The sequence below is a fragment of the Streptomyces sp. Z423-1 genome (assembly GCF_013009255.1).
GTDB classification, from domain to species: Bacteria; Actinomycetota; Actinomycetes; order Streptomycetales; family Streptomycetaceae; genus Streptomyces; species Streptomyces gossypiisoli.
Genome location: NZ_CP053109.1, coordinates 7,605,602 through 7,663,272, shown reverse-complemented (window position 1 = coordinate 7,663,272; position 57,671 = coordinate 7,605,602). Strand labels below are relative to the sequence as shown.

At 71.9% G+C, this 57,671-nt stretch carries 42 protein-coding genes, 1 tRNA gene and 1 pseudogene (1 of these 44 cut by a window edge); 14 read left to right on the top strand and 30 right to left on the bottom strand.

Annotation, left to right across the window (positions count from 1 at the left end; translation table 11 throughout):
* Positions 1 to 2: 2 nt before the first annotated feature.
* The 3 genes from HJD23_RS34490 to metH all read right to left on the bottom strand — a co-directional run bounded on the left by HJD23_RS34490 (position 3) and on the right by metH (position 6,368).
* Positions 3 to 1,604 (bottom strand): ABC transporter substrate-binding protein, encoded by a 1,602-nt coding sequence (locus HJD23_RS34490; protein WP_171113396.1) that lies wholly within the window; start codon positions 1,602 to 1,604, stop codon positions 3 to 5.
* 429 nt (positions 1,605 to 2,033) lie between these two features.
* Positions 2,034 to 2,726, bottom strand: coding sequence for an HAD family phosphatase (locus HJD23_RS34485; RefSeq protein WP_171113395.1), 693 nt, complete (start codon positions 2,724 to 2,726; stop codon positions 2,034 to 2,036).
* A gap of 129 nt (positions 2,727 to 2,855) precedes the next feature.
* On the bottom strand, positions 2,856 to 6,368 hold the full coding sequence (gene metH / locus HJD23_RS34480) for a methionine synthase (RefSeq protein ID WP_171113393.1): 3,513 nt from the start codon (positions 6,366 to 6,368) through the stop codon (positions 2,856 to 2,858).
* A gap of 347 nt (positions 6,369 to 6,715) precedes the next feature.
* On the opposite strand from metH, the gene HJD23_RS34475 reads away from it, so the two are divergent.
* The 6 genes and pseudogenes from HJD23_RS34475 (at position 6,716) to HJD23_RS34455 (ending at position 13,207) form a co-directional block, all read left to right on the top strand.
* The gene (locus tag HJD23_RS34475) at positions 6,716 to 7,480 is read left to right on the top strand and encodes an IclR family transcriptional regulator (RefSeq protein WP_171113391.1); all 765 of its coding nucleotides are present in this window, start codon (positions 6,716 to 6,718) and stop codon (positions 7,478 to 7,480) included.
* Between the two features lie 350 nt (positions 7,481 to 7,830).
* Entirely contained in the window at positions 7,831 to 8,625 is a 795-nt protein-coding gene (locus tag HJD23_RS34470; RefSeq protein WP_171113389.1) for an MIP/aquaporin family protein, read from the top strand.
* Between the two features lie 81 nt (positions 8,626 to 8,706).
* On the top strand, positions 8,707 to 10,248 hold the full coding sequence (glpK, locus tag HJD23_RS34465) for a glycerol kinase GlpK (RefSeq protein WP_171113387.1): 1,542 nt from the start codon (positions 8,707 to 8,709) through the stop codon (positions 10,246 to 10,248).
* A gap of 49 nt (positions 10,249 to 10,297) precedes the next feature.
* Positions 10,298 to 11,914 (top strand): glycerol-3-phosphate dehydrogenase/oxidase, encoded by a 1,617-nt coding sequence (locus HJD23_RS34460; protein ID WP_171113385.1) that lies wholly within the window; start codon positions 10,298 to 10,300, stop codon positions 11,912 to 11,914.
* 55 nt (positions 11,915 to 11,969) lie between these two features.
* Positions 11,970 to 12,065, top strand: a pseudogene (locus HJD23_RS45075) (GntR family transcriptional regulator); the annotation flags it as partial.
* 167 nt (positions 12,066 to 12,232) lie between these two features.
* Positions 12,233 to 13,207, top strand: coding sequence for a PAC2 family protein (locus tag HJD23_RS34455; protein ID WP_171113384.1), 975 nt, complete (start codon positions 12,233 to 12,235; stop codon positions 13,205 to 13,207).
* A gap of 55 nt (positions 13,208 to 13,262) precedes the next feature.
* On the opposite strand, the gene mshC is transcribed toward HJD23_RS34455, so the two are convergent.
* From mshC to HJD23_RS34425, 6 genes are all read right to left on the bottom strand, one after another.
* The gene (gene mshC, locus HJD23_RS34450; protein ID WP_171113382.1) at positions 13,263 to 14,492 is read right to left on the bottom strand and encodes a cysteine--1-D-myo-inosityl 2-amino-2-deoxy-alpha-D-glucopyranoside ligase; all 1,230 of its coding nucleotides are present in this window, start codon (positions 14,490 to 14,492) and stop codon (positions 13,263 to 13,265) included.
* Positions 14,493 to 14,625: 133 nt separating this feature from the next.
* Entirely contained in the window at positions 14,626 to 15,444 is an 819-nt protein-coding gene (locus HJD23_RS34445) for an SCO1664 family protein (RefSeq protein ID WP_171113380.1), read from the bottom strand.
* Complete coding sequence (locus HJD23_RS34440; protein ID WP_171113378.1) at positions 15,408 to 15,998, bottom strand: DUF3090 domain-containing protein; 591 nt, start codon at positions 15,996 to 15,998, stop codon at positions 15,408 to 15,410. Before HJD23_RS34440 ends, HJD23_RS34445 begins: the two co-directional genes overlap by 37 nt.
* A 121-nt stretch (positions 15,999 to 16,119) precedes the next feature.
* The gene (locus HJD23_RS34435) at positions 16,120 to 16,806 is read right to left on the bottom strand and encodes a histidine phosphatase family protein (protein WP_171113376.1); all 687 of its coding nucleotides are present in this window, start codon (positions 16,804 to 16,806) and stop codon (positions 16,120 to 16,122) included.
* Between the two features lie 131 nt (positions 16,807 to 16,937).
* On the bottom strand, positions 16,938 to 17,726 hold the full coding sequence (locus tag HJD23_RS34430; protein ID WP_171113374.1) for a ferritin-like domain-containing protein: 789 nt from the start codon (positions 17,724 to 17,726) through the stop codon (positions 16,938 to 16,940).
* Positions 17,727 to 17,953: 227 nt separating this feature from the next.
* Positions 17,954 to 19,009, bottom strand: coding sequence for an LLM class F420-dependent oxidoreductase (locus HJD23_RS34425; RefSeq protein WP_171113372.1), 1,056 nt, complete (start codon positions 19,007 to 19,009; stop codon positions 17,954 to 17,956).
* Positions 19,010 to 19,134: 125 nt separating this feature from the next.
* On the opposite strand from HJD23_RS34425, the gene HJD23_RS34420 reads away from it, so the two are divergent.
* Positions 19,135 to 20,121: an aldo/keto reductase gene (locus HJD23_RS34420; RefSeq protein ID WP_171113370.1), complete on the top strand. Its 987-nt coding sequence runs from the start codon at positions 19,135 to 19,137 to the stop codon at positions 20,119 to 20,121.
* On the top strand, positions 20,118 to 22,337 hold the full coding sequence (locus HJD23_RS34415) for a helix-hairpin-helix domain-containing protein (protein WP_171113368.1): 2,220 nt from the start codon (positions 20,118 to 20,120) through the stop codon (positions 22,335 to 22,337). The genes HJD23_RS34420 and HJD23_RS34415 overlap by 4 nt, the downstream gene beginning before the upstream one ends.
* A gap of 73 nt (positions 22,338 to 22,410) precedes the next feature.
* On the opposite strand, the gene HJD23_RS34410 is transcribed toward HJD23_RS34415, so the two are convergent.
* Positions 22,411 to 23,130 (bottom strand): hypothetical protein, encoded by a 720-nt coding sequence (locus HJD23_RS34410; RefSeq protein ID WP_171113366.1) that lies wholly within the window; start codon positions 23,128 to 23,130, stop codon positions 22,411 to 22,413.
* Positions 23,131 to 23,177: 47 nt separating this feature from the next.
* Here HJD23_RS34410 and HJD23_RS34405 point away from each other — a divergent pair, with 47 nt between their 5' ends.
* Complete coding sequence (locus tag HJD23_RS34405) at positions 23,178 to 23,366, top strand: DUF5703 family protein (protein WP_171113365.1); 189 nt, start codon at positions 23,178 to 23,180, stop codon at positions 23,364 to 23,366.
* Between the two features lie 90 nt (positions 23,367 to 23,456).
* Here the strand turns inward: HJD23_RS34405 and HJD23_RS34400 are convergent, their stop codons facing one another.
* The 3 genes from HJD23_RS34400 to HJD23_RS34390 all read right to left on the bottom strand — a co-directional run bounded on the left by HJD23_RS34400 (position 23,457) and on the right by HJD23_RS34390 (position 26,103).
* The gene (locus tag HJD23_RS34400; protein ID WP_171113363.1) at positions 23,457 to 24,275 is read right to left on the bottom strand and encodes a chaplin; all 819 of its coding nucleotides are present in this window, start codon (positions 24,273 to 24,275) and stop codon (positions 23,457 to 23,459) included.
* A gap of 111 nt (positions 24,276 to 24,386) precedes the next feature.
* Positions 24,387 to 24,620, bottom strand: coding sequence for a chaplin ChpH (gene chpH, locus HJD23_RS34395; protein WP_141309216.1), 234 nt, complete (start codon positions 24,618 to 24,620; stop codon positions 24,387 to 24,389).
* A 157-nt stretch (positions 24,621 to 24,777) separates the two neighbouring features.
* On the bottom strand, positions 24,778 to 26,103 hold the full coding sequence (locus HJD23_RS34390; protein ID WP_171113361.1) for a M20/M25/M40 family metallo-hydrolase: 1,326 nt from the start codon (positions 26,101 to 26,103) through the stop codon (positions 24,778 to 24,780).
* A 154-nt stretch (positions 26,104 to 26,257) separates the two neighbouring features.
* Here HJD23_RS34390 and HJD23_RS34385 point away from each other — a divergent pair.
* From HJD23_RS34385 to HJD23_RS34375, 3 genes are all read left to right on the top strand, one after another.
* Positions 26,258 to 26,345: transfer RNA gene (locus HJD23_RS34385), tRNA-Leu, on the top strand.
* Positions 26,346 to 26,626: 281 nt separating this feature from the next.
* Positions 26,627 to 30,493 (top strand): Pls/PosA family non-ribosomal peptide synthetase, encoded by a 3,867-nt coding sequence (locus HJD23_RS34380; RefSeq protein WP_171113359.1) that lies wholly within the window; start codon positions 26,627 to 26,629, stop codon positions 30,491 to 30,493.
* A 59-nt stretch (positions 30,494 to 30,552) separates the two neighbouring features.
* Entirely contained in the window at positions 30,553 to 31,923 is a 1,371-nt protein-coding gene (locus tag HJD23_RS34375) for a M1 family metallopeptidase (RefSeq protein WP_171118654.1), read from the top strand.
* Between the two features lie 11 nt (positions 31,924 to 31,934).
* Here HJD23_RS34375 and HJD23_RS34370 read toward each other — a convergent pair whose 3' ends face one another.
* Positions 31,935 to 32,525, bottom strand: a complete 591-nt coding sequence (locus tag HJD23_RS34370; protein WP_171113357.1) for a TetR/AcrR family transcriptional regulator — start codon at positions 32,523 to 32,525, stop codon at positions 31,935 to 31,937.
* Between the two features lie 117 nt (positions 32,526 to 32,642).
* On the opposite strand from HJD23_RS34370, the gene HJD23_RS34365 reads away from it, so the two are divergent.
* Positions 32,643 to 33,662 (top strand): aldo/keto reductase, encoded by a 1,020-nt coding sequence (locus tag HJD23_RS34365; RefSeq protein WP_171113355.1) that lies wholly within the window; start codon positions 32,643 to 32,645, stop codon positions 33,660 to 33,662.
* 107 nt (positions 33,663 to 33,769) lie between these two features.
* Here the strand turns inward: HJD23_RS34365 and HJD23_RS34360 are convergent, their stop codons facing one another.
* The 6 genes from HJD23_RS34360 to HJD23_RS34335 form a co-directional block, all read right to left on the bottom strand.
* Positions 33,770 to 34,666 carry a peptidoglycan-binding protein gene (locus tag HJD23_RS34360; protein WP_171113353.1) on the bottom strand — a complete coding sequence of 299 codons (897 nt, stop codon included), beginning with the start codon at positions 34,664 to 34,666 and terminating at the stop codon, positions 33,770 to 33,772.
* Positions 34,666 to 36,195, bottom strand: coding sequence for a DUF6519 domain-containing protein (locus tag HJD23_RS34355; RefSeq protein WP_171113351.1), 1,530 nt, complete (start codon positions 36,193 to 36,195; stop codon positions 34,666 to 34,668). Before HJD23_RS34355 ends, HJD23_RS34360 begins: the two co-directional genes overlap by 1 nt.
* Before the next feature lie 85 nt (positions 36,196 to 36,280).
* Entirely contained in the window at positions 36,281 to 38,434 is a 2,154-nt protein-coding gene (locus HJD23_RS34350; RefSeq protein WP_171113349.1) for a hypothetical protein, read from the bottom strand.
* Complete coding sequence (locus HJD23_RS34345; protein ID WP_171113347.1) at positions 38,434 to 42,174, bottom strand: putative baseplate assembly protein; 3,741 nt, start codon at positions 42,172 to 42,174, stop codon at positions 38,434 to 38,436. The genes HJD23_RS34350 and HJD23_RS34345 overlap by 1 nt, the downstream gene beginning before the upstream one ends.
* Entirely contained in the window at positions 42,171 to 45,263 is a 3,093-nt protein-coding gene (locus HJD23_RS34340) for a putative baseplate assembly protein (protein ID WP_171134103.1), read from the bottom strand. The genes HJD23_RS34345 and HJD23_RS34340 overlap by 4 nt, the downstream gene beginning before the upstream one ends.
* Positions 45,260 to 45,676: a GPW/gp25 family protein gene (locus HJD23_RS34335; RefSeq protein WP_171134152.1), complete on the bottom strand. Its 417-nt coding sequence runs from the start codon at positions 45,674 to 45,676 to the stop codon at positions 45,260 to 45,262. The genes HJD23_RS34340 and HJD23_RS34335 overlap by 4 nt, the downstream gene beginning before the upstream one ends.
* Before the next feature lie 107 nt (positions 45,677 to 45,783).
* Between HJD23_RS34335 and HJD23_RS34330 the strand changes: the two genes are divergently transcribed.
* A complete protein-coding gene (locus HJD23_RS34330; RefSeq protein WP_171113345.1) occupies positions 45,784 to 45,963 on the top strand; it encodes a hypothetical protein in 180 nt (59 codons plus the stop codon).
* Here HJD23_RS34330 and HJD23_RS34325 read toward each other — a convergent pair.
* From HJD23_RS34325 to HJD23_RS34285, 10 genes are all read right to left on the bottom strand, one after another.
* Entirely contained in the window at positions 45,950 to 46,294 is a 345-nt protein-coding gene (locus HJD23_RS34325; RefSeq protein WP_171113343.1) for a hypothetical protein, read from the bottom strand. The genes HJD23_RS34330 and HJD23_RS34325 overlap by 14 nt on opposite strands.
* Positions 46,295 to 46,317: 23 nt before the next feature.
* Positions 46,318 to 46,854 carry a phage baseplate assembly protein V gene (locus HJD23_RS34320; RefSeq protein ID WP_171113341.1) on the bottom strand — a complete coding sequence of 179 codons (537 nt, stop codon included), beginning with the start codon at positions 46,852 to 46,854 and terminating at the stop codon, positions 46,318 to 46,320.
* Between the two features lie 22 nt (positions 46,855 to 46,876).
* A complete protein-coding gene (locus HJD23_RS34315; RefSeq protein ID WP_171113339.1) occupies positions 46,877 to 48,016 on the bottom strand; it encodes a hypothetical protein in 1,140 nt (379 codons plus the stop codon).
* Positions 48,009 to 48,386, bottom strand: a complete 378-nt coding sequence (locus HJD23_RS34310; RefSeq protein ID WP_171113337.1) for a hypothetical protein — start codon at positions 48,384 to 48,386, stop codon at positions 48,009 to 48,011. Before HJD23_RS34310 ends, HJD23_RS34315 begins: the two co-directional genes overlap by 8 nt.
* An 8-nt stretch (positions 48,387 to 48,394) precedes the next feature.
* Entirely contained in the window at positions 48,395 to 49,078 is a 684-nt protein-coding gene (locus HJD23_RS34305) for a hypothetical protein (protein WP_171113335.1), read from the bottom strand.
* A gap of 20 nt (positions 49,079 to 49,098) precedes the next feature.
* Complete coding sequence (locus HJD23_RS34300) at positions 49,099 to 50,322, bottom strand: hypothetical protein (RefSeq protein WP_171113334.1); 1,224 nt, start codon at positions 50,320 to 50,322, stop codon at positions 49,099 to 49,101.
* Entirely contained in the window at positions 50,309 to 51,370 is a 1,062-nt protein-coding gene (locus HJD23_RS44340) for a hypothetical protein (protein WP_240980880.1), read from the bottom strand. The genes HJD23_RS34300 and HJD23_RS44340 overlap by 14 nt, the downstream gene beginning before the upstream one ends.
* Before the next feature lie 142 nt (positions 51,371 to 51,512).
* A complete protein-coding gene (locus HJD23_RS44790; RefSeq protein ID WP_277347784.1) occupies positions 51,513 to 56,945 on the bottom strand; it encodes a DUF4157 domain-containing protein in 5,433 nt (1,810 codons plus the stop codon).
* Complete coding sequence (locus HJD23_RS34290) at positions 56,942 to 57,214, bottom strand: hypothetical protein (RefSeq protein WP_171113330.1); 273 nt, start codon at positions 57,212 to 57,214, stop codon at positions 56,942 to 56,944. Before HJD23_RS34290 ends, HJD23_RS44790 begins: the two co-directional genes overlap by 4 nt.
* Positions 57,205 to 57,671, bottom strand: partial view of an ATP-binding protein gene (locus HJD23_RS34285; protein ID WP_171118649.1) — the 3' end only. It continues 1,537 nt past the right edge of the window; the window shows 467 of its 2,004 coding nt (coding positions 1,538-2,004); its start codon lies off the right edge, out of view; the stop codon is at positions 57,205 to 57,207. Before HJD23_RS34285 ends, HJD23_RS34290 begins: the two co-directional genes overlap by 10 nt.

Genomic DNA, 57,671 nt, shown 5'->3' with positions numbered 1-57,671 from the left:
TGTCAGCCGCTCACACCACGGCCGAGCTCCCACAGCTGAAGGGTGGCGGAGGAGTTGAGCGCGTAGGCGACACCGGTGATGGCGTCGTGCGCCGCCACGTACTGCTTGCCCTGCCACAGGGGCAGCACGGGTACGTCCTCGGCCACGATGTCCTGAATTGTGTTCAGGGTCTCGGAGGCGGCGAGACGGTCGGCCTCGCGCCGGGATTCCGGGATCAGGGTGTTGCGGATCTCGCTGTTGGCATACGGCGACTTGAGGAAGCTGTCCTTGTCCAGGAACGGGGCGACGAAGCTGTCGGCGTCCGGGAAGTCGGGGAACCAGCCCATGCCGAAGACGTCGTACTCGCCGGCCCGTTCGGCCGGGACGAAGGTGTCCCAGGGGGTGCCCTCGATGCTGACGTCGAACAGGCCGCTGTCGTTGAGCTGCGCCCGCAGCACCTCGAACTCCTTCTTGGTGGCGGCGCCGTAGTGGTCGGTGGTGTAGTGCAGCGTCAGCTTCACGGGGGTGGTGATGCCGGCGTCGTCGAGCAGCGCCTTGGCCTTGGCGCGGCTGGGGTCGCCGTACTTGTTGAAGAACGCGTTGGAATGGCCGGTGATGGAGGCCGGGACGAGCGAGTACAGGGGTTCGGCCTGGGTGCCGTAGACCTCGGAGACGAGCTGGTCGCGGTTGACGAGCTGCGCCATGGCCTGGCGTACGGCCTTGTCCTTCACCGTGGGGGCGGCGGTGTTGAAGGCCAGGTAGCGGATCTCCAGGCCGGGCATGTCGATCAGGTCGACATCGCCGTCGGCGGCGGCCAGCTTGTTGATCTGCTCCGGCGTCATGGTGCGGCTCATGACGTCGATGTCGCCCTTGTCGAGGGCGGCGCCCATGGCGTCGGCGTCCTGGTAGGAGACCAGGTCGACCTGCTCGTTGTGCACCCTCAACGCCCCCTTGTAGTGGGGGTTCCTGGTGAACACGGCCCTGACGACCTCGCCGTCCTTCTCCTCGGCCTTGAGGGTGTACGGGCCGGAGCCGTCGATCTGGAAGCCGTCACGCAGTTTGTTCTTCTCGTAGTCGTCGGGGTTCACGATGCCCGCGACCGGGGTCGACAGCTTGTACGGGAAGGTGGCGTCGGCGGTCTTGAGGTGGAAGATGACCTCGTTGTCGCCCTTGGTTTCGACGGTGTCGATGGTGGACAGCAGGGCGAAGACACCGCTGTCCGACTTGAGGGCGAGGGCTCGGTCGATGGAGAACTTCACGTCGGCCGCGGTGATGGGGTCGCCGTTGGAGAACTTCAGGTCCGGGCGCAGCGTGCAGGCGTAGCGCTCGTTGCCGGTGTCGGTGAAGCCGCAGCTCTCGGCGGCGTCGGGGACGGGCGCGCCCTCGCCGCGCGGCTGGACCATCAGGGTCTGCACGGTCTGGCGCAGCACGTTCCAGAGGCCGACGTCGTAGGCGTACGCCGGGTCGAAGGGGGCGGGGGCGTCCTTGGTGGCGATGAACCGGTCCGTGGTACCGACGACGATCGGGCGCCCGCCGTCGCTGCCGCTGTCCGACCCGCCGCAAGCCGCGAGCGCGGGCGCCAGCAGACCGACCACGGCCGGCAGCACCAAAGTCTTGCGGTTCATGCTCGGAAATCTCCACAGCTGTCAGGTCCGTGTATCCGGCATGCAGGGGTGTCGCAGCGGATCACGGGGGCGGGGGTGAGGTTCTCGCGATGAGATTAGTGCGCGCCCGTGACGGGGTTCGCGGCCACTGGAGTTGAGCGTCCATCACGCTGCGAAACCGGGCGTGGACGCACTGAAAACCCGACAGGGGAAGGATTAGTGCAGCGTCCCATGAATCGGGACACAAAGCCGGGGCAACCACCCGGTTGGGGGGCCGGACTGCACACATACGCCACCGTGTCGACCCCTTCCGCAGTGGTGAACGTCACACTTCCAACTGTGTCTGGAGGTACCGGAATTCGGCCATCCGCACGATTCGAATTCCTCCTCGACGAATTGCCGTTCCCCGCGCTGCCGCACGGTGCGTGAACGCACCGCGCATTTGTGTCATCAGTTCAGCAGAGCGCGCAGAAATGCCAGATCGACCACTTCGAGGGAGTCCACCACGGTACGCCGGGCGGCCGGGGCGATCGGGGCCACCGAGGGCACGGCCACCACATGGCAGCCCGCCGCCTCCGCCGCGGCCACGCCGGTCGCGGTGTCCTCGACGACCGCGCATCTGGCCGGGTCCGCGCCGAGTCCGGCGGCGGCGAACAGGTACGGGTCCGGGTGCGGCTTGGTGCGGGCGACCTCGTCGCCGGCCACGGTCAGGGCGAAGTACTGGGGCCCGAGGGAGTCCAGGACGCGGTCGATGATGCGCCGGTGGGAGGCCGAGACCAGGGCCGTCGGGATGTCGTGCGTGGCGAGCTCGGCCAGCAGCCGGGCGGCTCCCGGCATCAGCGGCAGCGCCCGGTCGATCCGGTCCTCGAAGCCCTGGTTGAGCAGGACGGTGAGCTCGGCGAGGGTGATGTCGGCGCCGGTGGCCTCGATCAGGAACCCCGCGCTGCGGGTCATCGGGCCGCCGACCACGACATGGCGCCAGGAGTCGTCGAGGGTGTGCCCGAGACCGGCGAAGACCTCGCACTCCACGTCCCACCAGAAGCCCTCGGTGTCCACCAGGGTGCCGTCCATGTCGAGGAGCACGGCCTGCAGGGCCGAGCCTTCGGCCGTACGGGTGCCGATTGCGGGGACCGTCGTCGTCATCCGGCGTACCTCCTGGAGGGACGAGCAGGCCGGTTCCCGGGTCGGGAACCGGCCTTCAGTGGACCGACCAGTGTACGACGATTCCGATCAGGACGCGGTGAGGAGTGTCACGCGGAGTCGTATCCCACGTCACCGTGCGTTGAAGTACTTCGCCTCCGGGTGGTGGATGACGATGGCGTCGGTGGACTGCTCGGGGTGGAGCTGGAACTCCTCGGACAGCCGCACGCCGATCCGCTCCGGCTCCAGGAGGTCGGCGATCTTCGCCCGGTCCTCCAGGTCGGGGCAGGCGCCGTAGCCCAGCGAGAAGCGGGCGCCGCGGTACTTCAGCGCGAACATGTCCTCGATGTCGGCCGGGTCCTCGCCCGCGAAGCCGAGTTCGGCGCGCACGCGCGCGTGCCAGTACTCGGCGAGTGCCTCGGCCAGCTGCACGGACAGGCCGTGCAGTTCGAGGTAGTCGCGGTAGGAGTCGGACGCGAACAGCCGGGCGGTCTCCTCGCCGATGCGGGAGCCGACGGTGACGACCTGGAGGCCGACGACGTCCGTCTCGCCGGACTCCTCCGGGCGGAAGAAGTCCGCCAGGCACAGGCGGCGGCCTCGGCGCTGGCGGGGGAAGGTGAAGCGGGTGCGCTCGTTGCCCGCCTCGTCGAGGATGATCAGGTCGTCGTCCTTGGAGACGCACGGGAAGTAGCCGTAGACCACGGCCGCTTCCAGCAGGTTCTCCGTCTGGAGCCGGTCCAGCAGCCCGCGCAGCCGCGGCCGGCCCTCCGTCTCGACGAGTTCCTCGTACGACGGTCCCTCACCGGTGCGGGCCTGCTTCAGGCCCCACTGGCCCTTGAACAGGGCGCCCTCGTCGAGCCAGGAGGCGTACTCCTTGAGCTGGATGCCCTTGATGACGCGGGTGCCCCAGAACGGCGGCTCGGGGATGCGGTTGTCGGTGGCGACGTCGGAGCGGACGTGGCCCTCCTCGGGGCGCTCCTCGACCTCGACGGTGGCCGCCCGCACCCGGCGCTGCTTCAGCTCCGGCAGCTTCGCTCCCGGCACGCCCCGCTTGACGCCGATCAGGGCGTCCATCAGGCGCAGGCCCTCGAAGGCGTCCCGGGCGTAGCGGACCTCGCCCTCGTAGATCTCGTGCAGGTCCTGCTCGACGTAGGCGCGTGTGAGGGCGGCGCCGCCGAGGATGACCGGGTAGCCGGCGGCCAGGCCCCGGGCGTTGAGCTCCTCCAGGTTCTCCTTCATGATCACCGTGGACTTCACCAGGAGTCCGGACATGCCGATGACGTCGGCCTTGTGCTCCTCGGCGGCTTCCAGGATCGCGGAGACCGGCTGCTTGATGCCCAGGTTGACGACGTTGTAGCCGTTGTTGGACAGGATGATGTCGACCAGGTTCTTGCCGATGTCGTGCACGTCGCCGCGCACGGTGGCCAGCACGATCGTGCCCTTGCCGTCGTCGTCGGTCTTCTCCATGTGCGGTTCGAGGTAGGCGACGGCGGCCTTCATCACCTCGGCGGACTGGAGCACGAACGGCAGCTGCATCTGGCCGGAACCGAACAGCTCACCGACGACCTTCATGCCCTCCAGGAGCGTGTCGTTGACGATGTCCAGCGCCGGGCGGCTCTCCAGGGCCTCGTCGAGGTCGGCCTCCAGGCCGTTGCGCTCGCCGTCGATGATGCGCCGCTGCAGACGCTCCTCCAGGGGAAGCGCGGCCAGCTCCTCCGCCTTGCCCGCCTTCAGCGACTTGGCGGTGGCGCCCTCGAAGAGCTGCATCAGCTTCTGGAGGGGGTCGTAGCCCTCGCTGCGGCGGTCGTAGATCAGGTCCAGGGCCGTGCTCACCTGCTCCTCGTCGAAGCGGGCGATCGGCAGGATCTTCGACGCGTGCACGATCGCCGAGTCCAGGCCCGCCTTGACGCACTCGTCGAGGAAGACGGAGTTGAGCAGGATGCGGGCGGCCGGGTTCAGGCCGAAGGAGATGTTCGACAGGCCCAGTGTGGTCTGCACGTCCGGGTGACGGCGCTTCAGCTCGCGGATCGCCTCGATGGTGGCGATGCCGTCCTGGCGGGACTCCTCCTGGCCGGTGCAGATCGTGAAGGTGAGGCAGTCGATGAGGATGTCCTCCTCGCGGATGCCCCAGTTGCCGGTCAGATCGGCGATCAGCCGTTCGGCGATCTCGACCTTCTTCTCGACGGTGCGGGCCTGGCCCTCCTCGTCGATGGTCAGCGCGATCAGCGCCGCGCCGTGCTCCTGGGCCAGCCCGGTCACCTTGGCGAAGCGGGACTCGGGGCCGTCGCCGTCCTCGTAGTTGACGGAGTTGATGACCGCGCGGCCGCCGAGCTTCTCCAGGCCCGCCCGGATGACGTCGACCTCGGTGGAGTCGAGGACGATGGGCAGCGTGGAGGCGGTGGCGAAGCGGCCGGCCAGTTCCTCCATGTCGGCGACGCCGTCCCGGCCGACGTAGTCCACGCACAGGTCGAGCATGTGCGCGCCCTCGCGGATCTGCTCCCGCGCCATCTCCACGCAGTCGTCCCAGCGGCCGGCCAGCATGGCCTCGCGGAACTTCTTCGAGCCGTTGGCGTTGGTGCGCTCGCCGATGGCCAGGTACGAGGTGTCCTGGCGGAACGGCACCGACTGGTAGAGGGAGGCGGCGCCCGGCTCCGGGCGCGGGGCGCGCTCGGCCGGGGCGAGGTCGCGGACCCGCTCGACGACCTGGCGCAGGTGCTCCGGTGTCGTACCGCAGCAGCCGCCGACCAGGGACAGGCCGTAGTCGCGGACGAAGTTCTCCTGGGCGTCGGCCAGTTCCGGCGCGGTCAGCGGGTAGTGGGCGCCGGCCGCGGTCAGCACGGGCAGACCGGCGTTCGGCATGCACGACAGCGGGACGCGGGAGTGGCGGGCGAGGAAGCGCAGGTGCTCGCTCATCTCGGCCGGGCCGGTCGCGCAGTTCAGGCCGATCATGTCGATGCCGAGCGGCTCCAGCGCGGTCAGCGCGGCGCCGATCTCGGAGCCCAGCAGCATCGTGCCGGTGGTCTCGACGGTCACCGAGACGATCAGCGGCACGTCGTACCCGGCCGTCTCCATCGCCCGGCGGGCGGCGACGACCGAGGCCTTGGTCTGGAGCAGGTCCTGCGTGGTCTCCACGAGCAGCGCGTCGGCGCCGCCCGCGAGCAGGCCCTCGGCGTTCTGCTGGTAGGCGTCGCGGATGGCGCCGAAGGTGGTGTGGCCGAGGGTGGGCAGCTTGGTGCCGGGGCCCATGGAGCCCAGCACCCAGCGCTGCTGCCCGGTCCGCCGCGCGTAGTCGTCGGCCGTCTCGCGGGCGATGCGGGCACCGGCCTCGGACAGCTCGCCGACGCGGTGGGCGATGTCGTACTCGCCGAGGGCGGAGAGGTTCGCGCCGAAGGTATTCGTCTCCACGCAGTCCACGCCCGCGTCGAAGTACGCGGAGTGCACGGAACGGACGATGTCCGGGCGGGTGACGTTGAGTACCTCGTTGCAGCCCTCGAGGTTCTGGAAGTCGTCGAGTGTGGGGTCCTGCGCCTGGAGCATGGTGCCCATCGCTCCGTCGGCGACGACCACACGGGTGGCGAGTGCCTCACGGAGGGCGGACGCACGGGTCCGGCTGTCGGTGGCGGGGGACTGCGGCGACGAGGCCATGTAAGGGGCTCCCTGGAGTGCGACGGCTGTCGGCTTTGCGCTTCCTTCGGATGCTCGTCCGGAGTGTCCGGGGGAAGAGCGCACGCGGCCAGGGTAGCCGGGACCGACCGCCTATGGTCAGGGGCGTCCACGAGGCGGACCAGGATGGCCTCCGGGTCGCCCCTCGGGGACGCCTGGGGAACCTCTGGGGGCCTCTGGGGGACGAGGGACACAACAACTGCCGACCACCCATTGGCGGGAGGTCGGCATGGACCGGTAGTGTTCGGCATTGCCGAACAGTGGACATTGCCGGACGGCGGCAGCGACGTCGTAGCTCGACGGTCGAAGGGGACGGAGGCAGGACGGCGATGGCACGGAACATCCAGTCGCTCGAACGGGCGGCCGCGCTGCTGCGCCTGCTCGCGGGCGGCGAGCGAAGGCTGGGCCTGTCGGACATCGCCTCCTCACTGGGCCTTGCCAAGGGCACCGCCCACGGCATCCTGCGCACCCTCCAGCAGGAGGGCTTCGTCGAGCAGGAGGAGGCCTCCGGGCGCTATCAGCTGGGCGCCGAGCTGCTGCGCCTGGGCACCACCTACCTCGATGTGCACGAGCTGCGCGCGCGTGCCCTGGTGTGGACGGACGACCTGGCCCGCTCCAGCGGCGAGAGCGTCTACCTGGGGGTGCTGCACCAGCAGGGCGTGCTGATCGTGCACCACGTCTTCCGGCCCGACGACAGCCGGCAAGTGCTGGAGATCGGCGCCATGCAGCCGCTGCACTCCACGGCTCTGGGCAAGGTCCTGTCGGCCTACGACCCGGTCGCGCACAGCGAAGCCCTGGAGTCCGACCGCAAGGCCTTCACCGACCGCACCGTGTGCGATCTGAGCGACTTCGAACAGATGCTGGACCTCATCCGCGCGCGCGGGTACGCCGCGGACGTCGAGGAGACCTGGGAGGGCGTCGCCTCCATCGCCGCGCCCATCCACGACCGGCGGCGCATGCCGGTCGGCGCGGTCGGCATCACCGGAGCGGTGGAACGGCTGTACCGGGACGGGGAGCTGCGGCCCGAGCTGATCGCCGCGGTACGGGACTGCGCCCGCGCGGTGTCGCGCGATCTGGGCGCCGGGCGCTTCTGAGCAGCACAAACTCAGCGCTTCTGAGCGGCACCCAGGGGAAATCCGGGGGAGACACCGGGGCGTCGTACGGCGTTCCGGCTCTCGGCCTACCCTGAAACGGGCATAACTGGTTGTATCGGGATCTGCATGATCCATCGACCCAGAACTCAACACAATCAACCAGCATCGCGCTTTCCATGAGAGAGCTCTTGACGTCCGCGTAACGCCGAAGCAAGACTCCCGTCCATCGGTCGGCATTGTCGAACAGCTACCGGCAATACGCGCTAGAGTGTGACAACGCCAAGGGCCGACTGACCTCCGTAGGGACGCGGGGTTCAGCTTCCCCTGGACGAAGGACAAAGGAGTCGCGGGTGTCCAGCTCCGACATCTTCATCGGCGAGACCATCGGTACCGCCATACTCATCCTCCTCGGCGGAGGCGTGGTCGCCGCCGTGGTTCTCAAGGCCTCCAAGGCCCGCAACGCCGGCTGGCTCGCCATCACCTTCGGGTGGGGCTTCGCGGTGCTCACGGCCGTCTACATCTCGGCGCCGCTGTCCGGCGCCCACCTCAACCCGGCCGTCACCCTCGGCATCGCGATCAAGGACAACGACTGGAACAACGTTCCGATCTACTGGGGCGGACAGCTGCTCGGCGCCATGATCGGCGCGGCCCTGGTCTGGCTCGCCTACTACGGCCAGTTCCACGCGCACCTCACCGACAAGGAGATCGTCGGCGGCCCGGGCGCACAGTCCACCCAGGCCAAGGCGGTCGAGGCGCAGGAGCAGGGCGCCGGCCCGGTGCTCGGCGTCTTCTCCACCGGACCGGAGATCCGGCACGCGGCGATGAACCTCGGCACGGAGATCATCGGTACGTTCGTGCTGGTCATCGCCGTCCTCACGCAGGGCCTGAACGACAGCGGCAACGGCCTGGGCACGCTGGGCGGTCTGATGGTCGCCCTCGTCGTGGTCGGCATCGGCCTCTCTCTGGGCGGCCCGACCGGCTACGCCATCAACCCGGCCCGTGACCTCGGCCCGCGCATCGTGCACGCCCTTCTGCCCCTGCCCAACAAGGGCGGGTCCGACTGGTCCTACGCCTGGGTCCCGGTGGTCGGCCCGCTGATCGGCGCCGCAGCCGCCGCAGGCCTCTACAACGTCGCTTTTGCCTGAGAAACGGGTACGTCCGCTCTCGCGGCCGCACGCATCACGCCGTAACCAGCCCCAGACCACACGGACTTCCAGGAGCACACAGTGACCGACGCCCACACCGCCGGCCCCTTCATCGCCGCGATCGACCAGGGCACGACCTCCAGCCGCTGCATCGTCTTCGACCGGGACGGCCGGATCGTCTCCGTCGACCAGAAGGAGCACGAGCAGATCTTCCCCAAGCCGGGCTGGGTCGAGCACAACGCCACCGAGATCTGGACCAACGTCCAGGAAGTCGTCGCCGGAGCCATCGACAAGGCCGGCATCACCCGCGACGACATCAAGGCCATCGGCATCACCAACCAGCGCGAAACCACCGTGCTGTGGGACAAGAACACCGGTGAGCCCGTCCACAACGCCATCGTCTGGCAGGACACCCGCACCGACGCCCTGTGCCGGGAACTCGGCCGCAACGTCGGCCAGGACCGTTTCCGCCGCGAAACCGGCCTGCCGCTGGCCTCCTACTTCTCCGGCCCCAAGGCCCGCTGGCTGCTCGACAACGTCGAGGGCCTGAAGGAGCGCGCCGAAGCCGGCGACATCCTCTTCGGCACCATGGACACCTGGGTCATCTGGAACCTGACCGGCGGCGTCAACGGCGGCCACCACGTCACCGACGTCACCAACGCCTCCCGCACCCTGCTGATGAACCTCCACACCATGCAGTGGGACGAGAAGATCGCCGAGTCCATCGGCGTGCCGCTGGCGATGCTGCCCGAGATCCGCTCCTCCGCCGAGGTCTACGGCGAGATCACCGGCGGCAAGCTCGGCGACCTCCTCGGCGGCATCCCCGTCGCCTCCGCACTCGGCGACCAGCAGGCCGCCCTGTTCGGCCAGACCTGCTTCTCCGAGGGCGAGACCAAGTCGACCTACGGCACCGGCACCTTCATGGTGATGAACACCGGTGACAAGCTCATCAACTCCTACAGCGGCCTGCTGACCACCGTCGGCTACCAGATCGGCGGACAGAAGCCGGTCTACGCCCTGGAAGGCTCCATCGCCGTCACCGGCGCGCTGGTGCAGTGGATGCGCGACCAGATGGGCCTGATCTCCACCGCCGCCGAGATCGAAACGCTCGCGCTGACGGTCGAGGACAACGGCGGCGCCTACTTCGTGCCCGCCTTCTCCGGTCTGTTCGCCCCCTACTGGCGCTCCGACGCCCGCGGTGTCATCGCCGGCCTGACCCGGTACGTCACCAAGGCACACCTCGCCCGCGCCGTGCTGGAGGCCACCGCCTGGCAGACGCGGGAGATCGCCGACGCCATGACGAAGGACTCCGGCGTCGAGCTGACCGCGCTGAAGGTCGACGGCGGTATGACCTCCAACAACCTGCTGATGCAGACCCTCGCTGACTTCGTGGACGCCCCCGTGGTGCGCCCGATGGTCGCCGAGACCACCTGCCTCGGCGCCGCCTACGCCGCCGGTCTCGCCGTCGGCTTCTGGTCCAGCACCGACGAGCTGCGCGCCAACTGGCGGCGGGCCGCCGAGTGGACCCCCCGCATGGACGCGGACACCCGTGACCGTGAGTACAAGAGCTGGCTCAAGGCCGTCGAGCGGACCATGGGCTGGCTCGACGAAGACGAGAGCTGATTCGACGAGAGCTGACGCACAGTCGGCTGACGAGGAGTAAAAACCCGACATGACCAGCCAGTCCACCCTGCAGTCCGTGCCTGCCCTGGGCACGCGCCCGGCCTCCGGCTCGAACCCGAGCCGAGCCGAGACCCGGGAGCAGCTCGCCAAGGCGTCGTACGACCTTCTCGTGATCGGCGGCGGCATCCTGGGCATCTCCACCGCCTGGCACGCCGCGCAGTCCGGCCTCAGGGTGGCGCTGGTCGACGCCGGCGACTTCGCCGGCGCCACCTCCTCCGCCTCCTCCAAGCTCCTCCACGGCGGTCTGCGCTACCTGCAGACCGGCGCGGTGAAGCTGGTGGCGGAGAACCACTTCGAACGCCGTGCGGTCTCCCGCCAGGTGGCCCCCCACCTGGCGAACCCGCTCACCTTCTACCTCCCCGTGTACAAGGGGGGCCCGCACGGCGCCGCGAAGCTCGGCGCGGGCGTCTTCGCCTACTCCGCACTGTCCGCCTTCGGTGACGGCGTCGGCCACCTGCTCTCGCCTGCCAAGGCGCAGGCGGACGTGCCCGAGCTGCGCACCGAGAACCTCAAGGCCGTGGCCGTCTACGGCGACGACCAGATGAACGACGCCCGGATGGCGCTGATGACGGTCCGCGCGGCCGTCGAGGCGGGCGCGGTCGTCCTCAACCACGCCGAGGTCACCGGCCTGCGCTTCACCCAGGGCCGGGTGACCGGCGCCGAGCTCAAGGACCGGCTGTCCGGTGACGAGTTCGGCGTCAGCGCCCGCCTCGTGCTGAACGCGACCGGCCCCTGGGTCGACCACCTGCGCAGGATGGAGGACCCCAATGCCGCGCCGTCCATTCGCCTGTCGAAGGGCGCGCATCTGGTCCTGAAGCGCACCTCCCCCTGGAAGGCCGCGCTCGCCACCCCCATCGACAAGTACCGCATCACCTTCGCCCTCCCCTGGGAGGACATGCTGCTGCTCGGCACCACCGACGAGGTGTACGAGGGCGACCCGGCCGATGTGGCCGTCAACGACAAGGACATAGCCCAGATACTCGACGAGGCCGCGTTCTCCATCCGCGACCAGCAGCTCGACCGGGATCTGATCACGTACGCGTTCGCGGGGCTGCGGGTGCTGCCGGGCGGTCCCGGCGACACCGCGAAGGCCAAGCGCGAGACGGTGGTCACCGAGGGCCGGGGCGGGATGCTGTCCGTCGCGGGCGGCAAGTGGACGACCTTCCGCCACATCGGCCGGACGATCATGAAGAAGCTGGAGTCGCTGCCGGGCCGCCCGCTCGGCGAGGACTTCGAGCCGATCGCCTCGCTGCCGAAGAAGCTGCCGCTGCCGGGTGTCGCCAACCCGCGCGCGGTCGCCCACCGGCTGCTGACCGACCGTCCGGCACCGGGCCCGCGCATGGGCGCCGACACCGCCAAGCACCTGGCCACGCACTACGGCTCGCTGGCCTTCGACATCGCCCGCCTCGCCAACGACGACCCCGAGCTCGCCCAGCGCGTCCACCCGGACGCCCCGGAGATCTGGGCCCAGGTCGTCTGGGCCCGCGACCACGAGTGGGCCGAGACCGCGGACGACGTGCTGCGTCGCCGCACGACCCTGACGATCCGCGGCTTGGCCACGGACGACGTCCGCGCCAAGGTCCAGGACCTGCTCGACAAGAAGTAGCCGAACGCCATGGACGGGGGCGGCTCCACGCCGACGGAGCCGCCCCCGTCCGTACGTCGAGCCCGCCGCCACGGCGATGGCGGCCGCGCACCTCGGCGAGCGCGAACTCGACGCGCTCACTGACCGGTTGGCGGCGCTCGGCGCGCAGCCGGTCCGCCCTGTGAACGCGCTGTGACAGCTCGGATGAATCGCGGGTGTCCCGGGGTGACGAACGGGGCAGTGTTCCGTTCACTCCCCCGTGCAAGGGGGCTGCGGGCGCCCCCGCCGCACGCCGTAAGGTTGGGGCGTCAGGCGAGGCACGTCGGAAGGAGGCACTGGGTGATCGAGCTCGAGGGGGTTCCCGAGCTGATCGACCCGGTCATGGTGGCCGCGTTCGAGGGCTGGAACGATGCCGGCGACGCCGCCTCCACCGCGGTCGCGCATCTCGAGAGGGAGTGGAAGGGCGAGGTGTTCGCGGCGCTGGACGCCGAGGACTACTACGACTTCCAGGTGAACCGGCCCACGGTGTGGATGGACGCCGGCGTCCGCAAGATCACCTGGCCGACGACAAGGTTGTCGGTGGTCCGGGTCGGCGGCGAGAAGCCGCGTGACCTGGTGCTGGTCCGCGGCATCGAACCGTCCATGCGCTGGCGCTCGTTCTGCAACGAGCTGCTCGGCTTCGCGCACGAGCTGGGCGTGGAGCTGGTGGTGATCCTCGGCGCCCTGCTCGGCGACACCCCGCACACCCGTCCGGTCCCGATCAGCGGGACCACGTCCGACCCGGACCTGGCCCGCCGGATGGACCTGGAGGAGACCAAGTACGAGGGTCCGACGGGCATCGTCGGCGTCCTGCAGGAGGCGTGCACGCACGCGGGCGTACCGGCGGTGTCGCTCTGGGCGGCCGTACCGCACTACGTGTCGCAGCCGCCCAATCCGAAGGCGACGCTGGCCCTGCTCAACCGTCTGGAGGACCTGATCGACATCCGCATCCCGCTGGGCGAGCTGCCCGAGGACGCGCGTGCCTGGCAGGTGGGCGTGGACCAGCTGGCCGCCGAGGACAGCGAGGTCGCGGAGTACGTGCAGACGCTGGAGGAGGCCCGGGACACCGCGGAGCTGCCGGAGGCGTCGGGCGAGGCGATCGCCCGCGAGTTCGAGCGGTATCTGCGGCGCCGGGACGGCGGCACCCCGCCCATGCCCGGCGGGCACGCGACGGCGGACGGCGGCGAGATCCCGCCGTTCCTGCGGGACAACCCGAGCGGCCGACCCCGCCCGCCGAAGCCGGGCAACGACGAAGAGGACTCGTCCGAGGAGTGAGCGCAGCCGTGTGGGCCGCTTCCCCCGCCGGGAGGGAGCGGCCCACAGTGGTGTCCTACAGGGCCACGCCCAACAGCGCGTCCACAGCACGGGCCACGACGCCGGGGGCGCCCATGTCCGTACCGCCCCGCTCTTGCTGCCGAGCCGCCCAGCGGTCGACCGCGACGAGCGCGGCCGGGGCGTTCAGGTCGTCGGCGAGGGCCTCGCGGATCTCCTCGACCAGCGTGTCGGCGCTCGGCCCGTCGGGCCGGGAGACCGCCGAGCGCCAGCGGTCGAGCCGGGCCACGGCGTCCCGGAGCACCTGGTCGGTCCACTCCCAGTCGGCCCGGTAGTGGTGGGCGAGCAGGGCGAGCCGGATCGCGGCCGGGTCGACGCCCTCGCGGCGCAGCTGGGAGACGAAGACCAGGTTGCCCTTGGACTTGGACATCTTCTCGCCGTCGAGGGCGACCATGCCGGCGTGCACATAAGCCTTGGCCATGGGGAACTCGCCGGTCAGCACCTGGGCGTGCGAGGCGCCCATCTCGTGGTGCGGGAAGGCGAGGTCGGAGCCGCCGCCCTGGACGTCGAAGCCCATCCCGAGGTGGTCGAGGGCGATGGCCACGCACTCGATGTGCCAGCCGGGCCGGCCCCGGCCGAGCGAACCGCCGTCCCAGCTCGGCTCGCCCTCGCGGGCCGCCATCCACAGCATCGGGTCGACGGGGTTCTTCTTGCCCGGGCGGTCCGGGTCGCCGCCGCGCTCGGCGGAGAGCAGCCGCATGGCGGCGGCGTCCAGGTGGGACACCTTGCCGAAGTGGGGGTCGGACTCGACGGAGAAGTAGATGTCGCCTTCGAGTTCGTAGGCCGCGCCCATGTCGCGCAGCCGCTCCACCAGCGGCATGATGCCGGGTATCGCCTCGACGGCGCCGATGTAGTGCTGCGGGGGCAGCATCCGCAGGGCGGTCATGTCCTCGCGGAACAGCGCGGTCTCCCGCTCGGCGAGGGCGACCCAGTCGAGGCCGTCGCGGTCGGCCCGCTGCAGGAGAGGATCGTCGACGTCGGTGACGTTTTGCACGTACTGGACCTGCCGCTTGGTGTCGAGCCACACGCGCTGCACGAGGTCGAACGCGTTGTAGGTCGCCGCGTGACCCATGTGGGTCGCGTCGTACGGGGTGATGCCGCAGACGTAGATACGGGCGACGGGACCGGGGTCGAGGGTGACGAGCCCACCGGTCGCGGTGTCGTGGATCCTCAGGTCGCGGCCCTTGCCAGGCAGGGCGGGGACCTCGGAAGCGGGCCAGGCATGCATGTCTTGAGCCTAACCGGACTGGAGTTCCGTATACGAACCGGACCAGGCGGGATGGCCGGGAAGGCCCACGCGCGCGATCCCCGCGGATGTGCCTGTCATCCCGGATGTGCCCGTCACAGCGGCGGCCGTGCCCTCACACCGGCGGCCACGGAATCGCCGGCCACTCCCCGCCCGGTTCCGGGTGCGTCCCGGTGGCGAGCAGTACGTCGACCCGCGCGCGGGTCGCGTCGATCTCGGCGTCGGTGATCAGCGCGCCCAGCCGCTCGGCGAGCGGCCCGTCCGTCTTCAGCTCCCGTTGGAGCCGCTGGAGGACCTCCACGGCCTCCGCGGTGAGCGGCTCGCCGGCCCAGCCCCACAGGAGCGTGCGCAGCTTGTTCTCGACGTTGAAGGTGACCCCGTGGTCGATGCCGTACAGCTGCCCGTCCCCGGTCGGCAGCAGATGACCGCCCTTGCGGTCGGCGTTGTTGATCACCGCGTCGAGCACGGCGAGCCGCCGCAGCCGCTCGTCATCGGCGTGCACCAGCAGCGCGGTCTTGCCCTCGCCGACCTCGGCGAAGCCGATCGCCTTCCAGCCGGGGGCGGGCTCCTCGGCGTCGACGAGGGCGAGCAGCTCGGCGTCCGGCCGCGCCTCGATCCACAGCTGGCACATGCCCTCGCCGTACGGCCCGTCGCGCAGCACGGTGGGCGGGACCAGCCCCCAGCCGGTCGCCTCGGAGACCTCGTACGCGGCGACCTCGCGCTGGGCCAGGGTCCCGTCGGGGAAGTCCCACAGGGGCCGCTCCCCCGCGACGGGCTTGTACACGCAGGTGGCCTCCTGGCCGTCGTACGCGATTGTGCAGTACAGGGCCGCGTTGGAGGCGTCACGGATGCGTCCGCGCACGGTCAGCTCACCGGTGGCGAGCAGCTGCTCGGAGGTCATGCTCCGCGGCGGTATCCGTTCTGGCGCGGACATACGTGTCCTTCCGGGTCGAGCGGCAGACTGCACAGCGGGCAGGGCGGCCGGCCGGCGTTGACGACGTCGAGGGCGCGCTTGGCGAAGGCGCGGGCCTGCGCGCCGGTGAGCCGGACCCGCAGCATCGGGGGGCCGTTCTCCTCGTCCTGGAGGAGCCGCTCCTCGGCCTCGGCGAGGTCCTCCTCGGTGTCGGCGTCGAGCTCCACCAGCGCCTGCGCCTCGACGATCATGCGCTGCTCCTCGCCGTCCCAGGCGAGGGCCATGGTGCCGACCCGGAACTCCTCCTCGATGGGGGTCTCCAGCGGGGCGCTGTCGGCGATCTCGGCGGGGGCCACGGCCGGCACGGCGGCGTTGCCGCCGCTGCGCCGGACCACCTCGTCGAGCAGCTCGTCCATGCGCTCGGCGAGCGCTGCGACCTGAGTCTTCTCCAGGGCCACGCTGGTCACCCGGGAGCCGGCGGTGGCCTGGAGGAAGAAGGTACGGCGCCCGGGCAGTCCGACCGTACCGGCCACGAAGCGGTCCGGGGGGTCGTAGAGGAACACCTGACGGGACACGTCCTGTCTCCATTGATCGTGGGTCGACATCGACTTCGGGACCGACCGGCCGCCGTGCGGACGCTCGGCTGCGGACAAGTACGGCGTTACTGCGACCGCTTCACCCTACTGCGGCCGACGATCACGGTGCGCCCGCACCGCCCCCGACCGGTGCGTCCCCGCCGGGCGGTTCCTCGCGCGGCACCAGGGACGCGAAGTCGCCGGTGTCCCCGAGGCGCACGAGGAACGGCCTGAGACGGGTGTAACGGATGGCGGTGATGGAGCACGGTTCTACGGAAATCCGCTGGAAGAGGTCGAGATGAAGCCCGAGTGCGTCGGCGACGAGGGCCTTGATGATGTCCCCGTGCGAGCACATGAGGTACACGGCGTCGGCGCCGTGATCGCGCTCCACGCGCGCGTTCCACTCCCGTACCGCCTCCGCGGCCCGGTGCTGCATCGCTCGCATCGACTCACCGCCCGGGAAGACGGCCGCCGTCGGATGGGCCTGCACCACCTCCATGAGGGGTTCGTCCTTGAGCTCGGCGAGCTTGCGCCCGGACCAGTCGCCGTAGTGGCACTCCGCGATCCGCTCGTCGGTGTGGGCGCGCAGTTCGGGGCGGGCGTCGAGCAGCGGCCGGATCGTCTCCTGGCAGCGCTGCAGCGGGCTGGTGACGACCTCGGCGATCGGCAGCTCGGCGAGCCGCCCGGGCAGCGCGGCGGCCTGCGCGGCGCCGCGCTCGTCGAGGGCGACGCCGGGCGTCCAGCCGGCGAGCAGTCCCTCGGTGTTGGCGGTGGAGCGTCCGTGCCGGACGAGGATCAGCGTGGGCATGCGGCCCAGGGTAGGCGCAGGAAGGAGAGTGCCGAGCCTTCGAGCGGCAGCTCACTGCTGCCGTAGTTCCGCCGCGCGGTACGTCCGCGCCCCCTCAGGCGGGCGGGCCCGTACAGCGCGGCGGTACTCGCTCAGGCGAACTCGGGGGCGGCGGCGGCCGGGCCGCCGAGGGCGTTGCGGCGGTCGGGCATCTTCAGGGTCGCCATGCGCCGCCAGCCGCCGAGCCGCTCGTAGCAGTACATGGCGTGGATGCCGAACGCGAGCACCGCGGCCTTCGGCCGGGACCAGCCGAGGATGCGGCCCATGCGGGCCATGACCGCGAGGCTGACGTCCCGGTAGACGCGGATCTCGGCGAGGGCGGTCTCGCGCAGGGTGCGCCGGATGTGGCGGCCGTGTCCGGCGGCGGCGAAGCGCAGCAGTTCCTCGTGCGTGTAGGCGAGGTGGTTGTCCTCGTCGTTGGAGATCATCCGGACCGCCCTGCCGACCACCGGGTGGTCCACGAAGTACTTCTTCAGCATCACCATCTGGTCGGCGGCGCGCTGTTCGGTGACGCGGCTGTGCGCGAGGTACGTGATGATGTCCTGCACGGTGAGCGGCTGGTCCGCCTTGAGCTTCTCGTGTGCGAGGCCGATGCCCTGCTTCTCCAGCAGCATCGTGTAGTCGGTGTCCGGCGGGACCTCGACGGGTTCGAGGCCGCGCTTCTTCAGCAGCGCGTTGAAGATCCGCCCGTGCTTGTCCTCGTCCGCGCCATGGCGGGTGATCTTGGGGGCGAGGTCGCGCTCGCTCGCGGGCACGAGCGCGGCGATCCGGGCGTTCTCCCAGCCGCCCTGCGCCTCACCGCTGGCCGCGATGGAGCAGAACAGCCGGAACGACTGGTCGTTGTCGAGGATCTCCTGGAACAGACTCTTGGCCGAAAGCATCTGAGAGCACCTCTCTGCAGAATTCCGCAAAGAACGAGTCAAATGCTCGCGCAGTCGTAGGGCAACAGTTGTGTCGGACAACTCCATCGAAAGATGGGCCGACGGGGGCGCGTCGGGAGCGTAACCGCGCGCTGGTCGGCGCGTTGTTCCCGGTGACGGCCGTGGCGGGGAAGGCCCCCGAGCCCCCACCACGGCCGTGGAGACCTCTCCGGCGGCGCTACGACGCGTTACGCGAGCCCGGCCCGCTCCAGCGCCTCGGAACCCGCCCGCAGCGAGGCGAGCCGTTCCTCCAGCGTGAAGCCGGCGGGCGCCAGCGACAGCGTCGTGACCCCGGCCGCGGCGTAGGCCTTCATCCGGTCGGCGATGCGGTCCACGGAGCCGAGCAGTGTGGTCTGGTCGATCAGCTCGTGCGGTACGGCGGCCGCGGCGCCCTGCTTGTCGCCGGAGAGGTACTTGTCCTGGATCTCGGCGGCCTGCTGCTCGTAGCCCATGCGCCGGGCGAGCTGGTTGTAGAAGTTCTGCTTGGGGCTGCCCATGCCGCCGACGTACAGGGCGGTGTAGGGGCGGAAGGTGTCGGCGAGGGCGGTGACGTCCTTGTCGTCGCCGACGGCGAGCGGCAGGGTCGGACAGACGTCGAAGCCGTCCATGGTCTTGCCGGCCTTCTCACGCCCCGCGCGCAGGTGCTTGATCGCGGTGTCCTCCAGGTGGTCGGCGGACGGGAAGATCAGCAGGGCGCCGTCGGCGATCTCGCCGGTCTGTTCCAGGTTCTTGGGGCCGATCGCGGCGATGTACAGCGGGATGTGCTCGCGCTGCGGGTGCACGGTGAGCTTGATCGGCTTGCCGGGGCCGCCGGGGAGGGGCAGCGTCCAGTGCTCGCCGTCGTAGGAGAGGCGTTCGCGGGTCATGGCCTTGCGGACGATCTCGACGTACTCGCGCGTGCGGGACAGCGGCTTGTCGAACTTGACGCCGTACCAGCCCTCGGAGACCTGCGGGCCGGAGACGCCGAGGCCGAGGCGGAACCGGCCGCCGGACAGCGAGTCCAGGGTGGCGGCGGTCATCGCGGTCATCGCGGGCTGGCGTGCCGGGATCTGGAAGATGGCCGAGCCGACGTCGATGCGTTCCGTCTGGGCGGCGACCCAGCTGAGCACGGTGGCGGCGTCGGAGCCGTAGGCCTCGGCGGCCCAGCAGACGGCGTATCCGAGGCGGTCGGCCTCCTGGGCCACGGCGAGGTTGTCCGCGTCCATTCCGGCGCCCCAGTAGCCGAGGTTGATCCCGAGCTGCATGGCCTTCCCCTTACTGATCAGTAACGTGCCTTGTGGCGTCGACCTTAGCGTGGGGGCCCGATCAGGGAAATCGGTTGTCCACAGGCAACCCACGGCGCCAGTTCTGGCCAGTAATCTCGGCGGACATGGAGCAGAGGCATCTCGGCCGTACCGGCCTGCGTGTGTCCCGGATCGGACTCGGCACCCTGACCTGGGGACGGGACACCGATGAGCATGATGCCGCGGACCTGCTGAAGACGTTCTGGGAAGCGGGCGGGACGCTCGTGGACACCGCGGACGTCTACGGGGACGGTGAGGCCGAGTACCTGCTCGGGCGGCTCATGGAAGGGCTCGTGCCGCGACGGGACCTGGTGCTGTCGACCAAGGCCGGGAGCGTGCCCGACCCGGACCGGCGGTTCGACGGGTCGCGGGGGCATCTGCTGGCCGCGCTGGACGCCTCGCTCGCCCGGCTCGGCACGGACTACGTCGACCTGTGGCACATCCACGCCTTCGACCCGGACACCCCGCTGGAGGAGACGCTCCACGCGCTGGACCTGGCGGTGAGCAGCGGGCGGGCGCGGTACGCGGGGGTCTCCAACTTCTGCGGCTGGCAGCTGGCGAAGGCGGCGACCTGGCAGCTGGCGGCGCCCGGGGCGCGGACGAGGCTGGCGAGTACGCAGATGGAGTACTCGCTGCTGCAGCGCGGCGTCGAGCGGGAGGTGCTGCCGGCCGCGCTGGACCTGGGCATCGGGATGTTGCCGTCGTCGCCGCTGGGGCGGGGTGTGCTGACCGGCAAGTACCGGGGCAACGCCCTGCCGCCGGACTCGCGGGGGGCCTCGGAGCATCTGGCGCCCTTCGTCGAGCCGTATCTCGACGACACCGCGAGCCGCGTCGTGGACGCCGTGGCGACGGCGGCGGACGGGCTGGCGGTCACGCCTCTCCAGGTGGCCCTCGCGTGGGTGCGGGACCGGCCCGGCGTGGCGGCGCCGATCGTCGGTGCGCGCACCGCGCAGCAGCTCACGGCGGCGTTGTCAGTGGAGGCGCTTAGTCTTCCTGACGAGATCTGCCGGGCGCTCGACGATGTGTCGGCGCCTGTGCACCGCTATCCCGATCACGACTGGAGCACGCTGTGAGCACGGAGCCGGAGACCACCGAGGACGCCGAGCCGAGGAAGCCGGACGCCGCGGAGACCGAGGCTGCGGAGACCGAGGCTTCGGATGCTGGGGGCGGTGGGGTGTCGGGGGCGCCTGCGAGCACTGGGGGTGGTGCGCAGTCGGAGACGGCGAGTGCCGGGGGTGATGAGCAGTCGGAGGCTGAGGCCGAGGCTGCGGACGCCGGGGAGACCGAGGCCGACGCCGGGGGGCGTGAACTCTCCGAGGCCGAGGCCGAGTTGGTGGCTCAGCGGGTGGAGCGGGAGCGGATCGAGCGGCGCAAGGCGGAGCGGCAGGGGCCCGTCGAGGCCGGTGCGAAGCTCAGCGGGAAGGCCGCCGAACTGCTCGCGGCCGTGCGTGCGGTGGAGAGCGGGGACAAGCCGCCCGCGACCGTGTTCGAGGAGCCGCCGCCCCGGCGGCAGGCCCCGGAGCCGGTACGGCGGACGCAGCCCGTGGTGCCGGTCGCGGCGGGCGCGCCGGCGCCCGGGGTCGTCGAGGGCGTGCGGCGGGTGCTGAGCCAGGGCGGTGCTCCCGAGACGCTTGCCACGCAGGTCGCGACGGCGCTGGGTGAGGGCGCGGAGGAACTGCTGCGCGCCGATCCCTGGCAGTTGCTGCGGGTCGGCGGTGTGCGGCCGGAGCAGGCCGACGGGTTCGCGCGGGCGCTGCTGGGGGCGGAGTGCGGGCCCGACGACGAGCGGCGGGGGCGGGCGGTCACCGTGTGGCTCCTGGAGCAGGCGGCGCTCGCCGGGCACACCGCGCTGGAGATGCCGGCGCTGACCGCCGCGCTGGCGCAGCGGGGGGTACCGGATCCGGAGGGGGCCGTGCAGGGGGCGCTCGCCGAGGGCGACGCCCTGGCCTTCCAGGACGGGCTGGAGGAGAGCGAGGGCGAAGGCGAGGGCCAGGAGCGTCCTGTCCGGGTCCTGGTCGGGCTGGAGCGGTACGCGCTCGCGGAGGAGAGCCTGGCCGACGGTCTGGCCCGGTTGATCAACTCGGTGCCGAAGGGGGACGGTTCGGCCGAGGCGTGGGAGCGGGCAGTGACCGGCGCCCAGGGGGCGGCCGCCGAGTTGATCCGGGCGGTCGCCGGACACGGGCTGGTGCTGCACACCGGCGGGGAGGCGTCCCGGGCCGAGGCGGCGGAGCTGGTGCGGGCGGCGCGGGGGCTCGGCCTGCGGGTGTGGGCCGCCGCGCACAGTCCTGTCGGCCGGGGGCAGTTCTCGGCGCTGATGGGCGGGCCGGAGGCCGGGGTGACCACGGTCGCCGGGCTGCTGTCCGGGGCGGAGGGGCCGGGGCGGGACGCGGACGGCGCGCTCGACCTCGATCTGCTCGTCGTACTCGACGCGCCCCAGCTCGACGTGGAGACGGCCGCGCTGCTGGTCGAGTCACTGCCGGACGGGGCGCGGCTGGTGCTGGCCGGGGATCCGGGGGTGCTGTGGTCCATCGGCCCCGGGCGGGTCTTCGCGGATCTGCTGGCGGTGCGCACCTGCCCCCACATCGCCTCCCGAAGGCCCGATCCCGGCCCGCTGGGCGAGCTGGTGTCCGGGGTCGGCGTGGGCGAGCTGCTCCAGGTCGAGGCGCCCGGCAAGGAGGTCGTGATCGTGCCGGTGCGCGACGCGGGCGAGGCGGTGCACCGGACCGTGCAGCTCGTCGCCGACTCGGTGCCGCGGGCCATCGGCGTACCCCCGGAGCAGACGGTGGTCATCACGCCGGGGCACGGGGGCGCGGCGGGGACGCGGGCGCTGAACGCCGCGCTGAAGGAGCGGCTCAATCCCGGCCCCGGACGCTTCGGCGGCTTCGACCCCGGGGACCGCGTCGCCTACTCCCCCACGCCGGGCCGTACGCTCCCCGGCCACGTGGTCAAGGCCGACGCCGAGGGGCTGCACCTGTCGTGCGCCGGGGACGCCGTGGTCGTACCGAAGGAGCGGGTGGAGCACTCCGTACGCCACGGGTGGGCCCTGACCGCGCACCAGGCGGTGGGGACCCGCTGGCCCGCGGTGGTCGCGGTCCTGCCCGGCGACGCCGCGCAGGCCCTGAGCCGGCCCTGGGTGTACACGGCGTTCGGCCGCGCGGAACGGCACCTGTCGGTGGTCCACGGCGTGGAACAGGCCCTGCCGAAGGCGGTCGCGGAGGTCCCGGCGAAGCCACGGACGACTCGGCTGCCGGTGCTTCTCGGCGCGCAGGTGGCGGTGGAGGTGCCCTGAGCCGGACCCCGGCAGAAGGCGGCAGCCACGGGGTGTCCCCGTGGCTGCCGCCTGCCGTTCGCTGCGTGCCTGGTCAGCGGCGGTCCGCGTCCAGTGGTTCCAGGTCCTCGTCCTCGTCCAGGTCGAGGTCGTCCTCCAGATCGTCGGGGTCGTCGGGGTCGTCGGGATCATCTTCGTCGTCGTCCGGCTCGTCCTCGTCGAACACGGCGCTGACGTCGAAGCGGCAGACCACGCTCTGCGGGTCGACGTTCTCGAACGGGGCCTCCAGCCACTCGCCGGGGTCGGCCGGTTCCTCCGCCGCCGTGACCCACAGCGTGGAGTCGCCCTCCTCCAGGCCGAACTCCTTGTGCCGGGAGGCGATCTCGTCCGGTTCGAACTCGCCGAAGAGGATGCCCAACGCGCCGTGGACCGTGCTCGCGCCCTCCGCGTCCGTGCTGTCCTCGTCCGCCGCCTCGATCCGCTGGGCCTGCGCCATCAGTCGCTGTGGCTCCGCCACCGCGTAGTCGCGGCGGATCAGCACACTCAGGGCGTTCGGTTCCTCGGGCCCGGTGTACGGCGGCAGCGTGTCCTCGGCACCGGGGATCTCGAAGGGCGTGACCTCGTCATAACGGTCGTAGAGCAGCTCGTCGTACGCCTCTGCGGCCGCGGCCAGCTGGTTGAACGCCTCGTAGACGGCCGGGTCGTCCTCCCCCGACCTGCGTTCGACCGCCGCGAGATGACGGTCGAGCGCGGTCTTGACCGCCTCGGCGGCGGCGCGTACCTCGGCAGCGTTGGGCTGCGCAGCATCAGACATAGAGCAGACGCTATCCGTACTGGGCCGTTGCCCGCACAATAGATGCGATGCCGGAATACGAATTTGTCGACGTGTACGTACCGCGCGGGACCTCCCGCAAGGACGCCACGCGCCTGCTGACGGACCATGCCGAGTACGGACACTGGGAGTTGCACCGCCTGAGCCTGCTGCGCGACGGCAGCCGCAGGGTGCGGCTGCGCCGGCGGATCATCCGCCAGGTGCGGGCCACGTGGTGAGCTGAGGGGGCGAAGCGGAGCGGAGCGGGCCCCGCCGGGGTGGCGGGGCCCGCTCCGTTGCCGGTGGCGGGTGTGCTGCTGCCGGACGCGCTACGCCGAGGCGCGCGCCCTGCGGTACAGCACGGCGCCCGCCAGCAGCGTGCCCACGCCCAGCGCCGCGGCCGCGCCCATCGGCAGCTCGCTGCCGGTCTGGGCGAGCTGGGAGTCGTCGCCGAGCTGGGTGACGGACGAGACGCCGGGGCGGTCGCCGTTCCCGGAGCCGGAGCCGTCGTCCACGCCGGAGCCGGAGCCGTCGTCCACGCCGGTGCCGGGGCCGTCGTCACCCGGCGTGCTGGGCTGCTCGGGATCGCCCGGGTTACCGGGGTCACCAGGGTTGCCCGGGTTACCGGGGTCGCCCGGCGGGGTCGTACCCCCACCTTCCCCCGGCGGCGTGGTGTGACCGTTGCCGCCGCCGTTGGCGCAGTCGTTGTCCTTGGCCGCGTTGCCGACGCCGATGATGTCGACGCTGTTGCCGCAGACGTTGACCGGCACGTGCACCGGCGCCTGGACGTGGTTGCCGGAGCCGATGCCGGGTGAGTCCTCGGCGTGCCCGTCCGCGTGCGCCCCGGAGGAGCCGTGGCCACTGGAGCCGTCGTCGCCGTAGCCGCCGGACGAGGCCTTGCCCCCGCCCTGGTTGGCGCAGGAGTTGCCGACCGCCGGGTTGAGGATGCCGACGACGTTGACGGTGTTGCCGCAGACGTTGACCGGCACATGCACCGGCGCCTGCACGGTGTTGCCGGACAGCACGCCCGGCGAGTTCGAACTGGAGCCGCTCGCGCCCGAGTCGGCGTGGGCGTGGCCGCTCGCGGCGGCGATCACGCCGGTCGCCGCCGCCACGGTCATCAGTCCCTTGCGGGTGCCCTGTCGCATCGCTGAATTCCTGCCTTCCCCCTCTTGACCTACGTGAAAGACCGGTCGGTCCCGGAGTGCAGAGCGTGCCCTCCGGGACCGACGGCGTGGACGAACCTCAGAAAGGCAGCGTCACTTGTTGATGCAGGTGTTGCCGAAGGCGGGGTTCAGCAGCCCGATCACCGAGATCGTGTTGCCGCAGACGTTCACGGGGACGTGCACGGGAACCTGAACAACGTTGCCGGACAGGACGCCCGGGGACCCCACGGCGGCACCCTGGGCACCGGAGTCGGCGACGGCCATGCCCGCGCCCGCGAGAACCAGCCCACCGGTGGCAGCCGCAGCAGCGACGACCTTCTTGATCATTATTCCTCCTTGTTGGCAATGCGATCACAAGTAGCTGATCGCATCACCTGTAACGAGGAGGAACTAATAGGGCTACGAGCCTATGAGCGCGTTCACCCTCCCCGGTCACGCTCCGCACACGCGGGCGATTACTGATGTGTCGTTTCATCGGCCCAAGTCAGGACGCATCGATGAACCGGTCGAGCACCCGCACGCCGAACTTCAGCCCGTCCACCGGCACTCGCTCGTCGACGCCGTGGAACATCCCGGCGAAGTCCAGCTCCGGCGGCAGCTTCAGCGGCGCGAAGCCGAAGCAGCGGATGCCGAGGTCGTCGAAGGACTTGGCGTCGGTGCCGCCGGAGAGCATGTAGGGCACGGCCCGCGCGATCGGGTCCTCGGCGCTGAGCGCGCTCTGCATGGCGTCGACGAGCTTGCCGTCGAAGTCGGTCTCCAGCGCCTTGTCGGCGTGCACGTCCTCGCGCCGCACGCGGGGGCCGAGCAGCCGGTCGAGGTCGGCGAGGAACTCCTCCTCGTGACCGGGCAAGAACCGCCCGTCGACGTGCGCGGTGGCCTGGCCGGGAATGACGTTGACCTTGTAGCCGGCGCCGAGCATGGTGGGCGCGGCCGAGTTGCGCAGCGTCGCGCCGATCATCTTGGCGATGCCGCCGAGCTTGGCGAGGGTCTCGTCCATGTCCTCGGGGTCGAGTTCCACGCCGAGCGCGTCGGAGAGCTCGTCGAGGAAGGACCGTACGGTCTTGGTGACCCGCACCGGCCACTTGTGCCGGCCGACTCGCCCCACGGCCTCGCACAGCTCGGTGATCGCGTTGTCCTCGTTGGTCATCGAGCCGTGACCGGCGGTGCCGTCCACGGTGAGCCGCATCCAGTGCATGCCCTTCTGGGCGGTCTCGACGAGGTAGAGCCGCAGCTGCTCGTTGACGGTGAAGGAGAACCCGCCGACCTCGCCGATCCCCTCGGTCACGCCCTCGAACAGCTCGGGGTGCTTGTCGACCAGGTACCGCGCGCCCCAGGTGCCGCCGGCCTCCTCGTCGGCGAGGAAGGCGAGCACGATGTCGCGCGGGGGCTTGCGCCCGCTGCGCAGCCGGTCGCGGACGACCGCGAGGGTCATCGCGTCCATGTCCTTCATGTCGACGGCCCCGCGGCCCCACACGCACCCGTCCGCGATCTCGCCGGAGAAGGGGTGGTGGGTCCAGTCGGCCGCGTTGGCCGGTACGACGTCGAGGTGGCCGTGGATGAGCAGCGCGGGCCGGGACGGGTCCTCGCCCTCGATACGGGCCACCGTGGAGGCGCGGCCCTTGTGGGACTCGATGATCCGCGCGTCGAGGCCCACCTCGGCGAGCTTGGCGGCGACGTACTCGGCCGCCTTGCGCTCCCCCGGCCCCGAGTGGTCGCCGTAGTTGCTGGTGTCGATCTGGATCAGCTCGCGGCAGAGGTCGACGACCTCGTCCTCGCCGGTGACGCCTTCGGCCGTGCCCGTGTCGCTCACGCCGCTTCCTTCCGCAGTCGCCGCTGGTGGTCCCCCTCATCCTCCCCCGAGCCCGGTCCCGCCCCAAGACCGCGCGGGTGTGATCAGCCGTCCCCGAAAGCCTGGTAATGTTTACGTCGTCGCCGCGAGGGAAACCCAGCGCGGCAGACACCTTGTCCGGGTGGCGGAATGGCAGACGCGCTAGCTTGAGGTGCTAGTGCCCTTTATCGGGCGTGGGGGTTCAAGTCCCCCCTCGGACACCAGCTCAGACCCCTGTTCACCAGGGGTCTTTTGCTTTGCCGGGAGGCTTGCGGGCCCCCGTGTGGGCCATCTCTCCCCCGCCGGGAAGATCCCGAGGTCACAGCCCTCAACGCCCCCTGGGGTACGGCCCGAACAGCCTCTTCCGGATGGCCGCCGAGCGACGTCGAACTCACCGTCGTACTAAAATTTCCGGCTTGTTACGGAGCTGGAGCCGGACAACCCCAGGCAGACCTGCGGGCCCGCCAGCGCCCCGGAGCTTCCGGGATCGAGACGCGAGGACCCGATGGCAGCCATACACGAGAGCAGTGCTCTCGGCCTGCTCGACGAAGAGATCCGTGAGCGGTTCGGTGACAGGGCACGTTTCTCCGGAGGGCCGGCCGCCTCCCCGCGCACGCTGGTGGACATCTTCGAGGCGTCCGTGCGGGCGCATCCCGACGAACTCGCCCTGGACGACGGGGCGGTCCGGCTGACGTATCGGGCGCTCGCCGTGGAGGTGGAGCGGCTGCGGGCGCGGCTCGCCGCCGCCGGGGTGGGGCTCGGGGACCGGGTGGGGGTCCGTGTTCCGTCGGGGACCAATGATCTGTACGTCGCGATTCTCGCCGTACTCGCGGCCGGGGCCGCCTACGTGCCCGTGGATGCCGAGGACCCGGACGAGCGGGCCGAGTTGGTGTTCGGGGAGGCGGGGGTACGGGCCGTCATCGGGGCCGGGCACGAGCTGACCGTCCACGGCCGGTCCGAGGTTCCGGCCGCGCGGCCCGGGGGCGAGCAGGACGCCTGGATCATCTTCACGTCCGGGTCCACCGGGAAGCCCAAGGGTGTCGCCGTCAGTCATCGCAGTGCCGCCGCCTTCGTGGACGCCGAGGCCGCGCTGTTTCTGACCGAGGAGCCGATCGGGCCCGGCGACCGGGTCATGGCGGGGCTGTCGGTCGCGTTCGACGCGTCCTGCGAGGAGATGTGGCTGGCCTGGCGGTACGGGGCCTGTCTGGTGCCGGTGCCGCGCGCGCAGGTGCGCAGCGGGGCCGATCTGGGGCCCTGGCTGGTCGAGCAGGAGATCACGGTCGTGTCGACCGTCCCGACGCTGGCCTCGCTGTGGGAGCCGGAGACGCTCAATGACGTACGGCTGCTGATCTTCGGTGGTGAGGCCTGTCCGCCCGAGCTGGCGCAGCGGCTGGTGACCGAGGGGCGCGAGGTCTGGAACACGTACGGGCCGACCGAGGCGACCGTCGTGGCCTGTGCCGCGCTGATGACCGGCGAGGAGCCCATCAGGATCGGGCTGCCGCTCTGCGGCTGGGAGCTGGCCGTCGTCGACGAGGCCGGGGAGCCCGTGCCGATGGGCGGCAGCGGGCAGTTGGTGATCGGCGGGGTCGGGCTCGCGCGGTATCTCGATGCCGAGAAGGACGCGGAGAAGTACGCGCCTTTGGAGTCGCTGGGGTGGGAACGGGCGTACCGGAGCGGTGATCTGGTGCGTGCCGAGCCCGAGGGGCTGGTCTTTCTCGGGCGGGCCGATGAGCAGATCAAGCTCGGTGGGCGGCGGATCGAGCTGGGTGAGGTGGACGCCGCGTTGCAGGCGCTGCCCGGCGTCGCGGGTGCCGCTGCCGCCGTACGGACCGCGCGGAGCGGCAATCAGCTGCTCGTCGGGTATGTCGTCACCCAGGAGGGGTGGGACGCGGGGGCGGCGGTGGAGCGGCTGCGGGCCGAGCTGCCCGCGGCGCTGGTGCCGCTGCTCGCGCCGGTCGACGAACTGCCGACCCGTACGTCCGGCAAGGTCGATCGCCATGCCTTGCCCTGGCCGCTGGAGGGGCTGGAGACCGGAGGCAAGGCCGAGCAGCTCTACGGCACCGAGGCCTGGCTCGCCGAGCAGTGGACCGAGGTGCTCGGGATTCCGGTCACGGCGGCCTCCGACGACTTCTTCGCGATCGGCGGGAGCAGTCTCGCCGCCGCTCAGCTGACCACACGGCTGCGGACCCGCTATCCCAGTGCGGCCGTGCTGGACATCTACCAGCAGCCCACGCTGCGGAAGTTGGCGCGGCGGCTGGAGGAGTCGGCGCAGGACGACGGCTCACGGCGGACCGTCGCCCCCGTGCCCCGGCGCGCCCAGGCGGCTCAACTGCTCGCCCTGATACCGCTGTTCACGCTGGCCGGGCTGCGGTGGACGGTCGTGCTGGCCGCCCTCGGGAATCTGCTGAGCGGGTACGCCTGGCTGCCGACCGCGCCCTGGTGGGCCGTCGGGGCCGGGGCCGTGCTGTTGTTCAGTCCGCCGGGGCGGCTCGCCCTCGCCGCCGGTGGGGCGCGGCTGTTGCTGCGGGGCGTGCGGGCGGGGCGGTATCCGCGCGGTGGGAGTGTGCACGTCCGGCTGTGGGCGGCGGAGCGGCTGGCCGAGGCGAGCGGGGCGACCTCGCTGACCGGGGCCTGGCTGCTGCGGTACGCGCGGGCGCTGGGCGCCAAGGTGGGGCAGGACGTCGATCTGCACTCGCTGCCGCCGGTCACCGGCATGCTCAAGCTGGGCCGGGGCGCGGCCGTGGAGTCCGAGGTCGATCTGTCCGGGTACTGGCTGGACGGGGACCGGCTGGAGATCGGGCCGGTGAAGGTCGGTGCGCATGCCGTGGTCGGTACGCGCAGCATGCTCTTCCCGGGGGCGCGGGTCGGCAAGCGGGCCGAGGTGGCGCCGGGGTCGGCCGTGGCCGGGCAGATTCCCACCGGGCAGCGGTGGGCCGGGGCGCCCGCGGTCAAGCTCGGCAAGGCCAAGCGGAACTGGCCGAAGGAGCGGCCGGAGCGGGGGCTGTTCTGGCGGGTGATGTACGGGGCGTCCGGGCTCGCGCTGTCGGCGCTGCCGGTGGTGGGTGCCGGGGCCGCGGTGGGGGTGGCGGGCCTGTTCGTCGGCCCGGGCGACGGGCTCGCGGAGGCCCTTGCCGGTGCCGCGCTCGCGCTGGTGCCGGGGACGCTCGCCTTCGGGGCGGCGTACGCGCTGCTGATCCTGGCCGGGGTGCGGCTGCTGAGTCTGGGGCTGCGGGAGGGGACGTATCCGACGCACAGCAGGGTCGGGTGGCAGGCGTGGACCGTCACACAGCTGATGGACCGGGCCCGGGAAACGCTGTTTCCGCTGTACGCCGGGCTGGCCACGCCGGTGTGGCTGCGGCTGCTCGGGATGCGGATCGGGCGCGGGGCCGAGGTGTCGACCGTGCTCGCGCTGCCCAGCCTGACCACGGTCGGTGAGGGGGCGTTCCTGGCCGACGACACGCTGACCGCGCCGTACGAACTCGGTGGCGGGTGGATGCGGATCGGGCGCGCCGAGATCGGGCGGCGGGCGTTCCTCGGGAATTCCGGGATGACCGCGCCGGGGCGGAGCGTGCCGGACGGTGGCCTCGTCGGGGTGCTGTCGGCCACGCCGAAGAAGGCGAAGAAGGGCAGCTCGTATCTGGGGCTGCCGCCGGTGAAGCTGCCGCGCAGCGCGGCCGACGGCGATCAGAGCCGGACGTATGACCCGCCGGTCCGGTTGCTGTGGGCGCGGGGGCTGGTGGAGCTGTGCCGGATCGTGCCGGTGTTCTGCTCGGCGGGGCTGGCGCTGGTGACGGTGGCCGTGCTGTGTGCGCTCGGCGGGTGGGCCTGGTTGCTGGGCGGGTTGGTGCTGCTCGCGGTGGGGGTGCTCGCGGGTGTCGGGTCCGTCGTGGCCAAGTGGGTGCTGGTGGGGCGGCACCGCAGGGGGGAGCATCCGCTGTGGAGTGCCTTCGTGTGGCGCAACGAGTTGGCGGACACCTTCGTCGAGGTGCTGGCCGTGCCGTGGCTGGCGGGCGCCGTGCCGGGTACGCCGGTGATGACCGCGTGGCTGCGCGGGCTGGGGGCGCGGATCGGCCGGGGCACGTGGGTGGAGAGCTACTGGCTGCCGGAGGCGGACCTGGTGACGCTTCAGGACGCGGCCACCGTGAACCGGGGCTGTGTCCTGCAGACGCACCTCTTCCACGACCGGATCTTGCGGACGGATACTGTGGTTCTCCGTGAGGGCGCGACGCTCGGTCCTGGCGGAATCGTCCTGCCCGGCAGCACCGTCGGGGCCCGCAGCACGCTGGGTCCGGCGTCGCTCGTGATGGCGGCGGAGTCCGTCCCCGACGACACGCGGTGGCTGGGCAACCCGATCGAGGCATGGCGCCGGTAGGCGCGGCTCCCCGGTGGACGAGCAGTGGCACGAGCATGGCGCAGGGAGCAGACGCGGCAGTGGCGGTTCAGCAGGCAGCGGGTCCGGACCCGTACTTTCCGGCCAACGGTGATCACCGGTACCGGGTGCACCGCTACGAACTCGCGCTGGACTACCGGCCGGGGCCGAACCGGCTGGCGGGCACGGCCCGGATCAACGCCATCGCGGGACGGGCGGCGCTCGCCGAGTTCCAGCTCAATCTCGCCGACTTCAGGGTCGGGCGGGTGCGGGTGGACGGGCGGCAGGCGCACTACACGCATCGGGGCGGCCGGCTGCGGGTGCGGCCGGGCAAGGCGGTGCGGGCCGGGGCCGCGTTCACGGTGGAGGTGCAGTGGTCGGGCAATCCCAAGCCGGTGAACAGCCCCTGGGGCGGGCTCGGCTGGGAGGAGCTGATCGACGGCGCACTGGTGGCGAGTCAGCCGGTCGGGGCGCCGTCGTGGTACCCGTGCAACGACCGGCCGGCCGACAAGGCGTCGTACCAGATCTCGATCACCACGCCGTCCGCGTACGCGGTGGTCGCCGGTGGGCGGCTGCTGACGCGGACGACGAAGGCCTCGACGACCACCTGGGTGTACGAGCAGTCGGCGCCGACGTCGAGTTATCTGGTGGGGCTGGCCATCGGGAAGTACCAGACCGTACTGCTGGGCGACCCGGGACCCGACGGCGTGCCGCAGCACGGGCACATTCCGGCGCATCTGCTGCCGGAGTTCTCGCGGGACTTCGCTCGGCAGCCGGCGATGATGGAGCTGTTCCAGGAGCTGTTCGGGCCGTATCCGTTCGAGGAGTACGCCGTCGTGGTGACGGAGGAGGAGCTCGATGTGCCGGTCGAGGCGCAGGGGCTGTCGCTCTTCGGCGCCAACCATGTCGACGGGGCGCGGGGTTGGGAGCGGCTGATCGCGCACGAGCTGGCGCATCAGTGGTTCGGCAACAGTGTGTCCATCGCGGACTGGCGGCACATCTGGCTGAACGAGGGGTTCGCGAAGTACGCCGAGTGGCTGTGGTCGGAGCGGTCCGGCGGGCCGACCGCGCAGCAGCACGCGGCCGCCGCGCACCGGCTGCTGTCCGGGCAGCCGCAGGATCTGAAACTGGCCGATCCCGGGCGCAAGCTGATGTTCGACGACCGGCTGTATCAGCGGGGCGGGCTCGTGGTGCACGCCGTGCGGTGCGCGCTGGGCGAGGAGGCCTTCTTCCGGATGCTGCGGGGGTGGGCGGCGCTGCATCGGGGCGGTGCGGTGACCACGGCGGCCTTCACGGCGCATGCGGCCCGGTACGCGACCGAGCCGCTGGACGCGTTGTTCCGGGCGTGGCTGGAGGAGCCTGCGCTGCCGCCGCTGCCCGAGCAGGATCTCCGGATTCCTGTGCGGCCCGCTTTTCCGCCGAACGGTTCCTGAGCGCGCCTTCGTCAGTGCGGTCGGCGTAGTCCTGCGACGAGCAGCCGGACCAGGCGGCGTGCGTCGTAGCGGGGGTCGCTGTCCGCGCCGATGCAGAGGTTTCCGACGCCGCGCATGAGCTCGTAGGCCGTGAGGTCGGTGCGGATCTCGTCGGCCTCGGTCGCCGCTTCGAGCAGCTGGGTGCACACGGGCACGAGGCGGTCGATGAAGTAGGTGTGCAGCGCATCGCAGCCCGCGTTGTCCGACTGGAGCACCGCGGCGAGGCCGTGTTTGGTGACCAGGAAGTCGACGAAGAGGTCGATCCACTGCGCCAGTGCGGCGTGCGGGGTCGCGCCGCTCGCCAGCAGGGCCGGTCCGGCCTCGGCGCAGGCGTCGACCTGGTGCCGGTAGACGGCGATGATCAGATCCGCGCGCGTCGGGAAGTGGCGGTAGATCGTGCCCAGCCCGACTCCCGCCTTGGCCGCGATGTCGCGGACCGGCGCGTCCACGCCCGACGTGACGAAGACCGCGGCGGCCGCGTCGAGCAGGGCCTCCTTGTTGCGCCGGGCGTCCTTCCGCTGGGGCGGGGTCGTCTGCCCCGCGCTCTCGTCACTGGCGTTCACCGCGCAGCTCCCTCCGCCGTCGACCCTTGCGAAGCGGAACAGTGTTCCGTATCGTCGCCGTCACCATCACCGGAACAGTGTTCCGTTTCGCTCATCATGCCACGGAGGAGCACGGTCATGCAGTACCGCACCTTGGGCCGCACCGGCGTGCAGGTCAGCACCCTCGCGCTCGGCGCCATGAACTTCGGCCGGATCGGACGCACCACCCAGGACGAGGCCACCGCCCTCGTCGACGCCGCACTCGAAGGCGGGATCAATGTCATCGACACCGCCGACATGTACAGCGACGGCGCGTCGGAGGAGATGGTCGGCAAGGCCATCGCCGGCCGCCGCGACGACCTCGTGCTGGCCACGAAGGCGAGCATGCCGATGGGTGAGGAGCGCAACCACCGGGGCGCATCGCGCCGCTGGCTGGTCACCGCGCTCGACAACAGCCTGCGCCGCCTCGGCGTCGACCACGTCGACCTCTACCAGATCCACCGGTGGGACCCGCGCACCAGCGACGAGGAGACCCTGTCGGCGCTGACCGACCTGCAACGCGCGGGAAAGATCCGCTACTTCGGCTCCTCGACCTTCCCCGCCCACCGCATCGTGCAGGCGCAGTGGGCCGCCCGCGAGCATCACCTGAGCCGTTACGTCACCGAGCAGCCCAGCTACTCGATCCTGCAGCGCGGCATCGAGGCCCATGTGCTGCCCGTGACGCAGGAGTACGGGATGGGTGTGCTCGTGTGGAGCCCGCTGGCCTCGGGCTGGCTGTCGGGCGCGATCCGCGCGGACCGGGAGATCACCACCCACCGCTCGGCGTTCATGCCGGAGCGCTTCGACACCGCCCTGCCCGCCAACCGGGCCCGGCTCGACGCGGTCGAGCGGCTGGCCGAGGTCGCCGACGAGGCCGGCCTGACGCTGATCCAGCTCGCGCTCGGTTTCGTCACCGCGCACCCCGCCGTGACCAGCGCGCTCATCGGCCCCCGCACGCCGGAGCACCTGCACGCGCAGCTCGCCGCCGCGGACACCGTGCTCTCCGCCGACGTCCTCGACGCGATCGACGCGATCGTCGCCCCCGGCGTCGACCTGGCCCCGGACGAGAAGCACGACACTCCGCCCGCGCTCCTCGACCCGGCACTGCGGCGCCGCTGATCTCCAACAGCTCATCAGCACGTCGGCTGAGGCCCTGGCTCCGCACCCCCGCAGGGCGCGGAGCCGTTCGGCACCTCAGGAGTTGGGCACCTCAGGAGTTGGGCACCTCAGGAGTTGGGCACCTTCAGCTTGTCCCAGCTGTACTTGCCGGGGATGCCGTCCGCGTCCTTGCCCTTGAAGCCCAGCTTCTGCTGCCAGGCCTGGTACGAGCGGCGGTCGGCCTCGGTCCACTCGGGGCCGGGGCCCTCCTCGTAGCGGCTGCAGCCCTCGGCGACCAGGCGGCGGCCCATCGCGGTGACGATCGGGGACCGTCGGCCGACGTGGAAGAAGCCGCTGCCGGGGAAGGGCTCGTACTTCGGCTTGGGCTGGGGCGGCTTGGGCTGGGGCGGCTTCGGCGCGGGCGGCTGCGGCTTCCCGCCGAGCCGGTCGGCTATGCGCTTGCGCATGCTGTCCATCGTGAAGCCACGCGGGTCCACCTTGCCCGGCTGCCACTCCTTGTGGCCGATGACCGAACGTTCCGACCAGCCGTGGTGGCGGCAGATCGCGGCCGCCACCTTCTCGATGGCCTCCTTCTGCGCCTCCGGCCACGGGTCCTTGCCGTTGCCGAGGTTGACGCACTCGAAGCCGTAGAAGTGCCGGTTGCCGTCGGTGTCGGCCTCGTTGTCGGGCGGCAGCTTCGTCTCGTTGATCACCGCGCGCAGGACGTCGCTGTCGCCGAGGCCCGCGTGGTTGGCGCGGCCGTTGCCGACGAGGTGGACATGGCCCTTCTTGTCGATGACGCCGTGGCAGAGCGGGCCGGGGAGGCCGGCGTAGCCGTCGTAGCAGATGTCGACCGAGTTGGCGGTGCCGGAGGTGACGGTGTGGTGGATCATCACGCCGTTGACGGGACCCCAGGGGCCCTTGCTGTTGCGGTTGTGGGTGCGCCAGTTGCGTACCTCGTGGACCGTCAGGCCCTCCGCGCGGAGGATCTCCACCATCTTGGACGCGCTCAGTGGCTTGGCCATCAGTTGTCTCCTTCCACGGCGGTCTCCGCCTCGGCGGTCGTCTGCGACCGGTTCTCGGCCGCCTGCTCCTCGCGCCGCGCCCGGTCCTCGGCCGCCAGCGTGGCCTCGTCGGCGGCGGGCATGCTGCTGGCCAGCGGGCCGAAGGCGAGGCGCAGGTCGACGGCCCCGTACTCGCCCTTGACCAGGGCCAGCGGGGCGAAGTGGCGGGCGATCCCGGCGGGCGCCTGGAGCAGGGGGCGGCGGGCCGGGTCGGTGGGCCACTCGACGCCGCCGGTGGCGGTGCGGGCGGGGATGATCCAGTGGTCGCCGGTGCGGTAGCTGCCGCCCTGGGCGAAGTGGACCTCGACGCCGTCCTCCAGGGGCAGCCACTCCCCCTCCGTGACCGGGACGGCTCCGCCGCGCAGGGCGGTCGTACGGCCCTTGCGCCTCGGGCCCTCGTGGTGGTCCCAGCGGCGCAGGAAGGGGTGGAGGTGGGGCAGGCGGCCGACGCCCGGCGCCGGTTCGGCGGAGAGGCGGACGCGGCGGCCGGGCAGGTCCAGTTCCTCGACCCGCAGCAGCGGCAGGGATTCGAGGCGGGATGCGTGGGCGGTGTCGGTGACCTCGACGTGGTCGCCGACGTCGAGGTCCAGCTTCTCGTCGTGCCCGAGGGTCGCCAACCGCACCCAGGTGCCGTCGAGTTCGTCGACCGGGAAGACCACCGAGCCGTTCTCGCGGGACCACTTGAAGGTGGCGTCCTTGGCCTCGCCGCCGGCGTGTATCTCGACGCGGTAGAGCTGGTTCTCCAGGCCCCGGTAGCGGGCTTCGGGCTTGACCAGGCAGGGGTCCTCGTCGGCGTGGTCGGGGCGTTCGCTGCGGGCCGCGAGGCGTGCCGAGGGGGCCGACTGGCGCTGCGCCCAGCGGTCGAAGGCGGCGCGGACGACCTCCTTGGACGGGTCCGCCTCCTCGATCTCCAGCGCGGCCAGCGACAGCGGCAGCACCTGCCAGACGACCTTGACGCGGGCGGCGGTGTCGGGCATCGCCGCGCCGAGGGCGACCTCGCGCAGCGCCGGGTCCTCGGCGGCGGTGACCGAGCGCTCCCAGACGTGCAGGTAGACCACGAACGGCGACTGCGCGGGCGAGGGCAGGCGGTCGCCGGGCTTCTCCGGGTCGCGGAAACCGTCGGGCTGGTCCCAGTACGTCCAGTGCCCGGACGCTTCCGGGGCCTGCTCATCGTCCTCGTCGAGGACGGGGACGCCGGGCACCGGGCGGTCCGCGTCGCACAGGATGCCGTCGACGTAGTAGCGGCCGCCGTGGATGTGCAGGGTGTCCAGGTCGTGCTTGCCGCCGACGTACTCGATCCGGAAGCCGGCCGCGTCCCGCGGCCCGCCGTGCCGGCCGATCAGGTCGGCGGCGAGGGTGCGGGCCTGGTGGAGCTGGATCGCCGTCTGCTCGTTGGTGTCGGCGTCGAGCTGGACGCGGCCCTGCTGGGCGACGACCGCGGAGTAGTGCCGTTCCGGGCGGAACGTGAGGCGGGAGAGGTCAGCGTGCATGGAAGGGGTCCCCCTGGTTCAGGATGGTGCGGTTCAAGGCGGCGGTCGGTCTCACATCACTCACGTCACTCACAGATCGCCTCACTCACGTCACGAAGAAGATCCCGGCGTCCGTGCCCGCCGGCGTGTACTCCGCGAGGCGGGCGCGCAGGCCGTCCTCGCGCTGCGGCCGGTACAGGTCGTGGAACGCGCCCATCTCGGCGCCGTCGTCCGCGCCGCGCCGGATCTCCTGAGGGCAGCGGTCGGCCAACAGGCCGTACCAGGGCGTCCCGTAGCGCTGGGAGACGAACAGGGGCCGCGCATCGCCGGACAGGTCGGGCTGGCAGCGGTACCGGCGCGGCGTACGCGACCCGGAGGGGACGTACGAGAAGCGCAGACAGCCGATGCCGCGGCGGGCCACGTGCAGCCGCCCCGTGAAGATCGAGTTCTCCGCGATCCGGACGGCGTGCGTGTGGATCTCGCCGATGACGGTGGTGCGGTGGAGATGGAGCACCGCGTGGGCGTGGCGGCAGTCCGGGGCGGACAGGGCCTCGCGGTCGTCGGCGGTGGCGTCGAGCACGCTGTCGCGCAGGTGGATGTCGAGGGGCTCCTCGGTGACCTCGTCGCCGATGACCTCGATGGTGCCGAGGATGCTGTGCTCGACCTGGAGGCAGGCGGTGGTGCGGTCCAGGACGATGCTGGGCTCCTCGGGCGAGTGCGGGTCGCACTCGGGTTCCAGGGACCAGCCGGGTACGAGGGTGGAGTGCCGTACGACGACCGCGCCCATCGGGCCGGTGACGTTGATGCCGCGGCCGGCGACGAGGAGACCGTCGAGGACGACGCGCGGGCGTTCGTGCGGGGCGCAGTCCTCGGACACCGCGCGGATGTTGAGGGCGTCCGGGCGGTTGCTGTACCAGTCGAGCAGGCGGATGACCGGGCGGGTGCCTTCGGCGGCCCGGAGTTCGAGGCGGTCGCCCGGGTCGAGGTCGAAGTCGAGCTGCTCCTGGTAGGCGCCGCTGTGGGTGATCTCGATGATGCCCTCGGGGCCGGTGCGGTCCGCACGGCGGTCGTGCTGCCAGGCCCGGTAGGCGTCCATGATCTGCCGGTACGGCTGTCCCGGCCCGACCCGGTAGAACGTCGCGTCGGGGCGGGGCCCGCGGTCGTCCCGGGCGTACTCGCCGCCGCCCATGTCGGCGGCGAACGCGTAGTGGTAGTCCACCCAGACGCCCTGCCGGGGCGCGGTGCGTGAGCCGAAGGCGATGCGGCCCAGCTCCGGGTCGACGGCCACCTGGCCCCGCTTGGGCCGGTAGCGCCAGTCGGACAGGTCGGCGACCACGATGTCGGACGGCGGGACGGGCTGGTCCTCGCCGTCGCGCCGGATGACGAGGCTCTTGCCGGGGCCGTAGTAGTCCAGCAGCCGGTCGTGGAGCTGACGGCGGCGGACGAACGCCGGGACGTTGTCGATGGTCGCCGTGTGGGTGGGCGACGGCTCGGGGAACGGCTTGGTGACCAGCGGGGTGTCGTTGCCGAGGATCGAGAAGGTGTAGAGATTGCGGGCGCGGTCGATGCAGTACGCCGGGGACGACGTCAGCGCGTGCGCCTTCAGCCGCCAGACGAACAGCGCCACCCCCGCCGGGGTCCAACCGCCCTGCCGCCGCCCGGAGTCGGCCCGGCGGACGTCGACGGTGCGGGCCGTCGCGCCGAACGGGCCGCCCGCGAGGTCGAGCGCGGCGCCGTCGCGGAGGTCGGCGAGCCGGCCGCGTTCGGCGCGGTGGGCGCCCGTGCCGCCGTACAGCTTGACCGGCTGCGTGTGCGCCACCAGCCGGGACAGCTCGACGGCGCGCGCCGGCCAGTCGGCGACCCGCTCGGACAGCTCCTCCAGCAGGTGGAGCGTGCCCTTGCGGCGGCGGTTGGCGACGGTCGCGGCCACGTCGGCGCGCGGGGCGACCGCCTCGGCGAGGGCGGAGCGGCCGCCGTCGTGCAGGCCGGTGGTCAGGACACGTTCGTAGCCGGGCAGGGTGCGGTAGCCGACCAGGTCGCCGAGGTACGGCAGCACCCAGGGCGCCGCCGTCTCCACGAACAGGTCCTCGTAGCCCTGCGCCACGCCGTCGCGGACGCGGTCGAGCTGCTCCGTGACGACGGCGAGCAGCGCGCGCAGCGGCTCGCCCTCCTCGGCGTCCCGCAGCCGGTGCCGGCGGGGCAGCAGCGCGGCGAGCGCGTCCGGATCGCGGGAGCTGTCGAACGGGACGTCCCGGGACATCACTTGACCTCCGTCAGAATCAGGGTGTCCGCGGCGCGCGGCGACAGCAGGGCGAGCTGGGCCGGGCGGATGCCGCGGAAGACGTACACCGAACGGCCCTTGGGCAGGCGCCGGGTGTCGGTGATGTCCGGGTTGAGGCGCAGCAGTCCGGCGAGCGGGATGCCGTGGCGGGCGCAGATCGAGGTGAGCGTCTCGCCGTCGTCGGCCCGGACGGTGTGGATCTTCTCGTCGTACGTCGCCGGGTGCGCCGGGACCTGGGGCTTCGGCGTACCGGGGCGGGCGGCGAGCTGTTCGGGGGTCGCCGAGGCGGGGACGCCGGTGAAGACGTCGACGTCGATGTAGTCGACGCCGGGCACGCCGTGGGCGGTGGCGAGCACCTCCGAGAGGCGGGCGGGTTGGCCCAACTCCCGCCCTTCGAAGCCCAGTCGGCGCAGCAGGGCCTGGCGCAGGCGGGGCTCGACGACCTCCCAGGCGTGGTCGGGGGCGAGCTTGACCTTCGCGGACAGGAGCAGCAGGACCAGTTCGCGGACGTCCACACGGACCGGGAGGTTCGGGTCGCCGTACTCCGTCAGTGCGCCGCGCAGGGCGCGCAGCGTGTCGGAGTCGTCGGCGATCGGCACGTCGTCCGTGCCGGCGACCGTGACGTGCAGGACGCGCCGCCTGCCGTCGAAGAGTTCGCGGGCCGCCGCCCGGCCGATCCCGGCGCGGGAGCGGGCGAAGTCCTCGTAGTCGCCGGCCGAGACCAGGCGGTCCAGGGCGGACACGGCGAGCGGGACGGTACGGCGGGTCAGGCCCGGCCCGTCCGCGTCCGAACCGCCCGTCGCCGGGCGCGGATTGGTGACCGCGGAGACGCCGAGCGGTCGGGTGAGGGCCTGGGTGATGCGGTCGGCGGCCACGTTGGCGGCGCGGCCGGTGCCGAAGCGGTAGCGGGCGCGGACGTTCTCGTGGCCGGTGGGCAGCCGGGCGCCGTTCACCCCGTCGCCGAAGGTCACCGTCGTCCGGCCGTCGGCGGTGCTGCCGGTGATGTAGACGCGCTCGCGCGGGCCGCGTCCGGCGAGGCTGTCGACCTCGTGCCAGAGCATGCCGTCGACCCGGATCTCCAGGACGGGCTTCGCGCCCAGGGGGTTGGTGGCGGCGAGCCAGGTGAGCGGGGTCTGCCACAGCGCGAACGTCTGGTTGACGCGGTCGGAGTCGCCGCTGCCGATGGCCTCCTCGCGGCTCTCGCCATGGGTGGCCTCGACGACGTTGCCGAGGATCCGCACGGTGTCGCGCCGGTAGCGGTGGGCGAGGTCCGCGGTCAGGGTCAGCCGGGTGTGGACGTGGTCGCCGGGGAGCTGCGGGTCGACGGCCGGGTCGGCGGCGGCGATCACGGCGACCTCGGTGGCGGTGACGCCGGGGAGGTCGCCGCGCTCGCCGGTGACCATGAGGGTGCGTCCGGGGCGCAGCCCCTCGTACAGCTCGGCCAGCTCGATCTCGTTGCCGTGCACGTCCTCGCCGAGCGGTTCGTCGGCCAGGCGCAGCGGCTCCCCCGCCGCGTGCACCGTGGTGTCGCGGATGTGCGAGAGCAGGACGTCGAACTCGTCCAGCCAGGGGTCGGCGAGGGTGAGTTCGGTGCCGCGGCCGGTGATGCCGTAGTTGGTGTACGCCGCCGTACGCGCCGCCACGACCTGCGTGGTGACGAAGTCGAGATCGGCGTCACCCGGTACTGAGGTCCCCTTCGCGGGGCGCTGGATCGCCACCCAGCTGCCGACCGTGATGCCGTTGTGCACGGTGTCCAGCTGGAGCACCCGGCGGTTGACGGGCTCGGGCTTGCCGACGATGACCACCTCGACGTTGGGCTCGGTGCTGCCCACCGTGTAGCGGACGCTGACCTCGTACTCGCCGTGCGTGAACTGCTCCACGGTGTTGGGGCGCAGGGCGATCTGCTCGGAGGTGCCGTTGTGCACGCCGACGTGGACCAGGCCGTCCTCGTCCGGCCGGGACACGAACAGGGTGCGCTCGGGCAGGCCGGAGTGGAGGCGGGCGGTGACGCCGGGGTCCTGGGAGTCGGTGGGGCGCCGGTTGAGCCAGTTGAGGTCGCGGTCCTGGCCGCTGCGGGTGGACAGCTCGACCTGGCCCGTGCCCAGCGCGAAGGTGACCGGCTGCGGCACGGGCAGGTTCTCGGCGCGCTGGTCGGAGCTGCTGCCCTCGACGTACTGGAACTCCGCCCGGACCGGCACCTTGCCCGCCGGGTCGTAGACGATCCGCATGGAGGCCAGCGTGGCGCCGGTGAGCGGCCAGTCGGCGGTGCGGATGACCCGGCCGCGGTCGTCCTGGACCGGCTTCAGCGGGGCCGTGGCGCCGAAGGGGGCCGCGGTGACACGCAGGACGAGCAGCTCGCGCAGGAGCTGCGGGGTGCCGGGGGCGGCGGCCGTGCGCCAGGCCGGGTAGAGGGTGCCGAGGGCGGGGTCGAGGGCGGTGAGCAGGCGGGCGGGGTCGGTGGCCGGGCGGGGGGTGTGGCCGGTGGCCCGTCGGGTGGCGGGGCGCAGGGCGGGGAGGACGGAGGCGAGGGTCCGGAAGGCGGCGTGGCGCGGGTCGGGCTGCGGGTCCATCAGTGGTTCGGTGGCTTTCGTGCGCGCCTCGGTGGGGTCGTCCGGCTGGGCGGGAGCCAGCTCCAGCGCCCGCTCGGCGAGTTCCGCGAGCACCGCCTGAAGCTGCTCGAACCACGCCGCCACGTCCTCGTACGGCGTCGCCAGCACCTGGGCCTCGCCCAGCCGCTCGATCGGCTCGGCCAGGCGGGCCGCGAGCCGTTCGGGGGTCCTGACGGTGTCCAGGTCGGTCCGCAGCGGGGCCAGGACCTGGTCCTCGAAGTCCTCGATCAGACGACTGACCGGGCGCGGGCCCGGCACCTCGGGGGTGGGCGGCTCGTCGCCGGGCTCGCCCGGGGCGGCGGGCGCGGCGGTCCAGCGCCGTACCTCGTCGACGAGTTCCTTCAGCGTCGGCGGGGCCGACGTCGGCAGGGAGATCGCCGTGACGTCGTCCTCGCGGTCGACGCGCGCCTTCGCCACCGGCAGCAGCTTGCGCTCGCCGCCCGCCTTCTCGCCGAAGACGAACAGCAGCTGGTCGCCGGTCTGGAGGGAGTTGGCGGTGCCCTGGACGAACAGCTCCGAGCGGCGCTCCAGGTCCTCGGGGGTGATGAGGGTCGGGCGCCGGCGCCGTACCTTCAGCTCGTTGAAGTCCCAGCGGGCCGTCAGGTCGCGGCTGGTCTCGAAGGTCAGGGACTCCTCGGTGGCGGAGGCCGGCACGCTGTGGCTGCGGGCGCCGCGCGGGATGACGACCGGCAGCGTCTCGGCGCGCGGGTCGCGTTCCAAGGTGTACGCCAGGTGGGTGGCGGCGGCGACGCCGGGGCGCGGCCGGTGGCCGACCAGGCGGCCGAGCAGGGCCAGGGAGCGGTGCTCGTTGGCGGTGCGGATGTAGGCCTCGTCGGCGATCCGCTCGGAGTGGAAGGTGAGCAGGTCGCCGAGGACGGCGGTGGCGTCCAGCAGGCCGATCGTCGGGTCGTCCGGGGTACGGACGGTGAGGCCCTTCAGCGCCGGGTACGCGGGCGAGGCCAGCCGGTCGAGGAGGGCGGCCAGGAAAGAGCCGTACTCGCCGACGCGGTAGTCCAGCGCGGTGCGGCCCGGCGGGTTGTGCGGCGCGGCCGGGGCGAGCCGCTCGTCGTGGCCGCCGCACGCGCCGCCGCAGGAGCAGTGCTCGCTCACAGGGCACCTCCCAACGTGATGGCCAGCCGCCCGTTCTCCGGCCGGTCGGGGTCGTTGTCGCAGGTGGCGATCTCCAGCGGGCCGAGCCGCAGCACGCCGTCCTCCCTCTCTCCTCGGTCCTGCTCGAACAGCCGCCGCAGCCGCGTGACGTGCACGCTCTCCACGCCCGGGACGGCCGCGGCGACGGCGACCAGCCGGCTCAGCCGGACCGGTTCGCCGAAGGTCAGCGCGTCGGAGTGGAAGAAGCCGCCCCGGCCCGCGCCGAGCACCCGGTACAGCTCGGCGAGGATCTGCCCGTGCTGGTGGCCGGGCGCGGCGCACACGGTCAGTTCGATGTCGAGCGGCACCAGCCGGGCGGGGCCGACGACGAGTTCGTGGCCGATGCGCCGGTACGGCTCCAGGGCCTGCGCCACCGACGCCAGCAGCTCGGCCGGCGGGGTGGCGTCGCCGTACGCGTCGATCGCGAGGTGCGCCTCCTGGAGGCTGCCGGTCCAGCGCAGTTCGGCGGCCGCACGCTGCACTCCGGGCAGGGCTGCGGCGAGGGCGGCGTAGTCGTCGGCGGTGACCGCGCGCAGGCGGGTGCGGCGCAGGTCGAGCGGGGCCAGCTGGCGTACCTGCTCGACGGGTTCGGGTTCGGTGCCGCCGGTGGCGGGCAGCGGGTTGCGGACCACGGCGGCGGGCGGGGCCTCGCAGTCGTCGGTGACGACGAGGTGGTTGATGGCCTCCGCGCCGACGTTGCCCGCGCTGCCGCCGCCGAGGCGGTAGTGGATGCGCAGGCGGTCGCCGGGGGTGGGGCGGGCGCCGTGCCTGCCGTCGCCGAAGCGCAGGGCCAGGCGGCCGTCGTCCTCCAGTTCGCCCACGAAGTGGCGGTCGCGGGGCGTGCTTCCGAGCAGGTCGCGGCGCGGCTCCCACGTGTCGTCGCGGGCTTCGACGCGTACGGCGGGCAGGGCGTGGCGCGGGTCCTGGGTGAGGGCCGCGGTCGCCGGGCCGCGCAGCACCGGCTCGTCGGGGTGCAGTCCGGCCGCGTACGCGGGGCCCCAGCTGTGCGCGATCTCCCACGCGATGTGCCCGTCGAGGACGGTGCCCGCGCGGGCGCGGGCGGCGAGCACGTCGACGCGGCGGAGTTTGGCGTCGAGCAACTGGTCGCTGCGGTGGAGGAGTTCGCGCAGGGCGCGGACCGGGTGGAGGCGGAGTTCGAGGCGCTCCAGGATCCTCAGGCCGAAGACGACGGCGAGTTCGGAGATCTCCTGGTCGCCGAGTCCGTCGCGGTCGCGGGCGCTGCGCCACAGCTCGACGAGCCGCTGCCGTACCCGCCCCGGGATCGCCACGATCCGCTCGGCCTGCCCGGCGGCCACGGTCCGGGAGTCGGGGAACGGCACCGCCTGGGCGACGGGCGCCCGGCCGAGGAGCGGCCGGAAGCGGGGCCGGATCCCGGGGTAGACGGTCTGCGCGAGCAGCGTCCGCAGCGCCGCGGCCTGGGCGTACGCCGTCCCGGGCACCACCCGCTCGTGCCGCTGGCCGGCGCTTTCCAGGCCGAGACCGGCGCGGGTGGTGGCGGCGAGTCCGACGACCTCGAAGAGTTCGCGCACGTCGTCGGCGGCGAGGACGTCGCCCGATTCCGCCTGGTCCGTCAGGGCGTTGATGAGCCGCGCGGGGGCGTTGCCCTCGGTGCGGTCGGCGCAGCCGAACGCGGGAGGGTCGCAGGGGGCGACGACGGCGGGCTCGGGCGGCACGGTGACCGTCTCCGGGGCGGGCAGGGTGCGGCCGTGGTCGACGAGGACGACGTTGCCGCGGGCGAGGGTGACGTCCTCGACCGGCAGGCAGTCCCCGCCGCCCCGGGTGCTCAGGCAGAACGGTCGGCGCAGGGCGTCCGCCGCGGCCCACGTCACCTCCAGGACCGGCTGGTCCTCGATGCGGTCGACGGCCGGGGTGACGGAGGTGAGGCGGACCGCCTGGCGGTGGCTCGGGTCGGCGTCGCCGGGGGTGCCGTTGCGCGGGCCCTTCACCTCCTCCAGGACGAGCAGGTCGCCCGGCCGCAGGTCGAGGCGGCGGTCCCGGCAGGTCTCCGGGTCCACCCACGCGTCGCGCAAGGTGGCCGACGTGGCGCCCTTCGGCAGGGCGCACACCTCGCCGCCCCACGTCCACAGCCGGATCGCGTTGTGCGCGACCCGCAGCTCCAAGGGGTCGGCGGCGACGACCGGTTCGAACACCTCGACCGAGCCGCGCTCGTCGAGGTCGGCGAGGTCGCCGTCCCCGATGACGGTGCCCGGCTCGGGGCGGTCGTGCGGGTCGAGGGCACGGACGTCGACGGAGGCGAAGCGGTAGGTGCCGGGGGCGAGCGTGTGGTCACCGGCGGTCTCCACGGTGACGTAGGCCCGGGCGGTGCAGCCGTCGTGCATCGCGTAGTCGATGAGCCGGACGTGACGGCGTACGGAGACCCGGCGGCGGGCCGTGTCCAGGTACGCCTCCGTCGCCACCGCGTCCTGCTGGTAGCTGATCCGGTCGCCGGTGTACGCGAGCAGCTCGACGAGCGTCGTGCCGAGGTCGGCGGGGTTGCGTTCGCGCCAGTCGGGGGTGGTGAGGGCGAGCCGGTCCAGCAGGAGCTTGCGGATGGTGTCGTAGTCACGGGCGGTGTAGTCGACGACCGGTGTCTCGGGGAAGTCCGGCTGCTCGTCGTGGCCGTCCGTGCAGTCGAACGGGGTCGGGCAGTCGGGCCGGAAGGCGAAGGTCGCGCTGTGGTAGCGCTGGTCGAAGCCGCGGAAGGGTTCGGTGCCGGGGCGGCCGTAGGGGTCGGTCTCGACGAGGGAGAGGCGGTAGCGGGAGGTGTCGCCGGCCTGGTCGAGGGTGACGTAGAGGCGGTCGTCGAGCTCAGGGTCGTCCTCGCGTTCGACGCTGACGTCGACGGCGGTGATGCCGGTGATGCGGCGGCCGCCGTCGACGCGGACGTTCTCGGGTGTGAGGCCGTGCGGGGCCTTGCCGAGGAAGGTGACCGTGAGAAGCAGTCCGTCGTCGCTGACCTCGACGGCGTCGATGCCGTTCAGCTGGGCGGCGCGGACCTTGGAGCGTCGGGACGCGGTCGTGCTGGTCATGCGGCGGCCCTCCCTTCGAACACGTCCTCGCGGCGGGCGCCGGTGGCGCGGACGACGTAGGCGAGGTGGACGCGGACCACGTGGTCCTCGCTGATCACGTCGAGGGCCTCCACGTCGATGAGGTCGCCGAGCCAGCGCTGGAGGGACGCCTGGACGGAGAGCTCCAGGGTGTTGATCAACTCCGGGCTGTTGGGGGCGAAGACCAGGTCGAGCAGGCCGCAGCCGAAGTCGGGGCGCATGACGCGTTCCCCGGGGCTGGTGAAGAGGAGCTGCTCGATCAGGTCGTGGACGTGCTCGGCGGGGGTGGCGTGAGCGGTGCGTCCGCGGCGGTCGGGGCGGAAGGGGAAGGCTATGTCGGTACGGGGGTGGGTGCGCGGGTGGGTGCGGGGCTCATCGGGCGGCTCGCCAGGGATCGGGGGCTGGTGATCGGGCTGTTGGGGGTGTTCATCGGGCGGCTCCCCTGTGGCTGCGCGACGGGCTGCTCGGGCGGGGCCTCGGGGAGTGGCTCGTCGTGGGGCTCATGGGGCAGCTTGCGGAACGGCCCAACGGAAGACTCGCGAGGTCGCCCATCGAACCGCTCGCGACGGGGCTCAACGGACGGCTCGCGGAGCGGCTGGTCGGGCGGCTCGTGAGGTGGCTCAACGGGCGGCTCGTGGGGCGGCTCAACGGGCGGCTCGTGGGGCAGCTCATCGGACGGTGACCTTTCGCTGCACGACCTGGATGACGGGCGGTCCCTGTGGGACGAAGGCCGCCGTGAAGCACTGGGCCGTGGAGGTGTCGAGCAGGACGGCCGCGCCGTCGACGGTGACGCCGGTGTCGGAGCCGGTCCAGCGGACCGCGACACACGGCATGGGCACTCCGTCGACGGTGTGCGAGCAGCCGGTGACGACATGGCTGTGCGCGGCCGTGGCCACCGGCACTCCGTCGATGAACACGGCTCGGTCGGATGTGGTTGCGGCGGTGGCTCGCCCGCCGTGCGGGCAGCTGATCACGGCGGCGGCGCCGAGCAGCCCCCCGGATGTCCCGGACACTTCGAATCGTCCCCCGTCTTCTGCTAGCGCTTGGAGAGCACGGTCAGCTGGCCCTCGTTGATGGTCACTTCACGTCCGCGCAGCACCACCTCGGCGCCCGCGCCGGTCGCGATGACCACGGCTTCCTCGGTGATACGGATGTACGCGCCGCCCTTGGCCTGGAGCAGGATCCCCTCCTCGGCGCCGGGCGTGTCGTTCATGACGAACTTGTGTGCGAGCCGCGTCTGGACGACGACCGGCTTGTTCGGCGCGTTCGCCAGCAACTCCCGGCGGGCGTCGGGCGGCAGCTCCTCGGCGGCGCCCCACCAGCACCCGGTCCACACCGGGAAGCTCGGATCGCCCTGCTCGAACTCCACCCACACCCCCGTACCGGGCGGCGGTACGGCGAACTGTCCCGACTCGGGCCCGGTGAACGGCAGGCAGGGCAGCGCCCACGTCGACGGCTCGTCGCCGAGGACGTCCGGGACCTCGACGGTGATACGACCGATGCGCAGCGGGTCGTCGTTGTCCACGACCCGGCCGCGGTACTTGCCGAGGTAGCGATTGCTGGGTGCCGCCATGCTGAGGTGCTCCTGGTGGGTGTTAGGGCCGGACGTAGTCGCTGCGGGCTTCGAGGCCTTCGCGGGAGAGCGTGAAGTTCTGCTGGAAGGAGCCCGGCCGCAGGTTGTGCGTCACGGACTTCACGAAGTAGTCGCCGTCGTACGCCCGTCCCGCGCCGCGTACGCCGACGAGCTGGCGGGGCTGCAGGATGTAGCCGTGCCGGTTGACGTCGAGCGAGCCGGAGCCGGAGACGACGTCGGCGGAGATCGCGGCCCGGGCAAGCAACTCGGCCTCGGCCTGCCCGCGTTGCTGCTTGGCGGTGCCGGACAGGGTGCGGCGTTTCAGGGCCGGGGTGGGGCGTTTGCCGAGGGGCGGGCGCAGCGGGCTGATCGGCGGCTGCGGCAGGAGGGTGGACAGCCTCGTGTCCGGGTCCTGCCAGCGGGCCTGCGGTTCCTCGCGGGCGGTGCCGTCGTAGGCGAACGTCAGCTGGTCGACGGTGGAGTTGGCGTCCATATTGACGTTGAGGGCGTGCTGGCGGATGCCGAGCCGGACCTCGGGGCCCCAGCGGGCGGACGACTGGCCGGGGGTGGGGCCGGGTTCGAGGTAGAAGGTGTACCCGTTGGCGCGGGCGAGCTCGGTGACGTACTGCAGGTCGGTCCCGGTCTGGTAGTGCACGCGGAGGTTCTGGTGCGGCGGCTGGGCCACCTTCTCCGTGTAGACGTCGGGCCGGATGCCGTAGTCGGAGTACCGGCGCAGGATGGCCAGGACCCGCTCGGAGGGCGACAGGTTGGGGTAGCGGGCGGTGCGCTCCTCCAGGTCCATCAGGAGGGTGAGGTCCTCGCCGGTGACGGTGAGGGTGGAGTGCCCGGGCTGGTTGCTGGCGCCCACCTCCTGCCGTACGACGAGTCCGTCGAAGAGCACCTCGGTGGTGCCCTTGACGGTGACGGTGACGACGAGACGGGTCTTCGGATCGAAGAAGCCCTCGGGCAGCAGCCGTCGGCTGATGATCCCGTTCTTGGTCATGTCGAACGCGAGCTGGAAACCGCTGCGCTCCCCCGCCGTCGCGGTGATCTGGGCGGACAGCAGGGCCTCGGTGACCTCGGCCGGGACGGGCCGGACGAGCCGCGGCCCCATCTGCAGCGTGACGTGGACGGGGCCCTGCCCCACGGGCATGTCAAACACGCCGGTCCCCCCGCGGGAAGCCGCCGGCGAGCGGGATGTCGACGACCCGTCCGGCCTCGTCCGTCAACTCGCGTGGATCGAGTACGGGGTTGGCGTCGGCGATCTGCCACCACTGGCCGGGGTCGCCGAAGTACCGCTGGGCGAGGAGGTCGGGCCGGTCACCGGCGGCGACGGTGTGCTGCTGCGTCTCCCGGTCGTCGTCGAGCGGCGGGAGCGGAGGGAGCAACCGCCGCTTGGTGTAGCGCACTTCGGTCCCGTCGGCCTGCCGGTGGATGCCGATCTCGGCATCGTGGTACCGGCTGGTGCGGGGGTAGGGGTGGGCGCCCGGTACGGAGTCGAGGGCGTTCTCGTAAGGCTCGATGCCGGCCATGCTGGGTTTCAGCCCCTTCCACTGAGTACGCCGGTGCCGTTGAGGCCGAGGAGGCCGGCACTGCCGCCGCGCGCGGCGGCGAGCTGTTCCTTCTGCGCGAGGTGCGCCATGTACAGGTCGGCGCCGCGGTGCCCGGCGGGCAGGTCGCTGACCGTGAGGATCTTCATGCCGATGCTGAGCGAGGCCCGGATGGGGTTCAGGTTCACGTCGAAGGCGGACTCGCTGATGGACAGCTCGGTCAGCCGCACGGGCATGACCCGCTTGCTCCCCCAGGTGAACAGCGTCAACGGCATCTCGATCGGGCTGATCTCGATGGTCCCCTTCTGCGCCAGCCGACTCGCGGCGCGCAGTTGCGCGGTGGTCGGCTGCACGAGCATCTCCAGCGTCGCCAGCTGCGGATGAATCCCGTCGGGCGCGGCGATCTCGAACTGGTCGGTGGCGTCGATCTCGGCGGTGAACTTCCAGGTCTCCTGCGCGGGCCCCTTCAGCCGAAGGGCCTCGTTCCGGTCCCCGCTCCCGGCCCCGCCCCCTCCGGCGTCACCACTGTCCCCGGCGGACTGCGGGGCCACGCTCCGCTCCAGGGTGTCCGGGTTGAACTGCAGCACGATGATGCGTTGCGGCGTGCCGGTGTCGGGGTTGACGACGACGATGCCGGAGCGGATGGGTTTGGGGATGTCGGCGTAGCGGGTCATGTGTCCTCCTGTCCGGTGCGTCAGTACTGGATCCGTGTGGTCGACACCGAGCAGCTGTCGCACCAGAAACCGAAGAGCAGCCCTTCGAAGCCCATCGGCCCGAAGACCGTGGGGCCGCTGTCCATGGCGGCGAGGAAGGGCATGAAGTTTCCGCACTCGGGGCAGATGGGGTGTGTCTCGGGCGATGGCCACCGGGGCAGACCGCCGACCTGGTGCTGGGAGCGCCCCGGGATCGCGGGCATGCTCACACCCACCTGGTTGGGCTGCTGCTCCAGCACCATGGATCGCTCGCCGCCCGGCACGAGGCGGGCGGTACCGGCTGCGGGGCCCTGCGGTGAGAAGTAGACGTGCGTACGGTCCGGGGTGAAACCCACTGTCAGCACATCGACTTCGTCGCAGTCGCAGGTGAACCAGAAGAAGGACGGGTCTGCGGTCAGTTTCTGGGGCAGTGCGGCGGCGGAGAGGGAGAGAACGCGTTCTGCCGGCGTACGGCAACGCGCGCACAGGGGGACATCGTCGGCGTGCTCGCCGCCCATGATGTGCGGGCCGGCGCCCTTGTCCGCCACGAACCCCATCAGTGCGGGACCGTATCCCGCACTGGCGCCGGTGTCGGGCAGGCGACCCGCGAGCGGCATGAGCCACTCCCAGTCCTCGGGGTCGTCCACGTCATCACGTACGGAAGTGATCAGGTCGGCGGCGTGCGGAGTCCGGATGAGCGCGAGGGCCTGCAGATCGTCGAGGTCGCGCTCCTCCCGCCACCTGTCCAGGAGGGCGTCGGCGAGTTCGTCCGGGGCCCCCGACAACAGGGCGGGCCGGACGACGTCGATGTCGATCCGGTCGGCGTGGGGGCGAACCCGGTCCGGGTGGTGGACCGCCAGGGAGAAGACCACTGACGCCAGGGGCGACTGCGGGTCCGCAGCGGCCAGATAGTCCCGCACGAAGGCATCGGCGAGGCTTTCCGGAAACCACGGGACGAGCCGCGCGGCTGCCTGCACGGGTGCACCGCTGCCCCGCAGCCTTTCCGCGGCCCGCACCTTGTCGGCTGCCGAGTCCGGAACCAGCTCCAGGTAGGAGGTCAGGTATTCGGCCAGTCCGACGTCGGTGACATCCATGAGGCACTCGACCGCAAGGGACACGCCCTGGGAGCCGGCGTGCGCGAGCAGCCCGTTGATGCGTTCCGATTTCTCGGTGACCGAGAGGTCCGCATCGAAGGCGATCGCCTCAATTTGCTCAGTCGGTGTCATTTCTTGCCTTCTCCCAGTAGTACAGCAACAGATCGTCGATCCTGTTGGAGTACTCAATTTCTTCTCGGTCGGTCAGCCGCTTGTAATGCAGGATCATACTGTAGACCTGGCTCTTTACCAGGGTGTTCTTCTTGTCCCAGCCGGCCAGATAGAACCTGAAGTCATCTTCGGTCGCCTTGGCGAGATCCCTGGAGTCGAGCAGTATTTGCTGATCGGTGTTCCGTGATCCGTGCGTGCGCGAACCGCCTTCCGGATCAGCCTTCCTGTATTCGTGCTCCTTTCCGGTGACCATCAGGGTCAGGGCTTCACGGTAGACCTTTTCGGCTTTCGGCCCACGCTTTATCGCGCCCTGCGGAGTCACCGTGATGAATTCCTCCGTCTTCAGCAGGTCGATGATCTCCTGGTCGCTGAGTTTTCGGTTTCTCGCCTTCTCTTCCCGGGCGATGGCCTTTCGCTGCGCGGCCAGGATCAGTGCGGCGCCCGAAGGAATGTGGTCGGGAGTGAGCTTGTCGCCCGCCACCTCACGCTGTTTGGCCTTACGGAACGTCAGGCTCTCGCCCTTGCTGACCGGTCCGGCCCGGCGGCCTCGCCGCTTCCCACGGCCCGGCAGCGGGGCCGCGAGAATGCTCCTCAACTCGGGGGACAGCGCCTTGGGGGGCTCCGGAAGCGTCGTCCCTTCTGCCCGGTCGGGCGTCCGGTCGGATGTCTGCTCGGACTCCTGGTCGGCTGTCCGGTCGGACGCCTGGTCGGGTGTCCGGCCCGATGCCCCGTCGGACCGCCCCGTCCGATCCGCCCCGCTCATGCGGTCCCGGAGCTTGCGGGCCTCGGCAGCCTCCAACCTGCGCGCGTCGTCGCGGGCCCTGGTGACGTCCGAGGCTTCGATCAGCGAGTCGTGGCTGTGGAACGGGAGCACCATTCCGCGCGGGTTGAGCTCGGCCATGAGCCGGCCCCGGTCGGCGCCGTCGAGAAGGAGCGCGGTGAGCCGGTACCACTTGCGCATGCCGGTCAGAACCGGGTTCAGGACCCGCCGGGGGACGCCGACGGACATCAGCCGGTAAAGCTTGGGGCGGATGCGCGCGATGATCTGCTGCAGCCGGAGTTCCTTGGACTCCTTGGAGTCCTCCTCCTTCCTCCGCCGGTCCTGCTTCTGCTTCTTCTCCTGCCTCTCCTTGAGGGGATCCTTGGTCCTGTCAGGCCTGCGCCCCTTCGGCCCCTTCGAGGAGGGCCCCGACGTCGGCCGCCGGCGCTCCTCGTCCCGGTTTCTCGCCCTGCCGGGCCTGTCTTCGGGCCGGCGAGTGTCGCGGTCGGACCGAGGGCGGTCGCCGGGTCGCGGGTCCTGGTCGCCGCGCGGACGATTCGGGTCCCGGTCGCCCTGTGGGCGCGCCGGGTCCGGGCCCGGACGGTTCCGGTCCGTCGCCCCTGCGTCGTTCCCGGGGCGCGTGGTGTCGCGGTCGTCGCCGGTTCGGGTCGGCGTCGCTGCGGCGTCCTTCGGCCTGGTCGGAGTGTCCCGGTCGGGCGTGGGGCGCTGCGGGGACTCGGCCCGCGGGCGGGTCGGGACAGGTGCGGTCGGGCGGGCTGCCGGGCTGCCGGGCTGCGGGCGCCTGCCATCGTCCTGCGTGCCTCGACCAGTCGGCCTGGACCGGTCGGCCGTCCTCCCGGAGTCGTCCCTCCGGCCGGGCCCCGCGGGTGGGCGGCCGGCGGTCGGGCCCGTGGGCTTGGGGCGGTCGGTGGTCGGGCGGGGTTGGGTGCCGGGGCGGGGTCGTCGCCGTCGGGCGGGGCGTGGAAGTGCCGGGAGCGGGTTGCTGCTGGTCGCCGCGGGGGGTGGTCTTCTGGTCGGTCGGGGTGCCGGGGTCTGCCGTCGGGGTCTTCTTGGGGTCGTTCTTGTCCCTGCCCAGCCGCTCCGCCACCCCCTTGAGCCGACGCCCCACCTTCGCCACGTACTTGCCGATGCCGGACAGGAGGGCTTCGTAGGCAAGTTCGAGGAGGGCGACGATGCCTGCCGCGATCGCCTTGGCGAAGAGGATGCCCGCGCCGCCGGAGCGGACGGCCTTCAGCCAGTCGAGGACCGCGCCGAACGCACGGAGGATTTCGCCGAGGGCGCCGATCGCGGTGCGGATGGCGTCGATGACGGCCATCACCCAGCCCGCGCCGGGGATCAGCTTGGCCATCACCTTGGTGATGACGATCTCGCCGATGATCAGGGGGAGTTGGGGGACGATGGCGTCCCAGGTCTCCTTGACGATCTTTTCGAGGGTGATGCCGCCCTTGATCAGCTTGTCCAGGATGGCCCTCGGGATCCCCAGGATCTCCTCGATCTTGGACTGGAACCAGTCCTTGACGGCTGCCTTGACCTCGCGGAAGAGGTGGTTCTTCGCGCCGTCCACGGCGGAGTTCTTCGCGCCGCTCAGCCAGCCGCCGGGGTCGGAGAGGAAGTCGACCGCGATCAGCATGAAGTCGCCCAGGGCGCTGAGCAGACCCGCCGCGAAGTCCATGATCGCCTTCACCGCCGCCACGACCGCCTCGACCGCGGCCAGCAGGGCCTTCTTCAGGAAGTCGAGGATGCTGCTCAGCAACTTGCCGATGGCGTTCAGGAGGTCCGTGATCGCTTGCTTCAGGGCCTGGGCCAGGCGGTTGACCAGCGCGATCGCCGCAGCGATCAGGTCGGTGATGAACTTGCGGATGCGGCCCGCCAGTTCGATGACCGCGCGGACCATCGCCTTCGCGAACTCGATCAGGTCCGTGATGAACTTCTTGATCGCGTCGACGATGCTCTTGCGGGCCTCGTTGATCCAGCGCTCGACCGTCTGCTTGAAGGTGCGGATGAAGCCGACGACCGCGTCCCGCGCCGCCCGGATCACCCGGACGATCGCGTTCTTGATCTCGATGACCTTCTGCTTGATCCACTCGAAGGCCTTCGTGATCCAGTTGCCGGACTCCTGGACGGAGGCGTCCTTCTTCTGCTCCGCCTCCCGTTCCGCCTTCTCGCCCTCGTCCTTGATCTTCTTGTCGCTGCCCTCCTTCTCCTTCTCGACGTTGTCGTCGGTCTGCTTCTCCTGGTCCTCGACGTCCTTGCGGACCTTGTCGTGCCGCTCGGTCTTCTTGTCGCCGAGGCTCCTGAGCTCCTCGTCCTGCTGCGTACGCCAGTCCTCGCGCCGGGCGGTGACCTCGCCCATCGCCTTCTCGCGCTCGCCCGCCTGCGTCTGTGAGTTCGCCGCGATCTCGGCGTCCACCTGCTGCTTGTGCTTGGCCTGAGCACCCCGGAAGTCGCGGTCCTTGGTCTGCCGGCCCTCCGAGATGCCCTTCTGGCCGTCCGCGAACGCCGCCTGGAACTGCGGCCCGCGTTCGTGCTCGGCCACCTCGGACGCCGCCTCCGGCGGTACGGCACCGCCGGCGCCGGTGGCCCCGACGCCCTCACCGCCACCGCCCTGGCCACCCGGCACCTGCGCGGTGAGCTGCTCCTTGGGCGCGTTGGGATAGACCTGGTCCTCGCCCATCCCCCGGCCCGAGTCGTCCCGCGCCGTCGACAGCGTCTCCTGACCCTTGGCGTCGACGTGCCCGCTCTGCTCCCCGGCCTTCTGGTCGGCCGCACCCTGCATCTGCACGCCGGGCGCGTTGCCCGCCTGCGCCTGCTTGAGCGCCTCGTCCTTCGTCGGCAACCCGGCGAACTTGGCCGCCAGCTCCTGCGCGTCCACCTCGAAGCCGAGCCAGCTCGCCACCTTGCCGATGCCGAAGCCCAGCGCCATCTTGAAGGTGTCCCAGCCGCTCGGCTCCTCGGCCTTCTCCGCCTCGATCTGGCCCTCGGGCTCCTTCGCGCCGGTGACCTCGGCGTTCTCACGGTCCGGTTCCTGGGCCTGCTGGGCCGGATCCTGCGAGTACTGCGCCGGGGCGTCCGCCTTCGGCTTGCCCTGGAGGGTCTGCGGGGCGCCCGCCGGGCGTTCCATCGACGGGGGCGCGGCCGCCAGCGTCCTGTGCTCGTCACCGACCGAGCGGTCCACCGCGCCGCCGACGCCGCCCATCGCCTGAAGTGCCTTGTGGGGTTTCAGCTTTGCCGCCGTGGCCAGGCCCGCCTCGGGCGCGACGCCGGAGAGATCGGGGGCCGGGGCGGAGTCCTTCTTGCCCTTGCCGCGTGCGGCCGGGGCGGCACCCGGTCCGCCCGTGGCACCGCCACCGCCACCTCCGCCGCCACCGCCTCCACGTGGTGTCCCGGCCGACGAGGCCGTTTCGGGGGCCGGTGCGGTCTCCGGTGCCGACTTCGGCGCGGCGGCCGACTCGGGAGCGGGGGTGGGAGGGGGTGATGACGGTGCGGACTTCGGGGTCGGTGCCGGGGCTTGCGTACGACTGCCGGATTCGGGTTCGCCGCGGGTCTCGGGTTCGGTACGGGTATCGGGTTCGGTACGAGGCTCAGGTGCCGTACGCGGCTCCGGCTCCGTACGCGGCTCCTGCGCCGGAGCCGACCCCGCCGTACCGGCGCCGGCGCCACCCGCACCGGTACCACCCGAGCCGGTACCACCCGAGCCGGTACCACCCGAGCCGCCGCCCGCCGACTCCTGCGCCGCCGTGTCGGACTGCGCCGACTGGCCGCCCGCCGCCTGCTGGGACTCCTTCTCCGGAGCCGCCGGCGCCTTGTCGCCCGCAGCGGCGGTGCCCTTCTCCTCCTTGGCGGCGGACTCCTTGGCCGCGCCGCCGCCCTCGGACGTCGACTCCGCCCTGTTCGGCGCCTCCTGCACGGTGGTCTGGGCCGCGACGGGACCCACCTTGGGGTCGTCGCCGCTCTTGGGGTCCCTGGCGCCGGTGGTGGGTACGGCCGGGGGCGCGGCGGCCTGCTGCACGGCAAGGCCACCCGGCGCGCTGCCGCTCTCCGGACCGCCTTCGGTCTCCGCGGCCGAGGACCCGGCGTCCTCCGCCGCACCGGCCCCCTCCTCCGGCTCCGCCTCCGCCGCCGCGTCCTCGGCGTCTTCCGCCTCCCGCTCGGCCTGCACCTGGTCGGCCCTGGTGGGCGGCGGTGCGGGGAAGGAGGGCAGGGAGGGGGACTGGGACGACGACGGGTCCAGTTCGTCGGCGGTCGGTACACCGGAGACGTCGAGGTCCTCCTTCGGCAGGAAGTCCTCGGGCTGGAGCTTGGTGTCCCAGGCGCTGGGCTCCTCTACCCCGACCTCCACCTCCGACTGGCTGCCGGAGCCGAAGGGGTCCCCGTCGGTCTCCTCCTCCTGGCCTTCGAGGTCCTGGTTGCGCCTGCCGTCGAGCGTGCTGAACGCGCCGGGCAGCTGGGTGTCCTTGCCGGACACGGTCGGCGAGCCGGTCGGCTGCTGCTGCCCCCGCTTGTCCTGCGGCTTGACCTGCCGTCCGGCGACGGCCGCCTCGGCCGCGCCCGGGCGGTTCTGCGCCGACGACTCCTCCTCGCTCGCGGCCGGCGTCTCCTGCCGCTCGGTCGCCTCCTGGCCGCCGGTCTCCTTCTCCTTGCCGCTCTGCTCCTGTCCGGCCTGACCGCCCGTCTCCTGCCCGGCCTGACCGGACTCCTCCTGACCGGCTTGCGAGCCCGAGGCCTCCTTCTCGCCCGACGCACCGGTGGACGAGGAGGACGAAGACTCCGGTGCCCGGGAACCCGCCGACGAACCAGAGGCCGCGCCCTCGGCACCCGGCGCACCAGTCCGCCCCTCGCCGCCCGGCGCCGCCCCCTCCTCCGGCACCTGCTCCTTCTCCGGCCTGGCCGCCACCTCGGGCTCCCGCTCCTCCGCCCGCCGTTCCCGCGCGTCCCGGTCCTCGCGCTCCCGCTCGGCCCGCACCTGCCCGGCCAGGTCCGGTTCGAGCGCGGGAGCCTCGTGGGCGTCGCGTTCCAGGCCGTCGTCGGCGAAGTCGTCGTACGCCTCGATCTCGTCGACGAAGTCGAGCACCCGGTCGTGCTCGGAACCGAGCAGCCTGCGCTCCAGGCGCATCAGGACCCCGTCGAGCAACTCCTCGGGCAGCCGGGCGAGTTGCTTGCGGGTGCGCTGGGAGAGGTCCTCCGGGTCGCTGCGCAGCGAGCGCACGACAGAGTTCGTGAGCCGGTCGAGCAGGGTCGCCGGGTCGATCGCCTCGCTCCGGCTGCGGTCGGCGTCGACGGTGGCGTAGCGCAGCCAGCCCGGAGTGGCCTGGCCCTGTTCGATCTCGGGGGCCTCCCGGTCGCGTACGACGTCCTGTGCCGCCGACTCCGCCTCCCGCTCGATCGGCTGCTGCGGCAGGCTGACGGCGCCCGGTTCGCGTCCGGCGCGCAGGGCGCCGAGGCCGTGCGGGTTCTGCACGGTGTGCAGCAGCTCGTGGGCGAGCAGCCGGCGGCCCTCGTCCGTGCCGGGCTTGAAGGTGCCCTCGCGGAAGAAAACGTCCTGGCCGACGGCGACCGCGTCCGCGCCGAGCAGCTCCGTGAGCTGTCCGGCGTCACGGCCGGTGTGCAGCCGGACGCGGCCCAGGTCGTGACCGAGCCGCTCCTCCAGGTCCCGCCGCACGCCGGGGTCGAGAGGCTGCCCGGCGCCGCTGACGATGTTCTTGGGTTCGGGCGTACGGGACTTGGCGGCCTGTTCCTTGCGCTTGCGGCGGCGCGCCTCGGCCGACTGGTCGGCCCGGGCGTCCTGGGTGTGGCTGTTGCTCACCGGGTCACCTCCCCGTGCCCGGACAGCCCTTCGTGCACCGTGCGGGCCAGTTCCTGGCCGAGCCGGCGTGCGGACAGCCCGGCGGGCAGGGGCGGCAGCCCGGTCAGGGCCTCGGCGGTCCAGGAGGCGTCGGCGGGGACGCCGTGCCGGTGGATGAGACGGGTCAGTTCCTGGGTGAAGGCGGCGGACACGCGGTCGGGGTCCACCCGGAAACCTTCGAGGCCCAGTTCGCCGATCTCGACGCGGATCTCCCGCGGTGTCACACCCATCCCCGGACCTCCGTCGGCGTCAGGGACCGCTCCAGCTTCAGGTACTCGGTGCGGGCCGCCGCGAGCATGTGCCGCATCTGGAGGCGGTCGCCCTCCTCGGCGGCCAGGAAGGCCCCGGACAGGGCGATGTTGCGGATGGAGCCGCCCGCGACCGTGAGCTGGGCGAGCAGATCGCAGTCGATGTCCTTCACCGGGGCCTGCGGCGGCAGCACGCGGCGCCAGATCTCGGCGCGTTCGTGCTCGGCCGGGAAGGGGAAGTCGGCGACGAAGCGGATGCGGCGCAGGAAGGCGGTGTCGAGGGCCTTCTTCATGTTGGTGGTGAGGACGGCGAGGCCGCGGTAGGCCTCCATCCGCATCAGCAGATAGCTGACTTCGAGGTTGGCGTACCGGTCGTGGCTGTCCTTGACCTCGCTGCGCTTGCCGAACAGCGCGTCGGCCTCGTCGAACAGGAGCAGCG

Excerpts from the sequence above, each read along its gene's own strand:
- metH (WP_171113393.1), bottom strand. The coding sequence starts at position 6,368 with ATGGCCTCGTCGCCGCAGTCCCCCGCCACCGACAGCCGGACCCGTGCG.
- HJD23_RS34320 (WP_171113341.1), bottom strand. The coding sequence starts at position 46,854 with ATGGCGGCACCCAGCAATCGCTACCTCGGCAAGTACCGCGGCCGGGTC.
- HJD23_RS34420 (WP_171113370.1), top strand. The coding sequence starts at position 19,135 with ATGGAGCAGAGGCATCTCGGCCGTACCGGCCTGCGTGTGTCCCGGATC.
- HJD23_RS34475 (WP_171113391.1), top strand. The coding sequence starts at position 6,716 with ATGGCACGGAACATCCAGTCGCTCGAACGGGCGGCCGCGCTGCTGCGC.
- HJD23_RS34485 (WP_171113395.1), bottom strand. The coding sequence starts at position 2,726 with ATGACGACGACGGTCCCCGCAATCGGCACCCGTACGGCCGAAGGCTCG.
- chpH (WP_141309216.1), bottom strand. The coding sequence starts at position 24,620 with ATGATCAAGAAGGTCGTCGCTGCTGCGGCTGCCACCGGTGGGCTGGTT.
- HJD23_RS34410 (WP_171113366.1), bottom strand. The coding sequence starts at position 23,130 with ATGTCTGATGCTGCGCAGCCCAACGCTGCCGAGGTACGCGCCGCCGCC.
- HJD23_RS34425 (WP_171113372.1), bottom strand. The coding sequence starts at position 19,009 with ATGCAGCTCGGGATCAACCTCGGCTACTGGGGCGCCGGAATGGACGCG.
- HJD23_RS34445 (WP_171113380.1), bottom strand. The coding sequence starts at position 15,444 with ATGTCCGCGCCAGAACGGATACCGCCGCGGAGCATGACCTCCGAGCAG.
- HJD23_RS34400 (WP_171113363.1), bottom strand. The coding sequence starts at position 24,275 with ATGCGACAGGGCACCCGCAAGGGACTGATGACCGTGGCGGCGGCGACC.
- HJD23_RS34380 (WP_171113359.1), top strand. The coding sequence starts at position 26,627 with ATGGCAGCCATACACGAGAGCAGTGCTCTCGGCCTGCTCGACGAAGAG.
- HJD23_RS34435 (WP_171113376.1), bottom strand. The coding sequence starts at position 16,806 with ATGCCCACGCTGATCCTCGTCCGGCACGGACGCTCCACCGCCAACACC.
- HJD23_RS34350 (WP_171113349.1), bottom strand. The coding sequence starts at position 38,434 with ATGTCCCGGGACGTCCCGTTCGACAGCTCCCGCGATCCGGACGCGCTC.
- HJD23_RS34490 (WP_171113396.1), bottom strand. The coding sequence starts at position 1,604 with ATGAACCGCAAGACTTTGGTGCTGCCGGCCGTGGTCGGTCTGCTGGCG.
- HJD23_RS34340 (WP_171134103.1), bottom strand. The coding sequence starts at position 45,263 with ATGACCAGCACGACCGCGTCCCGACGCTCCAAGGTCCGCGCCGCCCAG.
- HJD23_RS34430 (WP_171113374.1), bottom strand. The coding sequence starts at position 17,726 with ATGCTTTCGGCCAAGAGTCTGTTCCAGGAGATCCTCGACAACGACCAG.
- HJD23_RS34365 (WP_171113355.1), top strand. The coding sequence starts at position 32,643 with ATGCAGTACCGCACCTTGGGCCGCACCGGCGTGCAGGTCAGCACCCTC.
- HJD23_RS34355 (WP_171113351.1), bottom strand. The coding sequence starts at position 36,195 with ATGCACGCTGACCTCTCCCGCCTCACGTTCCGCCCGGAACGGCACTAC.
- HJD23_RS44340 (WP_240980880.1), bottom strand. The coding sequence starts at position 51,370 with ATGTCCGTCGGCGTCCCCCGGCGGGTCCTGAACCCGGTTCTGACCGGC.
- HJD23_RS34460 (WP_171113385.1), top strand. The coding sequence starts at position 10,298 with ATGACCAGCCAGTCCACCCTGCAGTCCGTGCCTGCCCTGGGCACGCGC.
- HJD23_RS34290 (WP_171113330.1), bottom strand. The coding sequence starts at position 57,214 with ATGGGTGTGACACCGCGGGAGATCCGCGTCGAGATCGGCGAACTGGGC.
- HJD23_RS34305 (WP_171113335.1), bottom strand. The coding sequence starts at position 49,078 with ATGACCCGCTACGCCGACATCCCCAAACCCATCCGCTCCGGCATCGTC.
- HJD23_RS34330 (WP_171113345.1), top strand. The coding sequence starts at position 45,784 with ATGGGGCAGCTTGCGGAACGGCCCAACGGAAGACTCGCGAGGTCGCCC.
- HJD23_RS34405 (WP_171113365.1), top strand. The coding sequence starts at position 23,178 with ATGCCGGAATACGAATTTGTCGACGTGTACGTACCGCGCGGGACCTCC.
- HJD23_RS34360 (WP_171113353.1), bottom strand. The coding sequence starts at position 34,666 with ATGGCCAAGCCACTGAGCGCGTCCAAGATGGTGGAGATCCTCCGCGCG.
- mshC (WP_171113382.1), bottom strand. The coding sequence starts at position 14,492 with ATGCATGCCTGGCCCGCTTCCGAGGTCCCCGCCCTGCCTGGCAAGGGC.
- HJD23_RS34300 (WP_171113334.1), bottom strand. The coding sequence starts at position 50,322 with ATGACACCGACTGAGCAAATTGAGGCGATCGCCTTCGATGCGGACCTC.
- HJD23_RS34310 (WP_171113337.1), bottom strand. The coding sequence starts at position 48,386 with ATGGCCGGCATCGAGCCTTACGAGAACGCCCTCGACTCCGTACCGGGC.